The sequence below is a fragment of the Zwartia vadi genome (assembly GCF_030410375.1).
Classification (GTDB): Bacteria; Pseudomonadota; Gammaproteobacteria; order Burkholderiales; family Burkholderiaceae_B; genus Zwartia; species Zwartia vadi.
Genome location: NZ_JAUHHE010000007.1, coordinates 55,532 through 112,163 on the forward strand (window position 1 = coordinate 55,532; position 56,632 = coordinate 112,163).

Genomic DNA, 56,632 nt, shown 5'->3' on the forward strand with positions numbered 1-56,632 from the left:
CCTGTTTCTTCGCACCAGCCATACTCGCCGCTATCGATGCGGGCAATCGATTGCTGGACTTTTTTGAGTAGTTTGCGTTCACGATCGCGTGTGCGTAACTCAAGCGCGTGCTCTTCTTCGATTGTCGCGCGGTCCGCAGGGTCCGGCACAAATTGCGTTTCACGCAAATGCTCGGTCGTCGCGCCGGCATTGCTGAGAATCTCTTGTTCGAGTTGTCTGAGACGGTCGCGGAAAAAGCCGAGCTGACGCTCGTTCATGTATTCGGACTCGGGCATTTTCAACAACTCAGCCTCGGTGGGCAGGTTGTTCTCAGACAGATCGCCAGAATTGACGGGCTTTTTCTGTGCCGCTTTGGTGGCAACAGCTGGTGTTTTTGCCGGTGCGGGGGCTGCGTTTTTAACAGCCGCGACCTGTGTGGAGACGGGGGCTTTTGCTGCAGTCGCCTTGCTTGCTGCGGGTTTTGCTGCCTTGGTTACCATGAAAAACACTCCATTAATTTAGCTCGGCGCACGGGCGCAGAGGGACTACTTGGCTAGGCACTGCTCCAGACCTTTGGTAAAGATCTCTTGTGGCAGTTTGCGTCCGATGAAGACCATTTTTGTGGTCTTTTTTTCGTTAGCTAGCCAGGGCTTGCCAGGTTCGGCGCCCATCAACATGTGGACACCCTGAAAGAGCATCCGCTTGTTGATGCCTTTCATATAAAGAATACCCTTGTAACGCAGAAGATCGGGTCCGTAGACCTGAACCACGCCGCCGAGAAACTCCTCAAGACGCTCTGGATCAAAAGGTTTGTCGGACTTGAAAACAAATGCACCAATATTGTCATTGTGCGCAGGTTTGTGGGCATGACCATGGTTATGGTCTGGATTGGTGCACGTCGCGGGATCGTGATCGTGCGCATGATCGTGGCCATGTGCGTGATCATGTCCATGGTCATGCGCGTGATCGTGGTCGCAGTGGCCATGGTCATGGTCGCAATGACTGTGATCATGATCGTGCGCGGCATCGGGATGTTCGTCGGCCAGAAACTGTGGGTCGATATCCAGGATAGTGTTGAGATTAAAGCCGCTGATGTCGATGATCTTTTTCAGATCGGTGTCGCCGAAATTGACGGCCTCGATCGCTGCGCGTGGATTCATGTGCACGATACGGCGACGAAGCGCAGCGTACTCGGCATCCGTGACCAGATCTTTTTTCGAAATCAGGATGCGATCAGCAAAGCCAACTTGTTTTTGGGCTTCCTCTTGTTCGTCGAGAGTTTCCATGCCGTGTTTCGCGTCGACGATGGTGACGACTGCGTCGAGGCGGTAGTACTCGGCGATGTCATCATCCATGAAAAAAGTCTGGCAGACCGGACCGGGGTTGGCCATGCCGGTCGTCTCGATGATGACGCGCTCAAAATTCAGTTCGCCACTTTCGTGACGTTTGCGCAGATCAAGCAAGGTGCGCATCAAGTCGCCACGCACCGTGCAGCAGACGCAGCCGTTGGACAATTCGATGATTTCTTCATCCTGATCTTGAACGAGCAAGTCGTTATCGATGCTCTCGGGTCCGAATTCGTTTTCGATCACCGCGATACGCTTACCGTGATACTCCGTCAGGATGCGTTTCAAGAGCGTCGTTTTTCCTGCGCCGAGAAAGCCGGTGAGGATCGTGACGGGGACCATCTGGTCCAGACTGCGAGGGGAATTCATGATCAGTTTGACTTCAAAAACGGGTAAAAAAGCAGGGCCTTGGGGCGATGATCAGACCTGAGGCGAACGCCGGATTACATCACAGCCTAGGCCATCGGGCAAACACCTTCGACGCATTTTAGGCAATCAGGCTGACATGAAAATGTCATCACAGTGTGCTGACTTCTTCACATTCATTTAATGCCGTCTATATATGTGGGGGCGATCACCTGAGTTTCAAGCCCTAAGTGATAATTACTAGGTCCGGCAGATAAATCGTCAATTATACAATCATTTGTATAACCGCATGTTTTGATTAGCTTTTTCTGCCAGCGCGGGGGTGTGCCGAGTCATAGGCTTTGGCCAGATGCTGGAAATCGAGCTTGGTGTAGAGCTGAGTCGTGGAGATGTTGGCATGACCAAGCATTTCTTGAACCGCTCTGAGGTCTTGTGCGGATTGCAAGACATGGCTGGCAAAACTATGGCGCAGCACATGGGGGTGGACGTGCGTAGGCAAGCCGGCCAACTTGACGAGTCTGGTGAGCTGGCTCTGGACCACGCGTGGACTGATGCGTGCCCCGCGTACCCCGATAAAAAGAGCGGCGGCATCTGTTTCGCTGGCGTGGGGCTGGGCAAACTGCGGGCGAGCCTCGATCCAGCGAGCCAGACACTCCTGCGCCTGTTTGCCGATCGGAACACTGCGGCGTTTACCGCCTTTGCCCAACACATGGACCTCGCGCTCCTCGAGGTTGATCCAGCCCGAGGAGGTGTAGTCTTTACTTTGGGTGTAGTTGACATCCAGCCCGACGAGCTCACTTAGACGCAGGCCGCTCGAGTAAAACAATTCAAACATGGCCCGGTCGCGCAGCGAGGCAGGGTCGGTTTGCACAGTCAGTGCGGGGGCCTCGAGCAGTGCCTGGGTCTGGTCGACTGACAGGGCTTTGGGTAGTCCGCGGGAGGCCTTAGGGGCCCGTACATCGGCCGCCGGATTGGCCGCCATGCCGACCTGAGGTGCCCACCATTTATAAAAACCGCGCCAGGCGGCAAGCATCCGGGCCAAACTCCGCGCACTGTGGCCTTGGCCGTGCAGCCGGGCGAGAAAATGCCGGATATTGCCGTTGACGAGTTGATCGAGCGGTTTGCCGTCGGCCAGGGTCACCAGTTGTTGCAGGTCACGCCGATAGGCCGAGAGAGTATGGCCGGAGTAACGACGGTTGACTTCGAGGTGTTTGAGCCAGGTCGTGATGGGATCGGACATGGTCGGCGAAGGCATCTGGTGGGGACGATCAGGTTAGGACGATCAGTTGGGTACATTATGCCGCTGCGACTGGTTTGAGCCGCGAGAGCGCGGAGCTCGCCAGAATACTGACCGTTTGCAGAAACGCGACGCCCATTTCCGGCCCAAACCGCTCAGGATCGTCAGAGCCCAGCACCAGCAATCCAAAGGCAGGCTGCCCGACAGCAGGACGCAGCGGCAGAATGGCGAGTGAGGCGGGTTTGGCATGCAGCCAGCTCACGGGAGTGAGGGTCGTATCAGTGCCACAATAAGGATTAATAAGGTTATTGGCATAAGTATGTACTTCCTCACCAACGGGTGCGCCTACACCCTCGGCAGGTAGATCCAGGCCCCAGACGCGTAAAGCGACCTCTTGGAGATTGAATTGCTCGGCGAGTCCCAGCGCGACTTCTCCGGGCAGGCGCAGGGTGGATTGCTCGCCCAGCATGCGCACACACCAGCGATTGAGTTTGTCGGTTGTGATTTCGTTCAGTGCGGCATTGCGGACCAAGTCAGCCAGTCTGAACTCAAAGTCCCGCAGACGCTCGCGCAGGGTCATGATCTGACGCTCGCCCAGGGAAATCGTGCGCGCCTGATGCGGATGCGGAACCTCTAGGGTTGAAAACAACTCGGCGTACTGGACAAAAAACTCAGGGTGCTCCTGGAGGAACTTGGCAACAGTATGCGGATGCAGTGAATCGGTCATGGCTTGGTATGAAAGGAAGTGGGAATAGAGGCGACCAGTCGATCAATGTCGATCGAGCTGGAAAAGACCGTTGTGGCTGGACCGGTCATCCGCATTTGCTCACCCTGGGTGGCGATGGTGAGCCAGCCGCCGTGCGTACGGATCCGTACGGGAGAGTCCAGCAAGCCACGGCGGATTCCTGCCGCGACAGCCGCGCAGGCACCCGAGCCGCATGCCAGTGTCTCGCCCGCACCACGCTCGTAGACGCGCAGGTGGGCGGTGTGACGGTCGACGATTTGTAGAAAGCCTGCATTGACGCGGCGGGCAAAGCGCGGATGTGACTCGATCAAAGGACCGAGCAGGGAGACCGGTGCGGTGTCCACATTGTCAACGACTTGTACAGCATGGGGGTTGGAGATTGCGACGGCGGACAGCCAGACCGTGACCTCCCCCAGATCGGTATGTGTCTGCAAAGGCAGGGCGTAGAGGGTGTCTTGACCTTGCACGCGGGTCGTCAAACCACTGACATCGAACGGGAGGGCGTCAGGGTCAAAGCGGGTTTGACCCATATCCACGACCACTTCGCCGTTGGGCATGGCCTCAAGGGTGATCAAGCCAGTGGAGATTTCGGCACGCAAAGGGTTGCGCGAGGAGAGCTTTTGCTCGTGGACAAATTTCACGAAACAACGTGCGCCATTGCCACAGTGTTCGACCTCGCTGCCATCCGCGTTGAAAATCCGGTAGCGAAAATCTGCTTCGGGATGGGAGGGCGTATCCACCAGCAAAATCTGATCGCAGCCGATCCCGAACTGGCGATGCGCCAGGGCGCGTGCCCGCTCGGGGGTCATGTCAATGGGTTGGCGCACCCCATCCAGGACCACGAAGTCATTGCCGGCGCCATGCATTTTTGTGAAGTTCCAGATCATGTAGGGATTATCGCCCATTTGTTTGCCGTTTTGACTTAAACTATTGATTAAGTCGCTGAGTTAACCGACAACTTGCGGGGCGACGGTGTTAGACAAAAGCTGAAATGCTGAGTCGACATAAAAATAAATCCGCTAAAGCGTCGCGCCCAATCCAGCGTCTATCTAGGTGTCGGTCCGGGGTGCAACGCACCTCCTTAACCTCACCTCTGGCTTAGCCAGAAATAGGACGTGATCATGGTTTCAAAGTCTTCTGACTATCTCTTTACCTCTGAATCAGTTTCCGAAGGGCATCCAGACAAGGTCGCAGACCAAGTCTCCGATGCCGTGCTGGACGCAATTTTCGCGCAGGACCCCAATGCGCGCGTGGCGGCTGAGACACTTTGCAACACGGGCTTGGTTGTGTTGGCTGGTGAAATCACCACCACCGCCAATGTCGACTACATCCAGGTCGCACGCGACACGATCAAGCGCATCGGCTATGACAATACTGACTACGGTATCGACTACAAAGGCTGCGCAGTGTTGGTCGCCTACGATAAACAGTCACCTGATATCGCACAGGGCGTGGACCGCAGCTCGGAGGATTATCTCAATCAAGGCGCTGGCGACCAGGGCTTGATGTTTGGTTACGCATGTAACGAAACGCCTGATTTGATGCCTGCTCCAATCTGGTATGCGCACCGTCTGGTTCAGCGCCAAAGCGAGTTGCGCAAAGACGGCCGCCTGCCTTGGCTGCGTCCTGATGCGAAATCTCAGGTCACCTTCCGCTACGTGGATGGCAAGCCTGTCGAGGTCGACACGGTTGTGTTGTCGACACAGCACGCTCCAGAAATTTCACAGACTGCGATTCACGAGGCTGTGATTGAGGACATCATTCGTCCAAGTTTCCCCGCTGGTTTGTTGACTGCAAAAACCAAGTTCCTGATCAATCCGACCGGTCGTTTTGTGATTGGCGGACCCCAGGGCGATTGCGGTCTGACTGGTCGCAAAATCATTGTTGACACGTACGGTGGCGCATGCCGTCACGGTGGTGGCGCGTTCTCCGGCAAGGATCCTTCCAAGGTTGACCGTTCGGCCGCCTACGCCGCACGTTACGTCGCTAAAAATATCGTGGCTGCTGGGTTGGCCAGCAAGTGCGAAGTCCAGGTGAGCTATGCGATTGGCGTGGCTGAGCCGATCAACATCACCGTCAATACCGATGGTACGGGTGTGGTGCCTGACGAGCAATTGTCCAAACTTGTGCGTGAGCACTTTGACCTGCGTCCAAAAGGCATCGTCAACATGCTCAATCTGTTGCGTCCCATCTACAGCAAGACAGCTGCTTACGGTCACTTCGGCCGCAGCGAGCCCGAGTTCAGCTGGGAAGCCACGGACAAGGCTGCCGCACTGAAAAAGTCGGTTTAAGTTGACTGCCGATGCCTCAAACGGAGCAGACTCGCCATGCGTGGCGATTTGCTCCACCTTGTTTGATGATGTGTGCCGCGGCTGCGGCCGTACGGTCATGGAGGTCTCGAACTGGGTCTTCATGACCGAAGAGGAAAAGCAGGCTGTTTGGGTGCGCATCCGAGCGGAAGGCTACCCAAAAAAGCCTGGTGAAACTTAACCCTCTTTCTTTTCTGACAACGTGTCACCCGCCAGAGCTTCGGACAACTTGGCAATCGCGGTGTGATCCTGGCCGGGCCCGAGCATTTGTGCGCAAGAAGCCCACATTTCGCGGCACAACGACGAGAAAGGTGTCGGTGTGTTGGTGTCGCGACCGATGCCGAGCGCAATACTGAGGTCTTTAACCATCAGGTCCAGTCCAAAGCCGGCGTTGTACTTTCCTGACAAGACAAATTGCTTGAATTTCTTCTGGGTGGAGTTGTTCATCCCCGTTGAAGAGTTCAGCACATCCACCATTGCCGAGGGGTCCAGGCCAAAGCGCTTGCCGATGAGCAGTGCTTCGACGCCAATCAAGAAGCCGCCAGCCGAGACCAGGTTGTTCAGCGCCTTCATGGCATGGGCGGAACCCACATCACCGGTTGGCGTGATCGAGGTGCCCATGCAGGACAGCACGGGACGAACACGTTCAAGAATCTCGGTGCTGCCGCCAAACATGATGGCGAGTTCACCCGTCTTGGCGCGTGGAACGCCACCGGAGACCGGTGCGTCCACCAGATGACCTTTGGCCGCTTTGACTTGCTCGGCCAGCGTGCGTGTAATGGTTGGCACGCCTGATGTCATGTCGATGACGACTGAGCCAGGACGCAGGCCCGCCAGTAAACCGTCGGGACCGTTTAAGACGGCCTCGACGATGTTGCTGGTCGGCAGGATGGTGATGATGAACTCTGAAGCAGCGGCAAGTGCGCGGTTGGAGGCAGCCACCGTGCCGCCGATTTCTTTGGCGAAAGCTTGCGCGCGCTCTTTCGAGGCGTCGATGACCTGGAGTGGGTAGCCTGCTTTGTGCAGCAGAGCGGCCATCGGCCATCCCATGCTGCCCAAGCCCACAAAACCTATCGTGGGCAGCGCGCTCATTTCTTAGCTGCCTTTTTAGCAGCAGCCTTTTTGGCAGGTGCTTTGACTGCGAGGACTTCGACGTCACCGGACTTCGCTGCGGCGACTTTTTTGGCAGTGGCTTTCTTGGCCGCTACTTTTTTCTTGGCGGCTTTGGCTGCGGCTTTTGTGTAGGCGCCTTCTTCTTCGAGCACTTGGTTGGCGGCTTTAAAGGCGTCGAGTCCGGCAGGGATGCCGCAGTAGACCGTTGCGTGCAAGAGAACTTCTTTGATTTCTTCGACGGTCACGCCGTTGGCAAGCGCGCCTTTGACGTGCAATTTGATTTCAGCTGAGCGGTTCAGCGCGGTCAGCATGGCGAGGTTGAGCATGCTGCGCGTTTTGCGGCTCAGGCCGTCACGCGTCCAGGCATAGCCCCAGCACCACTCAGTTGTGATGTGCTGGAACGCCATGGTGAAGTCGTTGGCTTTCGCAATGGAGCCGTCAACGTAATCAGCGCCAAGTACGGCACGACGAACGGCCAGGCCGTCTTTGAACAATTGAGCGGTTTCGCTTTTAGCAGACATGTAAGGCTCCAAAATCAGTATGATCAAAAAGAAGTAAAACGTAAAACTATGTAACTATTGTTTCGAGAGATCTTGATTGTCTGCGCTTGCCTTTACCTGTGTCAAGCAAGATTCATTGAGAATGCTGATTAAGGATGAACAATGAGCCTGCCCAATTATGAAATCTACGCGTTGCGTTATGCGACGATTCAGCAACGCATGCGTCGTGAAAACTTTATCGTTCAGGATCCGCATGACGAGCCGATGCCGATGGATTATTTTGTTTGGCTCATTCGCGATGGTGCGCGCAGCATTTTGGTCGACACGGGTTTCGATGCGCGACAGGCCCGGGAAAGGGGGCGCACGCTTTTACGATGTCCGATTGGCGCGCTGTCTTTGCTGGGACTTGCGCCAGAGGACATCAAGGATGTCGTGCTAACCCATTTGCATTATGACCATGCCGGCAATATCGACTTGCTCCCGAATGCTCGTTTTCACATTCAGGAAGACGAAATGGACTATGCCTGTGGCAAGCACATGTGCCATGGCTTGTTTCGTCACGCCTACGATGTCGAAAACGTGGTGAGTCTTGTGCGCCGCCTGTATGCAGAGCGTGTGCAATTTCATCAGGGTCGGGTAGAGTTGGCGCCGGGCGTGGAGCTCATCAAGATCGGCGGCCACACCAAGGGTCTTCAGTCTTTGCGTGTGCATACGGCGCGCGGCTGGGTCGTGCTGGCCTCTGATGCCAGCCATTTTTATGAAAACATGGAACGACCCTCGCCGTTTCCGATCGTGTTTCATGTCGGCGATATGGTGCAAGGGTATGCGACCTTGCGCGCGGCGGCTGCATCGCCCGCGCACATCATTCCCGGCCATGATCCGCTGGTTCGCGCCCGCTATCCGTTTCATGGCGATCCTGCAGATGACATCGTGGCCTTGCATCTTGCACCTCTTGCGTCCACGGCTCCCGCTCCAAAAGCTTAAGCTTTTCAGGGTTGTCGGGTAAACCCTGTCGATTTGGTCAAAAAAAGGCTACAATAGATGTGCTTTTGAGGAGCGTTGCGACGGGTCACTCCCGCCAGGCTCAAAAGCTTCCACGTTACCGTTGGCATATCGCCAACCTTAACGGCGCTCACCCAATCCTGCCCGGCAGCGATTGCGGTGGTGCTCAATACACAGCCGTTCAATTGTTGCTCCGCGGGCTTACCGGAGCCTACCTACATGAACGCTGTCAAAGAAAAATTTACCGATTACGTTGTTGCTGATATTACCTTGGCCGACTTTGGTCGCCGTGAAATCGCCATTGCAGAAACAGAAATGCCTGGTCTGATGGCCACGCGCGAAGAGTTTGCGAAAACCAAGCCCTTGAAGGGTGCCCGGATCACGGGTAGCTTGCACATGACCATTCAAACGGCCGTGTTGATTGAAACCTTGCAGGCACTTGGCGCAGAAGTGCGTTGGGCCTCTTGCAATATTTTCTCGACACAGGACCACGCTGCTGCCGCGATCGCTGCGATGGGCACGCCTGTCTTCGCTAAAAAAGGCGAGACACTGGTCGAGTACTGGGAATACACCCACAAGATTTTCGAATGGCCCGGCGAAAAGCAAGCCAACATGATTTTGGATGATGGCGGCGATGCAACGCTGTTGTTGCACCTCGGTACAAAAGCTGAAACCGACCTGTCGGTCTTGAACAGCCCCAGTTCCGAAGAAGAAGTCGTGTTGTTTGCCGCAATCAAGGCACAGCTCAAGAAAGATCCCAAGTGGTATTCCACACGTCTGGCCCAGATCAAGGGCGTGACAGAGGAAACCACTACGGGCGTACTGCGTCTGTATCAAATGTCTAAAAAAGGCGAACTGGCCTTTGCAGCCATCAACGTGAACGATTCAGTGACCAAGTCGAAGTTTGACAACTTGTATGGTTGCCGTGAATCACTCGTTGACGCAATCAAGCGTGCAACCGACGTCATGATCGCAGGCAAAATCGCAGTGGTCGCGGGCTACGGCGATGTGGGCAAGGGCTCGGCTCAGGCGTTGGCCGCTCTGCGTGCGCAAGTCTGGGTAACCGAGATCGATCCAATCTGCGCGTTGCAGGCCGCCATGGAAGGTTTCAAAGTCGTCACGATGGAAGAAGCCGCTGACAAGGCTGACATTTTTGTCACCGCCACGGGCAACTACAACGTCATCACGCGCGCGCACATGGATCGCATGAAGGATCAGGCCATTGTTTGTAACATCGGTCACTTCGATAACGAAATCGACGTTGTCGGTCTGGAAGACCTCAAGTGGGAAGAAATCAAGCCCCAGGTCGATCACGTGATTTTCCCTGACGGCAAGCGCATCATCTTGTTGGCCAAGGGCCGTCTCGTCAACCTCGGTTGCGGTACGGGTCACCCCTCGTTTGTGATGTCTTCTTCGTTCACGAACCAGACGATCGCGCAGATCGAGTTGTTCAGCCGCAATGATCAGTACAAGTCCGGTCAGGTCTATGTGCTGCCCAAGCATCTGGATGAAAAAGTCGCACGTCTGCACCTCAAGAAGATTGGTGCGAACTTGACGACCTTGACTCCTCAGCAAGCGGCCTACATCAGCGTCAAGCAGGAAGGTCCTTTCAAGGGCGATGCATACCGTTATTAATAAACGGCTGTCGCAAGGCGCATCGATCGTTTGATGGATGCGTCGCGGCGCGGGCCGGTTGTTCCGGCTCGCGTCACAAAGAAGTGTTTAAAAGAAGTGTTTAAAAGAAGTGCTTAAAAGAAGTGCTCACCGGAGATTGTCATGACTTTATTGTTGGTCTGGATATTAAATGCGGTGACACTCTTGATTGTCGCCTACATCTTGCCTGGAATCGTGGTGTCCAGTTTCTGGTCCGCCATGCTTGCGGCAGTGGTGCTCGGTTTAATCAATATGCTGGTTAAGCCTCTCCTTATTTTGTTGACCTTGCCCATCACGATTGTGACGCTGGGTCTGTTTCTACTCGTGATCAATGCGCTGATGTTCTGGCTCGCCGGCTCGATCCTGAAAGGTTTTCAGGTCAATGGCTTTTGGTGGGCAGTGGGTGGCGCGCTGTTGTACAGCGTGATCTCCGGGTTTTTAACGAGTCTGATTAATCAATGACCTCAAGTGTGACGCCGGCGTTTAGCCTCGAGTTTTTTCCTCCCCGCGACGCCGCTGCGCAGCAGCGTTTGGTCGAGGGAGCCAAGCAGATGTTGGTGATCGCGCCGCATTACGTCAGTGTGACGTTTGGCGCGGGTGGTTCGACCCGTGACGGCACGCTCGATACCGTGCGCACCATGCGCGCGCTCGGTTGCGATGCCGCACCGCATTTGTCTTGCATTGGTTCCTCGCGCGACGACCTCAAAGCCTTGTTGCAACGCTATCGGGACGAAGGCGTGAAGCGTATCGTCGCGCTGCGTGGCGATATGCCCTCTGGCATGGGAGCGAATGCCGCGGGTGCCTTGCATCATGCGAGTGACCTGGTGGAATTTATCCGTCAGGAAACAGGCGACTGGTTTCATATCGAAGTCGCGGCCTACCCTGAAATGCATCCCCAGGCTTCCGGGCCTGACAAAGACTTGATGCATTTCGTGAATAAGGTGCGTGCGGGCGCTAACAGCGCGATCACACAGTATTTTTTCAACGCCGACGCCTACTTCGATTTTGTCGAACGTGCCCAGGCTAAGGGTGTCGATATCCCGATCGTGCCAGGCATTATGCCCATCACCAATTACTCTCAGCTGATGCGGTTTTCAGAAATGTGCGGTGCCGAGGTGCCGCGCTGGATCCGTTTGCGTCTGGCGGAAATGGGCGACGACAAGGACTCGATCCGTGCGTTTGGCGCCGAGGTTGTCACGCGTTTGTGTGAAACATTATTGGATAACGGCGTGCCGGGTTTGCATTTCTACACCCTGAACAATGCCGAGGCAACGCTGTCGATTTGGCGCGGGTTGTCTGGATCTGACGCAAAATAACCACTGCGCGTTCAGCAGGCACCGGCCTGTGTGGTGCTTAAACCGGTGGCGCCTAAACTGGTGGTGGTGCGGGCGTCCAGCCGCCAGGTGTCAGGATAGTATCGAGTGGATAATCGTGATCCTCTGGCTCATGTCCAGTGGCTTCGTCCAGGCGAGCCTGATCCCAGGCGATGCCGATCGTGAGAAAGGGTTGTCCTGTTTCATTGATTTGCGCCAGTGTTCGGTCGTAATAGCCACCGCCATATCCAATGCGTGCGCCCTGGGCTGTGAAACCGAGGGTGGGCACAAGCAGGATCGTTGGTTGAATCGCAATACTGCGCACAGGCTCGCGCACGCCAAAGGCGCCTTCTTTGAGAGGTGAGTCTGGCCGCCACGGATGAAACTCCAATGGGGCATGTTTCCGAACAACAATGGGTAACACCACAGTAGAACCTTGCTTGTGAAGTTGTGCGTACACCGGCCGCAAATCGGGTTCTCCTTCAAGCGGCCAAAACCCGGCAACTATTTCAGGTTCTGTGGGTCTATCCAAAGGGTTGGCAGCGGTTTGGGCTAAAGCACGGGCAGTTTGACGTGCGTCAAACCACTTTAAGAGTTCGCGGCAAAGGACATCGCTGCCTTGTTGGCGTTCGGCAACAGGAATGGCTTCTCGCAGGCTGCGAAGCCGCACACGGAGCTGGTCTGCGCTATTCTTTGACATATACCGTAGCAGTTACTCGCAAATTGTTGCGAATGTTGAATGGTTTGAAAGTCGTCTAGAGGCATTGTATGCACACACGCGCAAAGTATCAGAATATCCGGATTCAGGCTCGCGTCTGGGTGGGCGCATTCGTTTGCGGTGGCGCACTCACTGTGTCGCTGCCCGCCCTCGCGCAATCTGCCAACGCCTCGACCGAGCAATTTGTGTTGAGGGCGGATGGCACCATGAGCCCCATTGGTAGCTCGGGAGGTGGCACTGGAGGTGGCACTGCACAAACCAGTCCTCAATCTACCGCGAGTCTATCATCCGGAGCGAGTGCGGCATCGAGTGGCATGCAGGGCTCAGCGCCGAGCGCTACATCGAGCAATGCATCCAGTCGTGCGCAAAGTCCAGCGCCTAGTTCTGGGTCGACGGCCGGGTCGATTGCCGCGCCGGACACCACGGCTGCGGCGCGCGCGGTGGCTGCGGCCCGTCAGGCGGTGAACAGCAAACAGTTTGGTCAGCTCGCGAGCTTTGTACCGCAGGCTCAGGGTGATGTGCTCGCGGCCTATCCCGAGTACTGGTATCTGCGCACGCAATTGGGTTTGTACCGGACCCCGAATGTCGCGCAAAGTCTCGAAAAATTCTTGGAAAAAAATAAGGGTTCCTATCTCGCGGATCGTCTGCGCGGGGAGTGGATACTGACAGCGGCACGAAGCGGCGATTTTGTCACGGTGCGTGCCTTGGAGCCGGTGCTCAATCCCACGAACCAAGTGATGTGCGCGCAGCTTGAAGCCAAGCACATGGGTGGTCAGCGCGCCACGGCGGCTGAGGCCATGAAGGTTTTTGTCCCGTTTGGCGCGTGTTGGAAACTATTCGATCAGCTGGTTGCCGATCGCGTGTTGACCAATGCGGAGCTCATACCTTATCTGCATGAAGCGATTGAAAATAATAAATTGCCGGATGCGAGACGTTTTGCCGCCTATGTTTTTGATACGAAAGAGTTGGCCGCTTACGATGCGATGATCAAGGCACCGGCCGCTTGGCTGGGGACGCAAACAGCGTTGGGCTCGGTCGAGCGCAACGAAATCATCGCGATGGGTTTGGCACGTCTGGCGCGAACGGATTTGGCCGCGGCTGACGCGTTGATGAAAAAGCAGTGGAAAAATTTATTACCCAAGAAGAATATTCAATGGGTATATGGTCAGATGGCGCTGGTGGCGAGCATGAATCTCGATCCGCGCGCGTACGCGTGGTACCGGGAATCTGGTTCAGTACGCTTGTCAGACAATAATGAAGCCTGGCGCGTACGGATGGCGTTGCGGCAACCGAAGATCGACTGGAAGTGGGTGCTGCAAAGCATCGACACGATGCGCGAGCCTCAGCGCAGTGATCCAACTTGGGTCTACTGGAAAGGGCGCGGTCTGGCGGCAACAGGTAAAAAAGCCGACGCAGAAAAAGCCTATGCATCGATCGCTTCAGATTACAGTTTTTATGGTCAGCTGGCTGCCGAAGAGCTTGGTCGCACGATCACCGCTCCCAAGCGCCCCAGTCCCGTGACGGAACAGGAGCTCGCTCAGGCGCGTGCGAATCCCGGCCTGCAAAGAGCGGTGACATTGTTCAAGAGAGGTTGGCGACCCGAGGCGGTACCTGAGTGGAACTTCGCTATACGCGGGATGAACGATCGCCAACTGCTGGCGGCCGCGGAGCTTGCGCGCCGCGAGAGTATCTATGATCGTGTGGTGGTCACCTCGGGTCGCACCAAAAACGAAGTTGATTTCACGCAGAGATTTGTCGCGCCATTCGAAGGACGTGTCAGTGCTCAGGCCCGCGAAGTCAATGTCGAGCCGGCATGGGTCTATGGTTTGATCCGACAGGAATCGCTCTTTATCATGGATGCGCGCTCCCACGTTGGCGCATCGGGTTTGATGCAATTGATGCCTGCCACGGCGAAGTGGATGGCTAAAAAAATCGGCCTGAATGATTTCACGCCATCCAGCGTCAACGATTTTGATACCAATACCAAGCTGGGTACGAGCTATCTCAGTATGGTCCAGTCCGATTTGGGTGGTTCACAAGTGCTCGCCAGTGCCGGCTACAACGCGGGCCCCGGCCGGCCAATGCTCTGGCGCTCAAAGCTGGATGCGCCAGTGGAAGGCGCGATTTTCGCGGAGACGATTCCCTTTAATGAGACGCGCGATTATGTGAAAAAGGTGATGTCGAATGCGACCTACTATGCGGCCGTCTTTACCGGTAATCCTCAGTCGCTGAAGCAGCGTTTGGGACAGATTGAGCCACGACCCTATGGTCGTTCGCCGTTGCCGTGACGCAGGTGATCGATCCTGCGTTGAGCGGTTTGCTGGTCTACATCGTGGGTGGAGCTGTGCGAGACGCCTTGCTGGGACGTCCGGCCGGGGATCGGGATTGGGTTGTTGTCGGCTCGACACCTGAGGATATGGTTGCGCGCGGGTTTATTCCCGTCGGAGGGGATTTCCCGGTTTTTTTACATCCTCAAACCAAAGAGGAATATGCGCTGGCACGCACTGAAAGAAAGTCGGGGCGTGGTTATAAAGGCTTTACGTTTTATACCGGCGCTGATGTCACGCTAGAAGAGGATTTAAAGCGTCGAGATCTGACGATTAACGCGATGGCGCAGTCAATGACTGGCGAATTGGTTGATCCGCTCAATGGCATATCGGATTTGCAGGCCCGTTTGTTCCGTCATGTGGGTCCCGCTTTCGAAGAAGATCCCGTCAGGATTTTGCGGTTGGCGCGTTTTGCTGCCCGCTTCACGGATTTTTCTGTGGCCCCTGAAACTTTGGCGCTTTGCCGACAGATGGTGGCGAGTGGCGAGGTGGATGCGCTGGTGCCTGAGCGGGTCTGGCAGGAGTTATCGCGCGGCCTGATGAGTGCACAGCCCTCTCGCATGCTGGCGGTACTGGTTGATACCGGCGCAAGTGCGCGCATCATGCCGGAGTGGCAGTACAGTGTCCGCGTGGCGCAATTGTTGGATGATGCCGTACAAGCCAAGGAGCATTTTCCCTTAAGTGCGCGTTATGCCCTTTTATGCCTGGAAACCGAGCGGCGCGCTGAGCTGGCCAAGCGTTTACGCGTACCGACCGATTGCGTTGATATGGCGCGTTTATTACCCATGGTATTGGCAGGAGCTTGTGTCACGGGTTTGACGCCGGGTCCTCAGTCGGCCGGGCATTCTGGGGGTGCAGTCTCTTTGGCCGAGCATGTGATGCGTTTATTCGAGTGTTGCGATGCCATCAGAAAGCCAGAACGCTTTGGCTGGCTGCTTGAATCGGCCAGGCTTGTGCAGCAGGATATTGACCCGCTGTGGTGGCGCGCGAGGCTTGATATCGTGTTAGCTGTGGATGCGGGCGCTGCGGCCCGCACTGCATCAGAGCCAGCTCAGATCAAGCAAGCTGTGCGTGCGGCGCGTTTAGCGGCGTTGAACCAACTGTCCTGAACGATCGCTTTGGATAAAACCGCAAAGGGGCGACTCAACGCCTCGGCCGAGTGCGATCACTTTGAACAACTCGCCCATCTCCGCCTCTGAAATCAGTTTTTGTACGGCGGCGTAGGTCTGCGCGCGGGCTTTTGGATCCGGATTGTCGAGTTGTTGCTGTGCGTAGGCCTCAAGGAGTTGAGGCAAGCCTGCGTTTAAAAGAAAGCGTGCTTGAGAGGTGTAGCCAAGCAGTGTCAAGCCGCTCTCTTGTGCGGCCTCTGCGATCGCGGTGAAATCAACGTGCGCAGTAATGTCCTGCAGACCAGGCGCTAAAAAAACATCATCATGGGTGCGATGCTGGATATGACACATCAGTGTGCCGCGTTGTCGTTGAGGGTGATAGTACTCATGACGCGGAAAACCGTAGTCAATCAATAAAGCGGCACCGCGTGTCAACCAGCGGCCGAGGTCGCGAATCCAAGCTTCGGCCTGACGGTTGAGCTCAGAGGTGTAGCCGGGCAATGCGGGCATGCGTGTCTGAACAAGTCCGGCAAGCTGTGGTGAGGCAGGCTTGTCTGCAAAAGCAAATCCAGCATCAGTACCCGCTTCAACGGTGGACACCACACCGCGCTCCAGAACCTCGCCCTGCTCAGACCAGACAAATAAATCGACGGGCATGGCATCGAGCAGCTCGTTGCCAATTACACAGCCGGCAAAGCTTTCAGGAAGCGTCTCAAGCCAGGTGACGCGATCTCCCCAGCTTGCCAAGCGTTCCTGTTGACGTTGCCTGAGGTCTGCGGAAACCTCGAGGATGTTGTAGTGCACCTGCAGGCCTTCAGCATGTAAGGCTGTCAGCAAGTCGTGCGCAAGTGCGCCACTGCCCGCGCCGAACTCCAGCACTTCCAGGGTCTGTGTCTGGCGCAACACCTCACTGACTTGTTTGGCAAGCGTGTAACCGAAGAGTGGGGTGAGCTGGGGTGCAGTCACGAAATCTCCACTCAACGCGGTGGCACTTGGACTCGTTGTCTCTGCAAGCTTGGTGTTGCCCGCAGCGTAATAACCGAGTCCGGGCGCATACAGCACATGATGCATCCACGCGCTGAAGGGCAGCCAGCCGCCTGCTTGCTGGATCTGTTGATGCAAAAAAGCGCTGACGCGCTGACTATGTGTCAGTGCTTCAGCGCTTACCGGGATAGAGGTCTCGGTGGGCACTACGCGTCTCGACTATGACGGAGGAGGCTACCGTTTAACGGCGACCACCGTCAAAGTTGAAGCCGCGACGCGCGCCTGCTGCGGCGCGTGGAGCGCCTGGGCGGGCGGCAGCGCCGGCACGTGCAGGACCGTCACCACGTGGGGCGAAAGTCTTGCCGCCGGGGGCAGCTGAACGCGGTGCGAAATCGCGACCGGGGCGCGCAGCAGGCTTGCCTGCGTAGGCTGGACGGTCCGACGGGGCACGATCGCCGCGGTGCTCGAAAGGACGACCTTCGCCGCGTGTGCTGGCAAAAGGATTGTCGCTGCGAGCGCCCTGGGGACGGTCACCGCGTGGTGCGTAACCGGGCTTGTCGCCGCGAGGTGCAAAGCTGCGTTCGCGGTCACCGAAAGGCTTGTCACCGCGTGGCGCGTATGCTGGCTTGTCGCCACGTGGAGCAAACGTTCTGTCGGCGCGTGGTGCAAAGGATTTTTCGCCACGGTCTGCATAGGGTCTGTCACCGCGAGGTGCGTCGCCGCGTGGTGCGAACGTACGCGACTCGCTGCGTCCGGCTGAGTACCTGTCGTTGCTGCTACCGAAACGGTCGCCGCTGCGGTCGTTACTCCAGCGGTTGGGCTTTTTACCGCCCGCGCCGCGGGACGCGCCTTCTGGGCGTGAACTTGGAGTGCGCTGTGGCTCGAGCCCGGCGATCACGCCAGGAGGAATGGTGTTACCGATGAAGTGTTCGATGCGGCGGACTTTATGACGCTCGCTGTGGACAGCCAGAGTAAAGGCTGCGCCATCGCGACCTGCACGACCGGTGCGGCCAATGCGGTGCACGTAGTCCTCTGGCTGCATGGGCAAGTCGTAGTTGATCGCATGGCTGATGGCCTGGACGTCAATGCCGCGCGCGGCAACGTCTGTGGCGACCAGCACGCGGACACGACCGTCCTGAACTTCGGACAAAGTGCGTGAACGCTGGCGCTGGTTCATGTCGCCATGCAGGGCCATTGCTGAAAAACCGCTGTCTGTGAGGTGTTCGGCCAGATCGTCCGCACCGCGTTTTGTCGCGGTAAAGATAATCGCCTGGTCCATTGAGACATCGCGCAACAGATGGTCGAGCAGGCGCAGCTTGTGGCCGGCGTCATCTGCGTACAGGAGTGTTTGTGTAATGTTGGCGTGACGATCTGACTGTGAGGTCATTTCGATACGCTGTGGATCGCGCATCATGCGTGCGGCGAGCTTGGCGACCGTGCCGTCCAGCGTAGCCGAGAACAAGAGTGTCTGGCGTGACTCGGGGCAGCGGTCAACGATTGTGTTGATGTCATCGATAAAGCCCATGTCAAGCATGCGATCGGCTTCGTCGAGTACCAGGGTGTGTACGGTCGACAAGTCCACGCGGCGTGCTTGCAGATGGTCGAGCAGGCGACCCGGTGTGGCAACCAGCACGTCGACGCGACGTGACAAGGCCTTGAGCTGGGCGCCGTAAGGCATGCCGCCCACGACGGTGGCGACACGTAGGTCATCCAGGTTGCTGCCGTACATTTCTGTGGCTTCGCTGACCTGCATGGCGAGTTCGCGTGTGGGTGTCAGAACCAAAACCTGCACGCCGCGGCCTTTGTTGGCGGGCTTGTGCGCGATTTTGTTGAGTGCGGGGAGCATGAAGGCCGCGGTTTTACCGCTGCCTGTCTGTGCGGACACCATCAAGTCGGCACCGGCCAAGGCTGCGGGAATGGCAGACATCTGGACGGGTGTCGGCGTGGTGAAGCCGGTACGTTCAATGGAAGATAGCAAAGCGGGGACGAGCCCCAACGAATCGAAGGACATGACTTTCCTTTTGGCCAGATAGTGGCCATGTGACGCAGCCCGGAGAATTGGTAGACCGGCGGGAGTCGGTTGAATCGAGCATCGTGCCGACCGAATCAACCGAACGTCTGGGCTATAGATCCATCTATCTGGATCACACTAGCTGCCCACGAAAGGAAAGGAGGTCAGGAATCGATGATGTGAAGCCGAAAGCTAGGTTGTTTGCCTGTTTTCGGACTTATGCACTTATGTGACTAAAACACTTGTGTGACTGATGCACTTTTATGCAAGGCACTTTTTGCGCAGAACCGAGATACTAACCTATTTTTTGATTCGGGTAAACCCTTTACGTAAAAAATTATGCTTTCCAGTCAATGATTTGGATATTTTGCTTTGCCAGCCAGTCATTGGCCAGACGGAAATGGTCGCACCCGACAAAGGGGGCGGGCGGTCTGCGGGCAGACAGCGGCGAGGGGTGATTGGCCATCAAAATCAGGTGATTGCTAGTGTCGGTGATCAGTGACTGCTTGGCTTGCGCATGCGCGCCCCACAGCATGAATACTTTGGGCGAGGGATCGTGTGCCACGCAGGCGATGAGGGCATCGGTCACGGTTTCCCAACCTGCACGTGCATGCGAAGCGGGTTGTCCATCCTCGACCGTCAGGCAAGTGTTGAGCAACAGTACGCCCTGAGTCGCCCAGCGTGACAAGTCATTTTTAAGAAGATTGGATTCTAAAACGAGTGTGCCATGATCAGTTGGAAACTCACGCTCGATTTCCTGCAAAATATTTCGCAGGCTGGGAGGACGTTTAAAGCCGTCCGGAACAGAAAACGCCAGCCCTTGTGCCTGCCCGGGACCGTGATAAGGATCTTGACCGAGAATCACCACTTTCACGGCATGGGGCTCGAGCGATTCCAGCGCCCGGAAAGGTCGAGCGGGATAGATGGTCGCACCCTGCGCGAGCCGGCTCTCAAGCATGGCCGATAGGCGCTCGAGCGCTGAGCGCACGGGCATTGCCTCGACACATTCCCGCCATGCAGGAGGCACCCGCGCGAGCTGTGCCTGTAGAGAGGCTTCCGTGAGTTGGTTGCCTTTCAACGCACCACTCAGGCAAAGAGTCGGGCGAGCTCGGCACCGGGGTTCGGTGCACGCATGAACGCTTCGCCCACCAGGAAGGCGTTGACATCATTGTCGCGCATGAGTTTGACATCGGCAGGGGTCAAAATGCCGCTTTCCGTGATGACAAGCTTGCCTATCGGAATCCGCTGCAGCAAGTCGAGAGTATTTTGGAGCGAGGTTTCAAACGTTCGCAAATTGCGGTTATTGATGCCAAGCAGAGAGGTATTCATCTCAAGCGCAATCTCAAGCTCAGCCGCATCATGGACCTCGACCAAGACGTCCATACCGAGCTCAAACGCACACTCTTCAAACTCTGCGAGTTGGGTCGGATTGAGAGCCGACACAATCAGCAGGATGCAGTCCGCACCCATGGCGCGCGCCGCGATGATCTGATAGGGGTCAACGATGAAGTCTTTACGCAGGACAGGGAGTTTGCATGCTTCGCGAGCCTGACGCAGATAGTCGTCATCGCCTAGAAAAAACTGTTTGTCAGTCAGGACGGACAGGCAGGCTGCGCCATGCTCCGCATACGACTCGGCGATTTCGGCGGGAAGAAAAATTTCACGCAGCACGCCTTTTGAAGGCGAGGCTTTTTTGATCTCCGCGATCACGCCGGGCAAACCGGCTGCGACCTTGGCTTCAAGGGCTTTGCCAAAGCCACGGACATCTTTGCGCGCTTTGGCTTCTTTGAGAAGCTCGGCTTCGCTGCGCGCCTGGCGCTCGCTAGCAACTTCCTGGACTTTGACAGCGAGAATTTTATTCAGAATGTCGCTCATGCTGCATATTTCCGTGTGTGTGCACAAAAGGTTTCGAGTTTGTCGCGCGCGGCGCCACTCGCAATGGCTTCAAAGGCCATCTTAATCCCATCCTTGATCGTTGCCGCATGATTGCCGACATAAATCGCCAGGCCTGCGTTGTAGGCCACGATGTCGCGCGCGGTACCAGGCGTGTTGTTCAAGGCTTCAAGCACATAATCGCGGGACTCTTCCTTGCTGGCGACTTTGATGCTACGGTTTGAAGCCATGGTCAGTCCGAAGTCCTCGGGGTGGATTTCGTATTCGTGGATCACGCCGTCTTTGAGTTCACCAACGAGCGTGCCAGAGCCTAATGAGGCCTCGTCCATGCCGTCCTTGCCATGCACGATCATGACGTGTCGCGAACCGAGTAATTGCAGCACGCGGACTTGTATGCCCACAAGATCAGAGTGAAAAACGCCCATCAGTTGATTGGCCGCGCCTGCGGGATTGGTCAGCGGGCCGAGGATATTGAAAATTGTGCGTACGCCAAGCTCTTTGCGCACCGGCGCGATATTTTTCATGGCGCCGTGATGTGCCGGAGCAAACATGAAGCCGATGCCGGTTTCCGCGATGCAGGCCGAGACTTGTTCCGGGGTCAGGGATAAATTGGCCCCGAGCGCTTCGAGGACATCCGCGCTGCCGGACGATGAGGAGGCGCTGCGTCCGCCATGTTTGGCAATCGGCACACCGGCAGCGGCCGCCACAAACATCGCTGTGGTGGAGATATTGAACGTGTTGCTGCCATCACCGCCCGTGCCACACATATCGACCATGTCTTGCGGATTGGCGACATGAACGGGGGTGGCGAATTCGCGCATCACTTGCGCGGCGGCAGTGATTTCGCCGACGGTTTCTTTTTTGACACGCAAGCCCATCAGCAAGGCGGCTGCGATAGTGGGCGACATGTCACCACGCATCAGCATGCGCATCAGGTGGAGCATTTCGTCATGGAAGATTTCGCGATGTTCGATGCAGCGGTGCAGTGCTTCGCTAGGAGTAATCATGTGAGGCCGTCCTATTTGGTCGAGGCGAGCGTGGCGTCAGACAGCTCGAGAAAATTACGCAGCAGCGCGTGACCGTGTTCGCTCAAAATGGATTCAGGGTGAAACTGTACGCCATAGATGGGGAGTGTTTTGTGACGAACCCCCATGATTTCGCCATCGGCTGTTTGAGCGGTGATGGCCAGGCATTCGGGAAGCGTGGCGCGCTCAATCGCGAGAGAGTGATAGCGGATGACTGTGAAGGGCGAAGGCAGTCCCTTGAACACGTCAGAGCCCGTATGGGTAATTTCTGACGTTTTGCCGTGCATGATTTGTTGCGCGCGAACGATACGGCCGCCAAAGGCCGCGCCGATGGCCTGGTGTCCCAGACACACGCCCAAAATAGGGACTTTGCCTGCGTAGCGTTTGATCACATCAATCGACACGCCTGCCTCGGCGGGCGAGCAAGGGCCGGGTGAGATGCAGATGTGGTCGGGTTGGAGCGTATCGATTTGCTCGAGTGAAATCTGGTCGTTGCGGTAGACGCGCACGTCTTCGCCAAGCTCGCCAAAATATTGGACCAGGTTGTACGTGAACGAGTCGTAGTTATCTATCATCAGCAGCATGTTTATCAGTCCTGTGTAGGCGTCTGTATGGGTGTGTTAGAACGGATCATCCAGACCGTTTTGCACTTGTTCGGCGGCACGCAACACCGCGCGTGCTTTGGCTTCGGTTTCGAGCCATTCCAATTCGGGATCTGAGTCTGCAACGATGCCGGCGGCGGCTTGTACATACAGCATGCCATCCTTGATGATGCCAGTGCGAATGGCGATCGCAACATCCATTTCACCGCCATAGCTTAAATAGCCGGCGGCACCGCCGTATATCCCACGTCGAACGGGTTCAAGCTCGTCGATCATTTCCATGGCGCGCACTTTCGGGGCACCGGTGAGCGTGCCAGCTGGAAACGAGGCGCGCAGCACATCCATGTTGCTCATGCCCGCCTCCAGTGTGCCGGTCACGTTTGAAACCAGATGCATGACATGCGAGTAGCGTTCGATCACCATGGTGTCGGTGACTTTGACTGAACCGATTTTGGCGACGCGTCCGACATCATTGCGTGCCAAGTCGATCAGCATGACGTGCTCGGCCCGCTCCTTGGGGTCGGCGAGCAGTTCTTCAGCGAGTGCGGCGTCTTCTTCGGGCGTTGCGCCACGCTTGCGTGTGCCGGCGAGTGGTCGAATCGTGATTTCCGTCTCAGCCATTGTGCCCGCGGGGGCGTTCTCGGGAAGTGGCAACGCCTCCTGGCGCACCAGAATTTCTGGCGAAGCACCAACGACTTGGAAGTCACCAAAATTCCAGAAGTACATATACGGTGATGGATTGAGTGAGCGTAGCGCGCGATAGAGTGAAAGTGGCGAGTCGCTAAACGGCTTGGTGATCACTTGCCCGACTTGAACTTGCATCAGGTCGCCGGCGGCGATGTATTCCTTGGCGCGACGAACAGCTGCCAGATAGTCCGCCTTGGCAAAGCTTCGCTCTTCTTTGGTGACGACGCTCGAGTGACTGTAGGGGATCTCAACGGGCTTGCGCAGTTTGATCCGTAGTTCTTTGAGACGTTGTTGCGCGCGGTTGAAGGCTTCTGGCTCGGCGGGATCTGCGTACACCATCAAATAAATGCGACCGGCCAGATTGTCGACGATCACAAGCTCGTCGGTTTGCAACAGCAGAATATCCGGAGGGCCTTCGCCCATACCGGCGGGATAGGGCTTGCGCGCGGGTCCGAGCTTGGGCTCGATATTGCGCACGGTGTCATAACCGAAGTAACCCGCTAGACCGCCTGCAAAACGCGGCATTCCGGGGCGCAAGGCGACTTTGAAGCGGCTTTGATACTCGGAGATGAAGCTTAACGGGTCGCCATCATGTGTTTCGATGATTTTGTCATCGCGCAACAAGACTGTGTGGGTGCCGCGCGCTTGAATGACATTGCGCGCGGGCAGGCCGATAAAGGAATAGCGACCAAAGCGCTCGCCGCCCACGACGGACTCGAGCAGGCAGGAGTTTTTGCCGCCGTATGGTCCGCTGTGGGCAAGTTTTAAATAAATGCCCAAAGGGGTGTCCAGATCGGCGTAGGTTTCGGCGATCAGGGGAATACGGTTGTAGCCTTGTGCCGCAAGGGCTTTGAATTCGATTTCAGTCATCTGTTCGGGCGGTTCTCGCAGTTTGCAGACCGGGTTTAGCAAAAAAAAAGCCCGGCCATGGTTGGTCGGGCTTGGTTGTTTCGTTGGCTTTGAGGTTACAGCCTCGCGGCCGGAGTCAGACGAACCGTCACCCGGAACACAAACGCCACCAGCGCCACGAGGCGCGGGGGATGGCTGGAATGTGAGCGGGTGTATTCATCAGTCAATCAGAAATTTTTAAATTCAACGTGCGGCGACCCAAAGGGCTGCTGCATCAATGGAGTCTACTATAGCATCGACATCCAGAGTCTGCACGCTTTGGCCTTCGTTGTAGCCGTAGGGAACGGCAAGGACCGAGCAACCTGCCGCACGGGCCGATAGGGCGTCATTGATCGAGTCCCCGACTGCGCAGGTGCGGGCGGGCTGGCTTCCAAGTAGCGAGCAGGCATGCAGCATCGGGGCAGGGTGGGGCTTGCGCTCGGGGAGGGTATCACCACACACAACGCCTTGCATAAAGCGCAATAGGCCCGTGCGCTCGAGCAGCGGCATGGTGAATTCAGTGTTTTTATTGGTCACAACCGCCATTTTCAGCCCCATGCTCTGGATGCGTTCGAGGCCGGGAATCACACCGTCGAAAATGATGGCGTTATCGCCGTTGATCTTGTGGTATTCGGCGTAGTAGATGTCGCGGCCGCGCACAAACAGCTCTTCTGAGGCTGGCTGGCCGCCCTGGGCCTTCGCCAGGATGCGACGCATGAGGTTATCTGAGCCTTTGCCGATATAGGTCGAAATCTCTGCCTGCGGCATGGTCGGGAAGTCAAGTTCGGTCAGCATCGCGTTGACGGCGATCGCTAGGTCGGGAATGGTGTCCATGAGCGTACCGTCGAGATCCAGCAAAACGGCATCGTAGGATTTGGAAGAAGGCATGTTGATCTTTACTACCTTGGTTGTTGATCGGCGAGGGCGATTTGTTTGCGCATTTCCCGGATAACGTGGGCGTAGTCCGGCTGGCCAAAAATGGCCGATCCTGCGACAAAGGTATCCGCACCTGCCGCCCGGATGGCGCCAATATTATCCGCTTTGACACCGCCATCCACCTCGAGGGCAATGGGTTGGCCACCGGCGCGCAGATGCGCGTCGATCAGGGCGCGCGCCTGGCGCAGCTTGGAGAGTGTGCCTGGAATGAAGCTTTGACCACCAAAACCGGGGTTGACCGACATGAGCAGAATAATGTCGACCTTGTGCATCACGTGGGTCAGCCAGTCCAGCGGTGTGGCAGGGTTGAAAACCAGACCGGCCTGGCAGCCATGGTCGCGGATCAGCGAGAGGCTGCGATCGACGTGACGGGAGGCTTCAGGGTGAAACGTGATGACGTTGGCACCGGCCTTGGCAAACATCGGGATGAGGCTGTCGACGGGCTCGACCATCAGATGGACATCGATCGGCACCTGGACGTGGGGGCGAATAGCCTCACAAACCATCGGGCCAATCGTCAGATTGGGAACGTAATGGTTGTCCATGACGTCAAAATGAATCCAATCCGCTCCTGCCGCCACAACATTTCTAACTTCTTCACCCAGTCGGGCGAAGTCCGCAGATAAAATACTGGGAGCAAGGCGGGCGTTCGGTAAAGTGTGAGTTTCTGGCATGATTTGCGAGCACCGATTCTGGGTAACCTTCATTATTACAGTTTTCTTTGGATGTGCTTGTGAAACCTTTTGAGCTCTCAGTGGTGGTCGAGCCGCATTTTGTGCCGGAACAGTCCGACCCGGGTAAACAGCAGTTTGTTTTTGCCTACAAAGTGCGCATCACCAATATCGGTGAACGTCCCGCACAGGTCATCAGTCGTCACTGGATCATCACGGATGGCGAGCGCGGCGAGCATGAGGTGCGCGGCCTCGGTGTGGTGGGACAGCAGCCCTTGCTCGGGCCGGGTGAGACGTTCGAGTACACAAGCGGCTGTCCGCTCAAGACGCCGGTCGGCACGATGCGCGGCAGTTACCATTGCGTCGGTGAAAACGGGGTGCCATTTGAAGTGGAAATTCCGGAGTTCGTCTTGGCGATGCCCCGGACCCTACACTGATTCACCCAATTGAGATAAAACGATGCAAAAAAGTGTATTTCGCCTTGCTTTAGCCACGATCGTGGTGCTGATCGCAGGCTGTTCGACCGTGTCGACTCCACCCGAGTCGACAGCCCCCGGTGTTGCAGCGCCTGATGCGCCTTTCACCGTACCCGCCATCGGTGCGTTGCCCGACAGTGCGCCGCGCAATCTGCAAGGAAAATTCGTCGCGGCGACCTGGTCCGATTTGCCGGGCTGGAACAACGATGATTTGCGTAATGTCTGGACAACGTTTGTTCGTAACTGCCGGGGTCTGATGCGTCCGACCTCGACCAATCTGGCCGGTCCCACCCGTGCGACACCCAAGGCGTGGCAGCCTGTGTGTGCCGCCGCGCTCGATCCCAAGCGCGCGCCGGCCGCCAACGATCCGCAGGCTGTGCGTCGTTTCATTCAGACCTGGTTGTCACCTTGGCGACTCCAGGCGCCCGATGGCAAACCGGCCACCAATATTGTGACCGGCTATTACGAACCCTTGGTCAAGGGGTCGCGCACCAAGGGTGGCGCGAATCAGTGGCCGCTTTATACCGTGCCAGCGGATTTGCTGACGATCGATCTGGGACGCTTGTATCCCGAGTTGGCGGGTAAGCGTGTACGAGGCAAGCTCGAAGGCAAGCGGGTGGTGCCATACGATAGCCGCGCCGCGATCGAGTCCTCCGGCCGTCGTCCGCCTGCGATCGTTTACGTGGATGATCCTGTTGATAATTTCTTTCTTCAGGTGCAGGGCTCGGGCCGTGTCCAGTTGCCTGATGGTAAAACTATCCGTGTAGCGTATGCCGATCACAACGGCCACCCCTATGTGTCCATTGGAAAGTGGTTGGCGGATAAAGGCGAAATCCCGCTCGCGCAAACGTCCATGCAAAATATCCGAGCCTGGGCCAAACGCAATCCCAACCGTGTCCAGGAAATGCTCAATGCCAATCCTGCGCTGGTGTTTTTCCAGGAAGAGCCCGTGACGGATCCAGAGATCGGTCCCAAGGGTGCTTATGGTATTCCTTTGATGGCGCAGCGCTCGATCGCGATCGACACCAATTTTGTGCCGCTTGGCACCCCTGTCTTTCTGGCAACGACTATGCCGTCGTCTAAAGATCCCCTCAATCGACTCGTATTTGCACAGGACACGGGCACCGCCATTCGTGGCCCCGCGCGTGCGGATTTTTATTGGGGATTCGGGGAGGCGGCAGGTAATATGGCCGGTCGTATGAAGCAGCAGGGCCAGATGTGGGTGTTGTGGCCTAAACAAGCTGGCCAGCCCTCGGCGCGCTAAACGCGTCACATGACTCACCAAGATGAACACGCGTCCATGAGCACACCAATTGTTGTCTGCGGCACGGGTATTGTCGGTCTGGCGACCGCCTTGGCTTTTGCTCGTCGCGCGGAGCGGGTGACTTTGCTCGGTCCGAAGCGCAGTTTCGCGCCTGCGCTTGCTGAGGTGTTTCATGCGCGGGTCTATGCAATTTCACCCTCCAGTCAACGTTTTCTCGCGATGCTGGGCGTTTGGGACTTGCTGGACGCTAGGCGTGTGACGGCTGTCGAAGCCATGGAAATCCATGGTGATGCGGATGGTTTGTTGAATTTAAATGCCTGGCAGACTGCTCAAACAGAGCTTGCCTGGATTGTCGAGTCGCTTGAGCTCGAGCGCGTGCTGACGCAGGCGGTACAAATGTTCGGGATCCCTTGGGTGCCTGAAAAATTTGCCTCCTACACCCCTGGATGCATCACGACAGAGTCGGGGACTTCGCTCCATGCAGAATTGTTTGTCGCAGCCGATGGCGCGCAGTCTGCGCTGCGTGCAGCTGCGGGTGTCCCTGTGACGGTCCGTCCCTATGGTGCGACGGGTCTGGTTGCGCATTTCAATACGCAGCTTCCTCATCAGGGGACGGCGTTGCAGTGGTTTACGCCGGAGGGTGTCTTGGCGTTATTGCCAATGCCAACAACTTCAGAGGGGCCGCAGGTCTCGATGGTGTGGTCAGCAAAGGAAACGCTGGCCAACGAAATACTGGCGATGCCGGCTCAGGATCAGGCTCAATACTTGAGCACGAGGCTCAACGAAATGACGGCCTCCCGGTTGGGTACGTTAAAGATGCGAAGCGCGTTACATGGTTTTCCACTGAGTTTGAATGAGTCGCCGCTGGTGTCTGAGGGCTTGGTGTTGGTGGGTGATGCTGCGCATCGTCTGCATCCGCTGGCTGGTCAGGGATTGAATCTCGGTTTGGGGGATGTCGAGGCGCTCGTTGATTCCATCGCCAGTCGCGAAAAGTTTCGAAGCCCAGGTGATCCCATGTTACTCAGGCGTTATCGCCGCGCGCGTGCGGAGCCTGTGTTGGCCATGCGGCTTGTGACGGATGGGTTGTTTAGATTGTTTGATGCGCAGCAAGCGCCCGTGGCGTGGTTGCGTAATGTCGGGATGAATGTGGTTGAAAAACTCCCGTTTATCAAGCGCCAGTTAATTGAAGGTGCCTCTCGTTAGGAGTTGTGATGTTTCAACGTGTGTGTGTAGGTTTGTCTATTTGGTGTGCGGCGATGTTGAGTGCGCCAGTCTTTGCGCAAGGACAGGGGACACCAACCGCTGGTGCGAAAGCTGCATCGGCGACCACGGATGCCAAGTCGCAGGCAGTACAAAAGTTGTTCTCGCAACGCTTTGATAATCCGGCGATCACGGCGGTGCGCCCGACGCCCTATGGCTTGTACGAGGTGCAGCTGGGCCCCGATCTGGTGTACACCGATGAAAACGTCACCTTCGTATTTGATGGCACGTTGATCGATGCTAAAACACGTCAAGACTTTACGCGCGAGCGCTTGGATGCGATTTCGCGTGTGCCGTTCGATGAGCTGCCGCTGGAGCTGGCCATGAAACAGGTCAAGGGCGATGGTTCACGCAAGCTGGCCATTTTCGAAGATCCCAATTGTGGCTATTGCAAGATATTGCGCAAAGCACTGGGCGATATCGACAACCTGACGGTTTACACCTTTCCTTATCCTATCCTCTCTCCCGATTCGACTCAAAAGGTGCGTAACACCTGGTGCGCGAAGGATCGTGCCGCGACTTGGGATGCCTGGATGCTCAAGGGTGTCGTGCCACCCAAAGCTGATTGTGATGTGCCGATTGACCAAATGCTTGCCCTGGGTAAAAAGCTGATGGTACGCGGGACGCCCGCTTTGTTTTTTGCCGATGGCAGCCGTGTGGGTGGCGCGATTCCCAAAGACGAACTTGAAAAGCGTTTGAAGTAATTAATACCATTTAATTTAAATAAGCAATTAAAGTAAAAAATCAAAAGGAGATTTTCATGCGTATTGCCGTTCTCGATGATTATTTAAAAGTGGCGAAGGGTATGGCCAATTGGGATTCACTTAAGGCCGAGATCACTTTTTTCAATGAATTTATCCAGCCCGACAAGCTGGCCGCAACCCTTGCGCCTTTTGATGTCGTGGTCGCCATGCGTGAACGTTCGGCATTCCCCGCGTCTGTCATCGAAGCTATGCCCAATCTCAAGCTCCTGGTGACAACGGGTTTACGTAACAACTCGATTGATCTCGACGCCTGTCGCAAACGCGGTGTGGTTGTGTCGGGCTCGCCTGGCGATCCAGTGAGTACCGGCGCAACGGCTGAACTCTCCTGGGCATTGTTGTTGGCGTTATTTAAAAAGATCCCCCAAGAAGACGCGAACATGAGAAAAGGCCTTTGGCAGACTTCAATGCCACCTACGATCAGGGGCAAGCGACTTGGGTTGTTGGGTGTCGGCAATCTTGGCAAGCAAGTCGCGCGCGTGGGTACCGCTTTTGGTATGGATGTCGTGGCCTGGAGTCCGAATCTGACTGCTGAACGCGCCGAGGAGGCGGGCGTCAAACTCGTCAGTAAAGAGGAGTTGTTCAAGACTTCCGATGCGATCAGCATTCACATTGTCCTGAGCGATCGTACGCGTGGCATTGTCGATGCGGCATGCATTCAGTCGATGAAGCCCACCGCCTATCTGGTCAACACATCGCGTGCGGGTCTTGTTGATTTGGATGCGCTTAAAAAAGCGCTTGAGCAAGGCAAGATTGGCGGTGCGGGATTGGACGTGTATGAGTCCGAGCCAGTGTTGGCCAATGACCCCTGGCGTCAAGTGCCGCGCACGGTCTTGACACCCCATCTTGGTTACGCAACGCCTGAAAACTTTGGCGTGTTCTACAAAAATGTCGTGGCCAACATTGAAGCGTTTGCCGCAGGCACACCGACAAGAGTACTGACCTGATGCAGCCCGTATTGCCGGTCCATATTGTTGCGCGCATTCTGCTGGTTTTATTACTGGCAGCGGGCGTTTATTTTTTCAGTGGCTTTGTGGTGCCGGTGCTGGCAGCCCTCATTGTGGGGTTTGCCAGTTGGCCAATTTATTCTCGATGGGTCAGTGTCTGTGGAGGTCGCACTACGCTGGCCGCGAGCGGTGCGCTGATTTTTATCACGCTGGTATTGATTATTCCGCTGTCCGCCGCACTCTACTACGCCTTCACCGAAGTGAGCCATTTGCTCGCCTGGTTGATTCATGCCAACAAAGAAGGTGTCAGTGCCCCCGCTTGGATTACTGCGCTGCCTCTGGTGGGCGAACGACTGGGCGGCTACTGGGACGAATATCTCGGACAACCCCATGCCATGGGCAGCATGATCGAAATGGTTAGCGGGCAGCACATTGGCAATATTTATCGCCTGATTTTGTCGACCACAGGCGATGTGTTTCACATTTTGTTGACGTTGCTATTCATGCTGATCACCTTGCTGTTTGTCTACAAAGACGGGCACCGCATGGTGGCGCAGTTGGATGTGCTCGGTGAGCGCATATTGCCGCTGCGGTGGCACCGTCTGTCGCGTGTGATTCCCGCCACAACCAGCGCCACGGTCACGGGCATGGGTTTGATTGCAATCGGCGAGGGTGTAGTCCTTGGCGTCGCGTATTGGGTTGCGGGTGTGCCTTCGCCCGTATTGCTTGGGGTCATCACGGCTGTCATGGCGATGATTCCGGGTGGCGCCCCGCTTTCCTTTACGCTTGTCTCGCTCTACCTGGTTGGTTCTGGCGAGCCTTTGACGGGCGCTGCGTTGTTCGCCTGGGGATCGATTGAATTATTTATCGTGGACAAGACCCTAAGGCCTCGACTGGTTGGCGGACCTGTCAAACTTCCCTTTTTACCGACTTTTTTCGGATTGGTCGGGGGCGTGACGACGATGGGTTTTGTCGGTCTTTTTATCGGACCCGTGCTGATGGCACTGATCGTCGCCCTGTGGCGGGAGTGGGTGCTTGAAGTACAGACAAGTGCCGAACAACCGCCTAGCTGACAGCCTTGTTTGTCGACAACAGGTCGGTGCCCTCGAACATGGCGATCAAGTCACTCAAAGATTTAGCCTGCATCTTGCCGAGCACGCGCGCGCGGTGAAGTTTGATGGTGGCGGCTGCAGAGCCGCTGCTTTCGGCGATTTCCTTGTTGGAGCGGCCTGAAATGATATCGCGGCAGACTTCTTTTTCGCGAGGCGTCAACAGCGCGTAGCGTTGCTGGATATTCAAGGAGCGCAGCAGCAAGGCGTGCTGCTCGGCGTCTTTGGCCAGTCCGCTATTGACTGCGCGCAGCAGAGATTCCATCGAAAATGGTTTGAGCAGAAAATCTGCCGCACCCTGTTTCATCGCCCGGACGATTTGGGCTGGCAGGCTTTCACCGCTGATAAAAATGATGGGCGTACGCCATTTGTTAGCCAGCAACTCGGCCTGGACTTCGACGCCAGATTTTCCGGGCATACGCATGTCGAGCAGGACAACCGCCGGGGAGACCGGCATAGCGCTTCTGAGAAAATCATCCGGAGCCTCGTAGACGCTGACTGAATATCCCAGGCGTTCAAGTGTGCCTGTCAGGGCACGTCGGATGGACGCGTCATCATCAATTAAGTAGATGTGACCTAAGCTTGCCTGATCGCTGGAAGTATCCACGCTGCACCGAATAATTATTGTGATGACTCTAAGGGGAACGTGAGGCGATTATTTTTGAATGATTCGCCGACGAATCCGTTTGCTTACATATTGCTGCTGAACATTACAAAACTTTTCAAGTCGTGCATATACGCTAATCGGAGTAAGCAATATCTTTTTGCTCAAAAAGTAAGTCTTAGGATGTCGTGTGAGGTATTCCGTACGACATCTTTTAAAGAGTCTGGACCATTGAGCGTCCAGCGTTTACGCCAAAGCGGGCGAGTGTCATCACCTCCGAGTCAGGGTCTCGGATATTTTTGACCGCGCGCAGCGTGGTGGTGAGTGTGTGTTGCGTAACATCCACAACGCCATAGCCCCGATACTGGGCATTGGCAAAAATAAAATAAGGGCTGTTAGTCAGGATTTTTGCCACTTCGGCTTCTGTGGCGCGGTTGCGTGAGCTGATGCTGGTGCCACAAAACTCTACTGCGACAGCCGGGCTCTCGTGCCGAGCATAGTCAGACAAGATATGTCCCACCCAGTTTTGATGGACATCCCCGCCCAAAACAACCGGGTTTTTCAAACGGGTGACGCGGATGGAGTCAATGAGTCGCTGTCGGGCAGCTGGATAACCATCCCAGCCGTCATTCCAGATATTGGGCATTGAGCTTCCCATGCTGCGCGGCCCAATCAGGCTTTGCTGACCGATGAGGTTCCACTGGGTTTCGCTACGTTCGAATTGGCGCTTGAGCCATCCCTCTTGTTGTTCACCCAACAGCGTCCGGTATTCCTGGCCGATTAGTTCGCAACGCTCGGGGTTGATACGTCCACCGCCGGGACGATCGCCGGGAGTGCATGCTTGCCTGTGGCGGTACTGACGGTTGTCCAGGTTGTAAAGGGTCGCGAGTTGACCAAACTTGACGCTACCAAAGACCTGCACCTGATCGCTCTCTCGCTTCAGCAGTCGGGCGAAATCGGCATAGCGGACAGGCATATTTTCATAAAAAGCCTGATAGGCGGATCTCCTGCGTGCAGCGAAGTCAGGAATCGGTGCGCCTGAGAATCCGGCGTGCAATTCCGCGTAGTCGTTCTGGACCTCGTGGTCATCCCAGGTCACAATCCAGGGGCATGCGGCATGCATGGCTTGTAGATGGGGGTCGGATTTATGCAGCGCATAGCGTGCGCGGTAATCATCCAGAGTGAGGACCCAGCCGCCGGTGGTCTGTCTGACGTCGCGCGACGCGGACGCGGGATACTCGTAAATGTAGTCACCCAGAAACATCACGACATCGAGATTTTGTTCTCTCATGTCCCGATAAGCAGAGTAGAAGCCATCTCCCCAACGCTGGCAAGAAGCATAGGCTACGCGCAGGCGCGAAGCGGCTTGTCCGGGGGCAGGAAAGGTGCGTGTCTGTCCGACAGGACTCGTGGCATCGCCCGCGATGAAACGATAAAAGTATGAACGGGCGGGTAACAGTCCGGTGACCTCGGCGTGCAGGGAATGACCGAGTGCGGGTAAGGCTGTCAGTTCACCTTGCTGAACGATTTGCGTGAATCGCGCGTCATGCGCAAGCTGCCAAGTGACAGGCACCTGTGCATGTGTTCTGCCAGTTTGAGCCAGCGCTTCGGGCCCAAGCCGCGTCCACAACACCATTGAGTTGCTGGTGGGCGAGCCGCTCGCTACACCCAGACTAAAGGGATCGCTCGACCAGTTGAAGCGACCCCAGCCAGTTTTGGGCAGGCCGATTAAGGCCGCCGAAGCGACGGTGATGCCGAGTAGTTGGCGACGTCGCATGTGTGAGAGGGCGTTAGTGATCCGAGCGCAGGAGTTTTTCGGTATAGGCGATTGCGAGCGCCGACAAGACAAACGCGAGATGGATGATTGTCTGCCACATCATCGTTGAATCTTCCATGCTTGGGGCATTGATGAAAGTCTTCAACAAATGAATCGATGAGATGCCGATGATGGCTGTCGCAAGCTTGACCTTCAGTACACCCGCGTTGACATGGGATAGCCATTCGGGTTGATCCGGATGATCTTTGAGGTCGAGCCTGGAGACAAAGGTTTCCCAGCCGCCCACAATCACCATGACTAACAGGTTGGAAATCATGACCACATCGATCAGGCCCAGCACGATGAGCATGAGTTCGGTCTCAGTCACCGTTTTTTCAACGGCCATCATGCCGATGAGATGAATCAACTCTTTCCAGAACTGCCAGACATAGATGCCTTGCGCAACAATCAGACCGAGATAGAGGGGGGCTTGGAGCCAGCGGCTCATGAAAATCCAGCGTGGCAGGGTACGCATTGTGCTTGATTTCGAGGTCATTTTTTTATTGGGTGAACGGAGGATGAACGGCGTGAATTAAAGCACATTTATGTGACGAAGTAGACTGATTTGCAGTGTCAAACTCAGGTTGGAAATGTCCCTGGAAGCAGGATACTTTTATCAACAGTTTCGATGTCGGTTCGTCCACAAAAGGCCATCGTCAAGTCGAGCTCTTTATGGATCATTTCCAGCACTTTTGTGACGCCGGGGCCGCCCATCGCGCCCAGGCCATATAAGAAGGCACGGCCGATGTAGCAACCTTGCGCACCCAGTGCGCGAGCTTTCAGGACATCCTGACCGCTGCGAATCCCTCCATCCATGTGCACCTCGATTTGTTTGCCGACCGCATCGACAATCGCGGGCAAACATTGAATGCTGGACTCGGCGCCATCCAGCTGACGACCACCATGATTACTGACGATGAGCGCATCGGCTCCGCTGTTCAGTGCCAGACGCGCGTCCTCGGGATCCTGGATGCCTTTCAGGATGAGTTTGCCGCCCCAGAGTTTTTTGATCCACTCGACATCGTTCCAGTTCAGCGCGGGATCGAACTGAGAAGCGGTCCACTCGCTGAGTTTGCTCATGTCGGATACGCCTTTGACGTGACCAACAATATTGCCAAACTGGCGCCGCGGCGTGCCGAGCATGCCCAGCGCCCAGCGGGGCTTGGTGGCAATGTCGATCATGTTGGCAAGCGTCATTTTGGGTGGGGCGCTCAGACCGTTTTTCAAGTCTTTGTGACGCTGACCCAGAATCTGCAGATCAAGAGTGAGCACGAGTGCCGAGCAGTTGGCACGCTTGGCACGTTCGATCAGGCGCTCGATAAAGTCGCGATCTTTCATGACGTACAGTTGAAACCAGAACGGGTGGTGATTGGTGCCTTCGGCGACATCTTCGATCGAGCAGATGCTCATGGTCGACAGTGTGAACGGAACACCGAAATTTTTGGCGGCCCGTGCTGCCAAGATCTCGCCGTCAGCGTGCTGCATGCCAGTCAAGCCGGTTGGCGCGATCGCGACCGGCATGGCAACTTTTTGCCCGATCATGTGCGTGACCGTCGAGCGATTCTCCATATTGACTAGAATGCGCTGGCGCAATTTGATTTTTTGAAAATCGCTTTCGTTGGCACGATATGTGCTCTCAGTCCATGAGCCCGAGTCGGCGTAGTCGTAAAACATGCGCGGAACGCGTTTTTTAGCGAGAATGCGGAGGTCTTCAACGTTTGTAATCACAGCCATGGTGCATGGTCTCCGGGCATGAGTGCATGAATGAAACAAAATGGTGCATGGGCAGGCAGCGTGCGCAGTGGTAAGTTTAACGGGCGCAGGTTGATTGTGTCGCGAATTTTTAGGAGTGTTTGATGGAAATGAAAAAAACGGTTGTTTTAGGCCTCTTGAGTGCTCTGAGTGTCAAGGCCTTTGCGCACCCTGGACATGGCGATAGTTTGCTGGAAGAGGTGTTTCATACCCTCACGGCTGCCGATCATTTGCCGCTCATCATTGCGGCAGGCATGGTTATTGTGACCGGGTTGCTGGTCTGGCGCAGCCGGCGTTAAGGGCTGGGACTTACAGCCGTCGCTTGAGCCAATTTGGCCAGGAAGCCTGGTTGATGATGAGCACGCCGAGCATGGTGATCACGATTCCCATCAGAACCGTGGGCGTCAGGGGCTCGTCAAACAGCGCCCAGGCCATGACTGCTGTGGTTGGCGGGACGAGATACATCATGCTGCTGACTTTCGTGGCGTCACCGCGTCGCAGCAAAATAAACCAGAGGCTCATGGCGCCGATCGATATCGCGAAAATACCCCAAAGCATGGCGCCGATCATGGGGCCAGTCCACTGAATTTCGCGTGTTTCAAAAAGAAACATCATGATGACGCATAGCAAGGTACTGATAGAGAACTGAATGATGGAACCGGTACGCAAGTCAAAAGAGGGACAAAAGCGTTTCTGGTAAAGCGTACCTGAGGTGATGGCAAACATCCCTCCAAAGGCGAGCAGGATGCTGGTCAGGGAAAGGCCTTCGAGACGGATGTTGGTAAACAACACCAAGGCCACGCCAGTCAGTCCCAGAATGAGGCCGATCCATTGGCGAGGCGTGACCCGCTCGGAAACAAAGGACGCCAACAGGCCAGTCAGAATGGGCTGCAAGCCGATGATCAAGGCTGCCAGTCCGGCAGGCATGCCGAGTTTGACGGCCGCCCAGACGCCACCAAGGTAGCCGAATTGAAACAAGGCACCGGCAATGGCGATGTGCCAAACCTGACGACCACGCGGCCAGGGAGCTTTAAGCCAAAGCACGATCGGGATCATGCAGAGCACGACGGCGCCAAAGCGAATCGCTAAAAAGGTCATCGGCTCGGAATAGGGCATGCCGTAGCGGGCGATGATAAAGCCGGTGCTCCAGATCAGGATGAAAACCGGGGTAAACCAAAAGGTGCTTGTCATGACCGACAGTGTACGTCCAGATGCAGGGCCTCTGCATCGGTTTGAGTCATGTTACGCTGCATATTACTTCTGATCGTACTGTATGAATAACACTCCGGCCCCCGCAGAACTGATTGATTCGCGTTACGCATTTTGGCGTCTGGTCATCGCATTGCTTGCCATGCTGATGGGTAGCAGTTGCATGTTTGTGGTTGCGGTCGTCCTACCCGAAGTCCAGTCGGAGTTTGGCGTTTCCCGTTCCGATGCTTCTTTGCCTTACACCTTGATGATGATCGGTTTTGGTGTGGGTGGCGTCTACATGGGGAAAATCGCGGATCGTTTCGGGGTCACGGTTTCTTTGTTGATCGGCTCCGCGGGGATTTTGATTGGTTTCATCTGGGCAGGCCTGAGCACGAGCATCATGGGTTTTGCCATGGCGCATGGCTTGTTCCTTGGTTTGCTGGGGACTTCGTCAACCTTTGCACCCTTGGTGGCGGATACTTCCTTGTGGTGGAATAAACGTCGCGGCATAGCGGTGGCGGTGTGTGCCAGTGGCAACTATCTTGCCGGCGCGGTGTGGCCTTATCTGGCCCAATGGGGCGTGACAACAATCGGGTGGCGCGAGACCTACCTCTGGATGGGGGGTGTGTGCGGTATCAGTATGGGGCTGCTGGCCCTGTTTTTGAGACGACGTCCCCCGCTGAATGTTGTCGCAAGCAGCACGAGTCCAACGGTTTTTTCTTCCTCCCGACCTTTCGGGCTGAGTGTGGGGCAGGCTCAGACGCTCCTGATTGTCGCTGGCCTGGCTTGCTGTGTCGCCATGTCGATGCCGCAGGTCCATATCGTGGCCTATTGCGTCGATCTCGGCTATGGCGCTGCGCGTGGCGCGGAAATGCTGTCGCTTATGCTAGCGTGCGGTGTGATCAGTCGTTTGATTTCAGGCGCGATTTGCGACCGGATTGGCGGCATCAGAACACTCTTGCTTGGTTCCTCGCTGCAGGGCATTGCCTTGTTGATGTTCCTGCCTTTCGATGGGCTGGTCTCCTTGTATTTGATCGCGGCAACCTTTGGTTTGTTTCAAGGGGGGATCGTGCCTTCTTATGCGATCATTATTCGCGAGCATTTTCCCGCCGCGGAAACAGGCCGTCGGGTGGGCGCCGTCATCATGGCGACTATGCTTGGCATGGCCTTGGGTGGCTGGATGTCAGGAAAAATATTCGACGTGACGGGTTCTTACAAGGTTGCCATGATCAACGGCTTGATCTGGAACGGACTCAACCTCACGATCGCCTGCTGGTTGTTCTGGCGGCTCAAGCGCCAGAGCGTGAGCTTGTCAAGTAAAGCGTTTGGCTAAAACTTGCTGATAGCGTTGTTCGAGCTCGTCGGGTGTGGCCACACTCACACCGAGATCGCGCGCCAAGCCGTCCTCCACGCCATAAACCCAACCATGGATCGTGAGGGGTTGGCCACGATGCCAGGCATCCTGCACACTAGTTGTTTGACAAACATTGACGACCTGTTCGATCACGTTCAGTTCGCATAAACGGTTCAGTTTTTCGCTGCGGTTGGTCAGTTTGCCAAGATAAGTGCCGTGCTTGTCATGTACATCTTTCACATGACGAATCCAGTTGTCAGCCAAGCCGATGCGCACATTTTCCATCGCGGCGCGCACGCCACCACAACCGTAATGTCCCACGACGATGATGTGTTTCACCTTGAGCTGGTCGATGGCGAATTGGATCACCGATAAGGCGTTGAGGTCGGTGTGCACGACAACGTTCGCGATATTTCTGTGTACAAACACTTCGCCAGGCGCCAGGCCGGTGATTTGATTGGCGGGCACTCGCGAATCTGAACAACCGATCCAGAGGTATTCTGGTGATTGCTGGTTGGCCAGACGATTGAAAAAGTCGGGATCTGCTTTGATCACAGAGTCGACCCACTCCCTGTTTTTATCGAACAAGTGAGTGAGTGCATGGGGGTTGTTTGCTTTCGGAGCGTAGGAGCTGGTCATGGACAAGTGTCTTTAAATTTCCAAATGATGTCAGGGCTGCGTGGCGCCCGCTTGCTTGAGCAGTGTCTCCACCATTGAAAAGGAGTTGTCATCACGCAGATTGACACGCACGATTTTGACGCCCGCATCACCCATGACACCTAAGGGCGAGTCGAATTGAAGATAGGCGTAACCTTTGACGCGAACATCTCGTCCATCTGGAGTGATAGAAAACCTGATGTTGTCCGTCATACTTCGGCCAAAGTCATCGTTCATCAGATCCGTGAGCAATTTTTCTCGATCCTCGCTAATGGGATGGCGGATGCATATAACTTCGGTATGGTCAGGCTGAATGCGTAAGCGATTTTGAGAACAGGCACCCATGAGGTTGTTTTTAACCTGAACAGGAGAGGCGTTTTTAAAGGTGACCTCGGCAGCGCGCTCAGGCACGGCATTGGCTTGCTTTTTCTGTTCTTTCTCTTTGTCGGGAGTACCGCAGCCAATGAGTAGCGCAAGGAGGGTTACACCGAGAACGGAAGGAAAAAGGCTTCGCATAAAGAGTTCCATTGACTAAAGAGTTTGTCCACCGTCAACGACGATGGTTTGACCTGTGACCCAAGAGCCGAGATCGCTCACCAGGAAGGCGACGACTTGTCCGATTTCTTCGGGTTTGCCATAGCGGCCGAAAGGGATTTTTGCCAGTGTCGCTTCGTAAAGCTTTGGGTTGTCGCGTTTCACTTTATCCCAATTTCCTCCTTCGAAAAACACGGAGCCCGGAGCGATGCAGTTTACGCGTATGTTTTTCTTGGCGTAGGAGAGTGCCTGGGTCTGTGTGTATTCCATCATGGCGGCTTTGATTGCGCCGTAGGGCACTGAGCGAACCGTGGCTTTGAGACCTGATATCGAAGAGATGTGAATGATGTTTCCGCCCTTTTTTTCAAGAAAGGGCATTGCCGCGGCGCTGGCGCGTACAGCTGCCATCAGGTCGATTTGCACACTTGCCGCCCAGTCTTCCTCGTTATCCAGGCGTCCGAAGGCTGAGGCATTGTTGACCAGGATATCGATACCACCGAGTTCTGCCGCAGAGTGATCGACCCATGTTTTGATTGCGTGGGCATCACCTAGATCGCAGGCCGTGGACAAGACCCGGCCGCCATATTGAGCAAGCGTTTTTTGGGCTTCGTCCAGAGAGCTTTGCGTGCGGGCGCAGATCGATACATCAGCTCCCGCTTGCGCGAAACACTTTGCGATCCCAAGGCCAATGCCTCGACTGCCTCCGGCGACGAGTGCGCGCTTGCCTGTCAAATTTATCTGCATCATGTTGTCCTCTCTTTTGGCGAGTATTTAGCTTCGGAAAATAAAGTAGACCGCTCCGAGCAGGCACAGTCCTGCCCAGAGGTAATCTGTCTTGAAGGGCTCGCCCATATAAAAAATCGCAAAGGGGATAAACACGCCAAGTGTGATCACCTCTTGGACAATCTTGAGCTGGCCAAGTGAAAAATATTGAAAGCCAATGCGGTTACCCGGTACTTGCAACATGTACTCAAAAAATGCGATGCCCCAGCTGATGATGGCGGCGATCCACCAAGGTTTTTCGGAGAGATTTTTGAGGTGTGCGTACCAGGCGAAAGTCATGAATACGTTCGAGAGGATCAGCAGGCCGATAAAGCTGCCGGGTCCAGCGAGTGTGGAGAGGCTTGGCATGGTTGGCTAAATACGCTTGAGCGGAAGGGGTGGTCTCGCTTTCATGAGCAAGTGTATAGCAGAACCGAAAAAACAAATGGCTCCCGAAGGAGCCAAGTGTCAGTCAGAGCGTTGTGCAGCAGTGCTCAAGCAACAGCAAATTACGAGTTAGTGCGCTTGCGCGGCGGCTTTTGCTTTTTTAGCTTTCATGTTGCCGACCAACAAAACGCCAATCACGGCGATGACGATCACACCCCAATACAGAATGGTTGATGTGCTGTTGCCCGCCTTGAACACGTCGCCGAGCAGCTGCTCGTTGACAATCATCTTGCCCGCAGTGAACGCGAGAACGGCTGCACCCAAGTTGATGACGATCGGGAAGCGCTCAACGATTTTGAGGACGACCGTGCTGCCGAGCACCACGATCGGGATACTGATCAACAAACCGATGACGACCAAGTCGAACGAACCTTGTGCAGCGCCAGCCACGCCAAGCACGTTATCGATACCCATCAGCGCATCGGCGATGATGATGGTTTTCATCGCGCCCCAGAAACCATTGACCTGAAGGTCGTCATGGCCACCTTCATCGCCAGTGTCGGCGAGTAATTTGTAGGCGATCCAAACCAGACCGAGACCGCCAATCAGCATGAGTCCGGGTATTTTGAGCAGCCAAACCACGACGAGTGTCATGGCTGAACGTACGGCGATTGCACCGACCGTACCCCAGATAATGGCTTTTCTTTGGAGCTGCGGCGGGAGTTTACGGGCAGCGAGTGCGATCACGATGGCGTTGTCGCCGGCGAGAACTAAGTCGATGATAATGATGGCCAAAAGAGCGGACCACCAGGGAGCGGAGAAAAGTTCCATAATTTTAGAAGCCTTTGGTGTGATAACGGAGCGACGGTCTTGCTCAGCGATTCAGTGAATGAATCTCTGCCCGACAAACCGGAAGCCGGGCATATGCTTAAGCTTCGTGTATGACGACTTGTCGAAGGTCTACGGAAACAGGGCGGTGATTTTCCTGTTTGGGTCGACCAGAGCTACTCCCCATCGAGCGCACAATGTACCAAAGTTTGTACGCCCGTGGGCTTGCGCGGGCACTGAGTGTTGCGTTCTAAGGGCTTTCCCTAGTCTGAGGGCGCATGCCTTATGTCTTTTTAACTTAGTTTTTCGGCCACATACGTTGAAACACGCCGTCTTTTTTGATGACTAAGTGATGGAGTGCCGCCGCAATATGTCCCAGTGCAAGAATGGCCAGCACCATGGCGAGATTGCCGTGAATCTCGAAAATTTGCTTGGCGAGGGCTTGATCCTTGGGGATGCCAGGCATCGCGGGAAGGTGATAGCCACCGATCGTGATGAGCGCAGGGAAGGCAGTCACGCCCGCCCAGCCTAGAAGCGGAACAATGAGCAACAACAAGTAGAGCGCGCCATGGCCTGCAGCCGCGAGTTTGATGACGGTGGGAGAAACGCTGGCAGGGTAGGATGGCTTGGTCGAACGTATTTTGACAATGATCCTGAGCGCGGTCAGCCACAAGACGATGAATCCGATGAGCTTGTGCCAGCCATAGAGGGTGTTGGTGAGGGCGTCCCATAAGTTGGCTGCCGCGCGTTCGGTCATCCAGACCCCAAGTGCGATCAGCGCAACAATGAGAATGGCGGTTAGCCAGTGCAACGCACGTGCGGTCATCGAGTAGGTTTGTGGCATGGAGATCTCCGAAGTGAAAGAGGGCGCGAGGCATTTCGGGAAATTATCTAAATTATGCACCGCTTGTCTATAATCCGAGCGATTAATTTCCCCCAAGACCGCGTGCCTCATAGGGACTATGGATATGTTGCTCTGGCTTGTTATCGGTTATCTCGCCATTTCTGTTGCCATTGGTCTGTATGGCGCCTCGAAAGTGCATAACGCACGGGACTATGTGACTGCGGGTAGGAACTTGCCCATGGCAGTGGTGCTTGCCATGGTGTTTGCGACCTGGTTTGGTGCGGAAACGGTTTTAGGTATTTCGGCGACGTTTCTCAAAGAGGGCTTTAGAGGCTTGATTTCAGATCCGCTTGGCGCCTCGCTCTGTCTAGTGTTGTTCGGTTTGATTTTTGCGCGTCCGCTTTACCGCATGAATCTGCTGACTTTGGGTGATTACTTTCGTATTCGCTACAACAGGCAAACTGAATTGCTTTTGTCGATCTGCATTGTGGTTTCCTATCTGGGTTGGGTGTCTGCTCAAATCACTGCGTTGGGTTTGGTATTCAACGTGCTCTCGCTCGACGTGATATCGGTCACGCAGGGGATGTTGATCGGGGCCGGTGTGGTGGTGCTCTATACAATCTTCGGCGGGCTGTGGTCGGTGGCATTGACAACATTCGTGCAGATGATTGTCATCATTGTTGGCCTGCTGCTTGTGACAAATTTCGCGACCGATCAGGCAGGCGGACTTTCAAGCGTACTGGCCAAAGCCTCTGCCGAAGGCAAGTTTAATTTCCTGCCCACATTCGAAATCTGGGACATGCTCGGCTGGATGGCCGCGCTGGTGACGATGGGCTTGGGCTCGATTCCTCAACAAGATGTGTTTCAACGCGTGAACTCCGCGCGCAACGAGACGATTGCGGTTTGGGCGACGACCTTAGGTGGCGTGTCCTATTTCTTTTTTGCCGCCGTGCCTTTGTTGCTTGCCTATACAGCCAATATCATCGATCCGCAGATGGTTGCCAAATTCATCCATACAGATTCGCAGATGATTTTGCCGACATTGATCATGGATCACATGCCGTTTTACATGCAAGTGATTTTCTTTGGCGCCTTGATTTCAGTCATCATGAGCACCGCATCGGGAACGCTGCTTGCTCCCTCGATTACTTTTACTGAAAAATTCTCAAGGGCTTCGCGCCACATATGACCGATCGTCAATTGTTGTGGTCCACGCGAATCACTGTGTTGGTGTTTAGTGCGATGGTGACGTTCTACGCGATTGCAACGGATGCGACGATTCACACGATGGTTGAAAACGCTTATCGCATCACGCTCGCGGGCGCCTTTGTGCCATTGGCAGCGGGATTGTTTTGGAAGCGTGCAAGCAACCTCGGTGCGGCGTTTGCTATTTTGTTTGGCTTGTCGACCTGGATCATTTTAGAGATCACGGGTGTGGACGAACCTGTTCCCCCGCAGCTCTATGGATTGTTGGCAAGCTTGTTCGGAATGATTTTGGGGTCAATCATTACACCCAACAAGAAACCCTTACATAGTCACTAAAAAGACTTGTAAAAAACACAATTGTGCATGAGTCGTTACAATGAGGTCCGAAAGACACCACGTGGGAGTCATCCATGCGGACACATATTGCGCGATTGTTGCGCGCCATCAATCACTACTGGCTTCAATTTAAACAACGCTTACCACTCGATCGACTAACAGGCACATCACCCCAAGCCGATCATGCTGTCCTGACAACAACAGCAGTGGATGCCCTGGCCTCGGTCATCATTCCTGCACTAAACGAAGAAAAAGCGATCGCTTCCGTGATCGAATACGCCCTGAACGATCCCGCGACGGGCGAAGTGATTGTCGTGGACGATAGTTCAATCGATGCGACGGCAGAGATCGCACGCGCGGCGGGTGCGGTCGTCTTGACGAGCTCGATGCTCGGCAAAGGCGTGTCGATGCGAGACGGCGTGGAGGCGGCCCGCCACGAGTTTGTCGTTTTTCTAGATGGGGATCTGTCTGGACTTCAAGCCAACATCATTTCCGATATGGTCCAGCCTTTACGCAACAATCAGGCCGACTTTGTCAAAGCAAAGTTTGGACGTGGTGGAGGACGCGTGACAGAGCTCACCGCCAAGCCGATGCTTAAAGTTTTTTTCCCCGAGCTTGCGCATTTTTCGCAACCCTTGGGCGGGATCATTTCAGGCAGGGTGAGTTTGTTAAAAAACCTGTCGTTTGAGGCAGGCTATGGCGTGGACATCGGTTTGTTGATTGGCGCCTTCCGTAAAGGCGCAAGATTGGCGGAGGTTGATATTGGTTCACTCGAGCATGAAAGCCAACCGTTGACGGATCTGACCTCCATGGCGTTCGAGGTCTCGCGTGTCATTCATCAGTATTCGCGCGAAGCTGGTCGATTGCATGTCGAACAAATCAATGAGATGTATGAGGTTCAGCGACAAGCAGTTGCCACCTTCGAGTATGTTCTGACCCGACAAAAGGGACGTACTAAATTACTGTTGCTCGACATGGACGAAATCATCACCGAGGAACGCTATATCGATGCCTTGGCAGCGGCGACTGGCACGCAAGAGGCACTCGCCAAGCTTTTGCAAGAATCTAACTTGACGGATCTGGAGCGTTGCGAGCAGGTCACGGCACTTTTTAAATTTGTTCATCGTAGTCAGTTCGAAAAAGTCGCAATGGAACTCACACTCAAACCGGGTGTGATTGAATATGTGAACCAGATGCGCCGCGAGCAGTTTATGGTGGGCGTGATTTCCAATTATTATTTCGCTGGTGCTGAAATCATTAGAAAGAGAATATTTGCTGATTTCGCGCTCGCACATGTCTTGCAATTTCAAAACGATATTTGTACCGGTAAGCTTCAGATCAATGAGGTCTTTCGCAATATCCGTGATCGTTCTGATGAATCGGTGTGTAAGTCCTGGGTTGTCGATCACTTCAGGGCTAAATCCAACGCACCGGTATTCGAGGAAATTAGCGTGGCGGTTGTTTAAACCACATACGGGGCGTTGTTGTAGCCAGAATAACGCCACCGTATAGCGTCATCGCGAGAGCGGAGGCTGCAAAAAACCAGATGAGCGAAGAGGTGAAGTGTAAAACCGCCCAACCGCCTAGTACCGCAATCATCAGGCGAAGCACCCCGCTCGCAAGCGGCCAGAATAGTTTTCTCGCGCCTTGTGCCGCGAAATAAAGCGTAAAGCCCAGACCGAAAAAACCAAAGAAGGGACCGACCACCCTGAGGTATGCCACACCTGCTTCAATCATGTCCGGATCATCGCCAAACAGCCGCATCCAGCTATGAGGCCAGATCGCCGCGGCCAGTCCGATGATTTCGGCAACCACAAACGCCATCGCGCCGCCCGTTAGGGCGATTTTCATTGCGCGCTTGCGCTGGTTGGCACCGAGGTTGGAGGCCACCATGGCGACCAGGGGGGCGCCAATGCCGAATGCAACAGGAAAAATAAAATATTCGAGTCGAGCAGCCGTGCCGTAGCCGGCAAGAGCAGCTGTTCCAAGATACGCGCCAACTAGTGCTGTGGTGGAGGCGATCAGGCCGTTTGTGAGCAATGGATTGAGTGTTGCGAGACCACCCACAGCAAGAATGTTGCGGATGGGCGTCCAGTCGAGCTTGCCAAGTTGCAGGCGTGCGAGATTTCTGCCCGAGACAACATACCAAAATAAAATCGCCGTGCCGCTCGCGTAGTAGATGACGAGCGCCCAGCCTGCACCTGCGATGCCAAGGGCAGGGAAGGGCCCCCAGCCAAAAATCAGAAGTGGAGAAAGCGGGATCAACAAGACTGCACCGCCAGAGATGACAAGACCCGGAGTGAACATGTTCCCCGAACCACGAATCACACTCGCGAGTGCGTTCATGATCCACATGAGGATTAAGCCGGGAAAGGCGATTTGTGCATAGGCGAGGGCTGCGGTGAGGGACGCGTCTCTCGCACCCATCAGCTCGAAAAGTGGCGTGCTGAACAGCATTAATATGACGCAGCATATGATGCCCAGGGCGGTATTGAGCACGACGGCATGCAACACCAGACTGTTCGCCTGTGCATAGTGTCCGGCTCCAAGCGCGCGCGCAACGGCGGAGGAAATGCCTCCGCCCATCGCGCCTTGAGACATGCTTTGCATCAGCATCAGGATAGGGAGCACCAAGGCCGCGCCCGCCAAAGCGTCAATGCCGAGTTTGGAGAGAAACCATGCCTCGATAAAGCCAGTGCTCGATTGTGCGATCATCATCAAAAGATTGGGCCAGGCCAGACCCAGGAGCGTTAAAAAGATGGGGCCTTTGAGCATGGCCTCCAGCCTGACGTTTGCCGGCTTGGGCGTAGTGTCGCTTTTGATGTTCATGCCAGATGATATCTAAAAACTTCCAAAGAGCGTAGCGAGCGTTAAAACCACACCCAAGGTGAAAAGCGGGAAAACAAGCGTCACCATGGCGACATGGGAGTAGGCTTGACGATGCGTGAGCTGACAAATACCTAATAAAGTGATGACAGCGCCGTTATGCGGCAGAGTATCCATGCAGCCTGAGGCCATCACAGCGATACGGTGCAAAAGCTCCGGGCTGATGCCTAGCGCAACGGCACGGGCAAGATAGTCTGCGCCGAGTGTTTGAAGGGCAATCGATAGGCCGCCCGAAGCCGAGCCGGTAATGCCCGCCAGCACGTTCACCGCAACGGCTTCGCTCACAAGAGGATTGCCCGGTGCGATGCTGAGTACAAACTCGCGAATGATAAAAAAACCGCTCAAGCCCGCGATAACGGAGCCGTAACCTACCTCCGAGGCAGTGTTGAGGATGGGTAGCATTGAGCCCTTTGCGCCTTCGTTGAGCGCTTCATTCGCCTCATCGAACGCACGTGTGCGCAGGACTTGCACGGCATAGAGGTAAAGCACGCCAATGCTTAACGCGCTTATGATGGCCCACAGGCCTGTCACAGAGGATAAAGTGCTGAGCCCGTAACCGGCATTATTGAGAAACTCAGGTTTCCAGTGCGGGAACCACCATTTTGCCATCAGGAGATTGGTGCCTGCCATCAGCATGATGGGGAACAGCGCGACACCGAACGGAATGGCGGCTGCCTGTGGGGTCATTGCGGTGGTTGACGAGTCGGGCGGGGGGGAGCTAAGTTGGCTCAGGTTGTTTTGTCTGGTGAGCCACCAGATGCCAAGCGAGGCCATCAAGAGACTGCCTACGAGTCCAAGGCCGGGAGCCGCAAAGCTATCCGTACCAAAAAACGGACTCGGGATTGAATTTTGAACAGAAGGCGTACCGGGCAAGGCCGTCATGGTGAAGGTGAACGCACCGAGCGCGATGGCGCCCGGCAGCAAATTATTTGAAATGTTGGCGCGCGCGAAGAGTGACTGCCCAATTGGAAACATCATGAACGCGACAACAAATAAAGAAACACCGCCGTAGGTCAGCAGTGCGCAGGCCAGTACGACTGCCAGTATGGCTTGGCGGGTGCCGAGTTTTTCAGTAATGGCATTGGCCAGCGCAAGTGCGTAGCCTGTGGACTCCATGAGACGACCAAAGACCGAGCCAAGCAGAAAGAGAGGAAAGTACTGAATCAGATAGCCACCCATTGCTTTCATGAAGACCTGTGTGTAGACGGGCAGCAGGTTTTGAAAGTCTCCGTTGAGCAGCACTGCGAGCAAAGCCATCGCAGGGGCGAGAATGAGGACGCTCATCCCGCGATAAGCTAAAAACATCAGCAGACCGAGGGAAAGAAGAATAGAGAGAAGTTCCATAGTGACCCTTTACATAGACATTTTCAGCCTAGCATGAGTCTGTTTAGTGATGGACACATGATGTGAAAAAGATGTAACAAAAAATAAGGTGATCAACCGATCGATTGATCACCTTTTATCCATCTTCCGGTAAGAAGAATCGGCTTTCACCCGCGCAGAGCCCCTGGGGACTGGATGCCTGTTGAGGGTAGTCAACAGTTGCGTATGAACAACCTGTAGAGGTATTACAACTTGTTTTTTACTATCTGCATAATATTGATTTAATCTATATCTATCTTTAAAACAGATGTTAGATAAAAAGGAAGCCGTCCATGGAACTCAGGCAGTTACGTTATTTCGTGGCGATTGTCGAGCATGGCAGCTTCTCTCGCGCCGCCAGCAAAGTGCACATTGCTCAATCGGCACTGAGTCATCAGATCGCACAGCTCGAGAACGAGCTAGGTGCCACGTTGTTTTTGCGCGCCCGGCGCGGGGTCACGCTGACAGAGGCCGGCGCGATTTTTCACGTCCATGCATTATCCATTTTGCGCCAAGTGGCAGACGCCCAGGCGAGCGTGTCGAGCTTGCTCAAGTCGCCATCGGGTCGAGTAATCTTTGGTTTACCGCACAGCGTTTCACACGCTTTGGCGTTGCCCCTGATCGAGGCGGTTCGTCAGGCCCTTCCGCAGGTCATTTTGGAACTGACCGAGGAGCTCACTGGCAACCTTGCGCAACAGTTGCAAGCCGGCTCTTTACATTTGTCCATATTGTTCGATGACGGGCAGTTGGGTGATTTTCTGTCCGAGTCTCTGGTAGCGGAGCGTATGTCTTTGATCCATCAGCCGCTTCGTGCGTCGGCACCCAAGAGACACTCGGTGAGTTTTCGAGAGGCGCTCAGTCGGCCGTTGATCTTGCCCGCCCAGCCCCACGGCGTGCGTCCGATCATCGAAGATGCGGCGCGCAAAGCAGGACTGCCTGCGCCCAATGTGACCGCGGATATCAGCTCAATTAGTATTTTGCGCAATTCTTTATTAGCCGGGATGGGACAAACTATTTTGCCCGTGATGCCACTAAAGGCTGAAATCGAAAGTGGCTTGTTGAGCAGTTTGCCGATTCGTGCGCCGGCGATCACGCGAACGGTCGCGTTGTGTCGTGCGCGTCACATCCCGCTCTCGACCGCCGCGCAGGCCGTCAGTGTCGTTGCCCGGCGGGTGATGCGTGAGTTGTGTGAGAAAAAAATATGGGTCGATGCAAATTTCATCGCAGCGGTAGAATGACTTAAAAAGCAGTCATGTACCTCAACACCACCCGTCTGGTTTCGGCAAAGCCAAAATGAGTATCGAGGTTGGTTCCGTATTGAAGCGTGAAGCGTCCTTTGCTCGTGGTCGCGACTGCGCTCAGGAGATAGCGGTGGTTTTGTAGGGCATTATTATTCGCTATCCCGTTGATCGTGGTCTCCGCGCCCCATGTGTAAAGGTAGGTTGCCGCGATGGCATAAGTCTTGTTCAGGTGGTAGATTGGTCCGATCTGTGCGGTGTAAAGCGGTTTCTGTGTGAGTTGCGCATTGTTTCGACCGACTTGGTTGTTCGGACCAAACCACATGGCATCAAAGCCGATTATGCCGTCGAGGTTTTTAGTCAGCCCTGTTTGATAGGCGAGCTGAATGTCGCCCCAGACACGATTGCCACCCATGTTAAATAGTTGCTGGTTGGAGTAACTGCCAGTCGGTAGAGTCAGATAGCCTGCAACACCAAAGTAAGTGCGCGTCTGTCTGTCTGCTTTTAGCCATAGCGCGGTTGCGAGAGTGACATCACCGACTCCGCTATCATTTGGATGATTCGAGGCCGCACCGCCAGGGTTCAACGTACCAACGGGAAGCTGGACAAAGGACAAACCTGTGTAGCCAGCAATTGTGTAGGAACGCCCAAGCCTGAGCTGGATTTGATTGCTGGTGAGTGTAGGTGTGTCGTTTGCTTTCTTACCGTTCGAATAGTTGCCTTTCAGTTCGGAGTTGATAAACGACACCGAAAAGAAGTTTAAATCCGGAGGTGGCGCCACCGCATCAAAGGGGTTCAGATCGATGGCGTGACTTTGAAAGGTCGCGAGCAGCATTGTTGTCAAAGCAATTTTGCTAGCCGATCGGTATGTTCCCATCTGGATGATTAGTAGTATTGGTATTAGGTTGTTTGTAACAGATAGTACCAGCGAGGTACTATAAAAATATTTAGGTGTAGTCGATTTGGCAATCTGAGAGTAGCTGTTACTCAACAGAATCTCAAGCCTCATGCCATTAGCCTAAGCATAACGGAGTGCTCGGAAATGGATGTTTCGGTATTTACCACGACTCAATTTGTGATTGAGGTTGTTGGCATTGTGGCATTCGCGCTTTCTGGCGTGATCGAGGCTGCCAGAAGGCGCCTAGACGTGGTGGGGGTGTGCGCAGTGGCCATCCTGGCATCCTTTGGTGGCGGGACATTACGCGATGTTTTGCTGGATCGACGCCCTTTTTTCTGGGTCGAAAATCATTCTTTGCTTTGGCTCGTGGTCCTGCTGGCGAGCGCGGCAATTATTTTTATGCGCGGCAAGCATTTTGAGCCTACCGAACGCGCGATGCAGTGGCCGGACGCGCTGGGTATGGGGCTTTTTTGTGCAGGTGGCACGCAAATCGCACTGAACATGGACATGCCGGCCCTGGTGGCCGTGATGATGGGCATGATTACCGCGGTATTTGGCGGGGTGTTGAGAGATGTCGTGTGCAACGAAATCCCGCGCGTGTTTAACGACCACCGGCCGTATGCTTTATGTGCATTTGCCGGTGGTTGGGTGCTTGTTTTAGCGCACGATCTCTCACTGCCGCAGTGGACAGGCTTGTTTTTGGGCGCCGCAACAGCATCGCTGCTGCGTGTGCTCGCCATGGTGTTTGACTGGAAACTCCCCTCGTGGAGGACTTAGTCCGCCTTCAGGTTTGCCTTTTTAATCACACCACCCCATTTGACAACTTCTGAGTCGACAAAGGCGCTCCAATCTTTCGCACCACGGGGGTCGGGAATTGCACCACGCGCGATGATTTTTTGTTGAAACTCGGGGTCATTCAGGAGCTTTTGCACATCCGCACTGATTTTGGCAACAACGGCTGGTGGTGTGCCGGCCGGAACCACTAAGCCCCCCCAGCCGCTTCCTTCAAAGCCAGGCAGTCCGGCTTCGGCGACAGTTGGCACATCAGGCAGCTGAGGGACGCGTTGGGCGCTTGTCATGGCAAGTGCTTTAATTTTTCCAGCCTTAACGTGTGGCAGCGCGGACGCCAGGCTATCGACTAGCAATGGAATCTGTCCACCCAACAAATCTGTCATTGCGGGACCGCTTCCTTTGTAATTCACGCCGGTCATTTCGACGTTGGCGCTGGATTTGAACAGTTCGCCGGTCAAATGCTGAGAGGTGCCCGTACCAGCGTAACCAATGTTCATTTTATTTGGATCTTTTTTTGCTGCCGCAATGAGATCGGTCACATTGTTGTAAGGGAATGATGGATGCGCCACGATCATAAGTGGGACGATGAATACACCATTCACCATTTCGAAGTCTTTCGGACCGTAAGGGAGCTTGGAGTAAAGGCTTGGATTCACGCCTAGTGTGCCGCTTGTTCCAAAGGTAATGGTGTAGCCGTCAGCGGGAGCTTTCTTGCCATCGAGCATGCCCACAATCGTGTTGCCGCGATTGTCCACGATGACGGGTTGTCCCCATTCTTTAGTCAAACCGTCAGCCAGCAAGCGACCAACGATATCAGTTGCCTGACCCGGCGGAAAAGGGACGATCAATTTGACGGGCTTGTTTGGATAGCTGTCCTGCGCAACGCTGTGCAGACTGGTCACGCTTGCTGTGACAGCAATGATCGTAGAAAGTATATTTTTGATCAGCATGTTTGCTCGCTTTTTAAGTGTCAGGAATTAGAATTTAGTAGTTAGTAGCGCTTGAACTGCCGGATTGTTGAGTTTAGGACGATCAACCAAAGCATAATAGCTTTCATAGACATCCTCAACGCGCCCGAGATGAATAACTTGAAACTGGGTCGTAATATCTGCGGGATCGAAGCAGGGCGCTGGAAAAAAACCCTCACCATGCATGCCGAAGGTTTTCATCAGCGCGCCATCATCAAACTCACCGACCACGTTGATCTGAATGCGGTGCTGAGACAGCCAGTCGTCTACTTGAGCCCGCAGAATACTGCCGTGAGTGGGTAACAACATCGGTTTGCCGTGTAAGCATTCAGGAAAAGACCCGGTCAGTTGTGAAACGAGTGTCTCACTGCCAAAAATAGAGACAGGACTTTTGCCCAGTAGGTGAGAGCGAATTTGCTGGGGGCCTCCTTGCGCATAGGGTCGATCAGACAGCACAAGGTCCAGGCGATGCAACATCAGTGAGGGGAGGAGTTCTTCAAAGCGCCCTTCGATGCATTCGATTTTGACCTGAAGTCCACCATGCAGTAGTGGCGCTAACAGGCGATAGGATGCTGTTTTGGGCAGGACGTCTGACACGCCAATCGTGAGTCGAAGCGTGCGCTCCAGCGACTCATCGGAGAGGTTGGTGAGCATTTGTTCACCCAGGCGAAAAATTTCATCGGCATAGCGTCGCGCGACGCGTCCCGCCTCCGTGAGGACCAGTCTGCGGCCCTCAAGTTGGAATAGCGTTCTGCCCAGATCGCTTTCAAGTTTCGATATTTGTCCGCTGACGGTTTGAACGCTAACGCCTAGTTTTTCTGCGGCACTTGCGAGGTTTCCCTCGGTAGCGACGGCCCAGAAATACCGCAGATGATGATAATTAAGCATAATTTAGTTCGAATAAATCTTATCAACTTTCAGTTTATATCCTATTTAAATAAGCGGCAATCGCCATTAGTCTCTCGCCTGTGCTCGATATGAAAGATGACGCAGTGTTTGCGTCTCGACAAAGGGTAACGGAGAGATTAGATGGAAACGATTGGTAGTTGGTGGATGTGGGCAGGCTTCGCAATATTTGTGGTCGTGGCCTGCGCGGTGGACCTGTTGGTCCTTCAGAAAAAAGGGGACGACAAAGTATCCATTGGCCAGGCCTTGCGCTGGTCGGCGCTTTGGGTCGTCTTGGCGCTGATTTTCAATGCCTTGCTCTGGTGGTACATCGACGGGCAGTCAGGTCGGGAACTCGCAAATCAGAAAGCCTCTGAATTTTTGACCGGTTATTTGATTGAGAAATCTTTGGCGGTCGATAATATTTTCGTTTTCCTGATGTTGTTCACGTTTTTCGCTGTACCGCCTCATTTGCAAAAGCGGGTACTGATTTTGGGTGTGATCGGCGCAATCGTGTTGCGAGCGGTCATGATTTTGATTGGCGCCTGGCTGATCAAAGAGTTTCACTGGATTTTGTATGTCTTCGGCATCTTCCTGCTGGTCACGGGAGTCAAGATGATTGTCTTCGCAGAAGCAGAAGCCGATCTTGAAAAGAATCCCATCCTTAAATGGATGCGTGGGCACATGAATATTTTGCCCAACTTTGAAGGCGAACAGTTCTGGGTCTACAAGAATGGCGTGCGGTTTTTTACACCGCTCTTTGTCGTGGTCATCATGATCGGTATTACCGACGTCATATTTGCTGTCGATAGTATTCCCGCTATTTTTGCGATCACAGAGGATCCGTTCATTGTCATGACATCGAATATCTTCGCGATCTTGGGATTACGGGCGATGTATTTCCTGCTTGCGGATCTTAAAGATCGGTTCCACTTGCTATCGTACGGACTCGGTTTCATTCTGGTTTTTGTCGGCACCAAGATGTTGATTGTGGATTGGTACAAGATTCCAGTATCGATCTCTCTGATGGTGGTGGGTGCCATCTTGCTAATGTCGATCATCGCAAGCTTGTTGATCCCGAACAAGTCAGCCACGCAAACCAAGTAAAACTGTCAGCAGGTTGCGCAGCAGATGAGGCATGGGCTTTTAACCGCCATGCCTCATTTCATTTCCCCGGGGAGTTCAATCAGAAAGTGAGTGCCACCAGTTGGTACGTCCTGATAAGTGATCGAGCCTCCGTTTCTGGAGACGATTTGTTTACACAGCCACAAACCCAAACCCATACCGTTGCGCTTGTTGCTCGCCGTCAGTTCAAAGATTTGCGCTTGTCTCTCCTTGGGAATGCCAGGCCCGTTATCGGAAATCGCCAAGTTCACCTTTCCTGATTGCATACTTGTTTGAATAGATATTTCTTTTTTTTCTCGCTCAACACTTGATAGCGCCTGAATAGCATTGTTGAGAATGTTTAAAATGACCTGCTGAATTTCTGGCGCGTTGACGCGTGCGACAGTTTGTGAGGCAAGATTTAATTTGACACTGATGTTTCGTCTTGAGAGTTCGGGGGTCGTGATCTGTAGGACCGATTGAACGATATCGCCAAGATCGATTGCATCAGTGTTCGGATTTTCTTCGTTAAAGATTGAACGTAATGACTGGATGATGCTGCCTGCGCGCAAGTTATCTTTGACAATTCTTTCGGCGAGATCTTTGAGGACAGCTTGATCGACTCTGCCGTTGGCAAGCTGGAGCTTCATAAACTCACTGTTGATTTGAACCGCACCTAAAGGTTGATTCAGTTCGTGGGCAATTGACGCTGAGAGCGCTCCCGTGGCGGCGGTTTTGTTTGCCCAGACTAGTCTGTCGATCAGTAGTTTTTCTTTTTCATTTTCCGTGATTTTAAGTAAGAAGATCGGGAAAATCATGTATCGGAAGATCGCAAGCAAAAACATTGCGATGAAGATAATCGTATTGATCACATTGGTGTCAAAAGCGACCGTGGCGATGTCCAACAGAACGAGTACGATCCGCGCTATCCAGAGGACGGTTGTCGCAAAAAAAAGAATCCCGTAGACCTTGATTAGATCGATATTCTTCTTCTTATATACCTGCAGGGATAGAAAACCGCTTTGAGCTGTGAGGTAAGCAACCGCCAGGCAGACAAAAATTGTTTGATAGCCGGGCGTCGACAGTATGCCTATACCGTACAGTGCCACGGCATAGAGACCAAAGGCGCTTAGGTTGTTCAGCAAAGACGGCCTAAGCGTGGGCTCTTTACCCAGCAGATTGATGAGCGAATAATTAAAGTAGCGATAGGCCAGAAAGGCGAGTGCGTTCGCGCCAACGTAGGAGATCAGTATCGGGATTTCATTTCTAAAAACGGTCACAAAGGAGGCGAAACCAAGCAGGAAGGCGCCAACGGCACAGTTTTCGATTGTTTTATTTTCCTGTTTGGAAAAGTAGAACAACAGCGTGACGGAGTAAGCGATCGAGAGTATTCCGTAGAATATGAATATCGCCGCGATGAGACTGAATGTCATATCTTAGGGGGGGTTAATAAATCCTGAGTGTGCAGTTTACAGCGTTGACCATGAATCCGTACCGAGTTTTAGTGTTTAATCGCGCAGTGATCTTTACGCTCAATACAGGTAGCCCTGATGCAAAATGACCCGGATGATTTTCAGATCGACATCTCTGAAGGGGTCGTTTTGATCAAAAATCAAAATACAACGATCGGATATACCCGCTTCAACGAGATGGGAGAGGTGGAATACATCTACGTCAATCCTCTTTACCGTCGCAAGGGGTTTGGTCGTCTGCTGATCAACGAAATCAAGAAGCTTAAAGGCCCGATCGAACGGGTACACAAGCCAATATCGCCCTTGGGCGCCCGGTTTTTTAAAGGGATCGGCCTCGAGGAGGCGTTGGATTCAAAAAAAGACGGGTAGATTAATAATTTCCCGCCGATCTACGCAAAGTGCATATAATCCCGTCAATCATGCCAACTTTTGTGTATAGGTGACATATGGCAATCGCGACACAGGCACTACTTCGGGACGCAATGCGTCGTTTAAATATGACTCGCGATGCATTTGCCGAGCGGATCGGTTGCAGGCGTCGCACACTCGACAGCTGGTTGCTGCCAGATGAGTCGAGTGAATACCGGGCGATGCCTGAGGTGGCGCGTCGGTATGTCACTGAAATTCTCGCTAATCTGCCTGATAGTCCGCAAAGTGCAGATGCCGGGTCAGGCTTGTCCGCCAATCATTTGCTGTCGGTTGATCAGTTGTCGCGAGAATCGGTTGAGGAGCTCTTCTGGCTGGCGGATGTGATGCAGCCGATAGCCCGTCGTCAAAAGGTCACCCGTGTGCTTGAAGGGGCTGTGCTGGCCAACCTGTTTTTCGAGGCCAGTACCCGCACGCGCATCAGTTTTGGAGCGGCTTTCTGTCGCCTGGGAGGTTCTGTCTGCGACACGACGGGCTTCACGTTTTCATCGATGGCGAAAGGCGAATCGATTTACGACACCAGTCGCGTGGTGAGCGGCTATGTCGACGCAATGGTGATCCGTCATCCGGAAAAAGGTGCGGTTGCCGAGTTCGCGCGTGCGACAAATATTCCGGTCGTCAACGGCGGCGATGGCCCGGGCGAGCATCCCAGCCAGGCGTTGCTCGATCTCTATACTATTCAGCGCGAGTTCTCCCGGCTTGGCAAGCTGATTGATGGTGCGCATATCGCCATGGTTGGCGATTTGAAATATGGTCGTACGGTGCACTCTCTGATCAAGCTGCTTTCGCTTTATCGTGGCTTGACCTTTACCTTGATCGCGCCTCAGTCGCTGGAGATGCCTGCTGAAATTGTGGATGTGGTCAGTCGTCATGGGCACCAGATCAAATTCAGCGACTCTCCCGCAAATGGTTTAGCCGAGGCAGATATTTTGTACGCAACGCGTATTCAAAAAGAGCGCTTCGGTGAAGAGGCGATTGACGGCTATGGCGCAGAGTTTGAAATCAACCAGAAGCTTGTGAATCAAGCTTGCAAGAAAGACGTTGTCATCATGCATCCCCTGCCTCGCGATGGTCGTCCAGGCTCTTATGATTTAAGCGT

At 54.7% G+C, this 56,632-nt stretch carries 55 protein-coding genes, 2 pseudogenes and 1 riboswitch (2 of these 58 cut by a window edge); of the genes and pseudogenes, 23 read left to right on the forward strand and 34 right to left on the reverse strand.

The features are described 5' to 3' along the window. From dksA to dapF, 5 genes are all read right to left on the reverse strand, one after another. Nucleotides 1-317 carry the 5' portion of an RNA polymerase-binding protein DksA gene (dksA, locus tag QWY27_RS07655; protein WP_290196550.1) on the reverse strand. The gene continues 103 nt to the left of window position 1, outside the view, so the window shows 317 of its 420 coding nt (coding positions 1-317); it begins with the start codon at nt 315-317; its stop codon lies off the left edge, out of view. 207 nt (nt 318-524) lie between these two features. Next, a complete protein-coding gene (locus tag QWY27_RS07660) occupies nt 525-1,694 on the reverse strand; it encodes a CobW family GTP-binding protein (protein WP_290196348.1) in 1,170 nt (389 codons plus the stop codon). 295 nt (nt 1,695-1,989) lie between these two features. Beyond that, complete coding sequence (gene xerC, locus QWY27_RS07665) at nt 1,990-2,931, reverse strand: tyrosine recombinase XerC (protein WP_290196350.1); 942 nt, start codon at nt 2,929-2,931, stop codon at nt 1,990-1,992. A 55-nt stretch (nt 2,932-2,986) separates the two neighbouring features. Next, nucleotides 2,987-3,655: a DUF484 family protein gene (locus QWY27_RS07670; RefSeq protein ID WP_290196352.1), complete on the reverse strand. Its 669-nt coding sequence runs from the start codon at nt 3,653-3,655 to the stop codon at nt 2,987-2,989. Continuing rightward, the gene (dapF, locus tag QWY27_RS07675; RefSeq protein WP_290196354.1) at nt 3,652-4,578 is read right to left on the reverse strand and encodes a diaminopimelate epimerase; all 927 of its coding nucleotides are present in this window, start codon (nt 4,576-4,578) and stop codon (nt 3,652-3,654) included. The genes QWY27_RS07670 and dapF overlap by 4 nt, the downstream gene beginning before the upstream one ends. A gap of 216 nt (nt 4,579-4,794) precedes the next feature. Here dapF and metK point away from each other — a divergent pair, with 216 nt between their 5' ends. Both metK and QWY27_RS07685 read left to right on the forward strand, forming a co-directional pair. Continuing rightward, on the forward strand, nt 4,795-5,964 hold the full coding sequence (gene metK, locus QWY27_RS07680; protein ID WP_290196356.1) for a methionine adenosyltransferase: 1,170 nt from the start codon (nt 4,795-4,797) through the stop codon (nt 5,962-5,964). Between the two features lies 1 nt (nt 5,965). After that, nucleotides 5,966-6,163 carry a DUF1289 domain-containing protein gene (locus QWY27_RS07685; protein WP_290196357.1) on the forward strand — a complete coding sequence of 66 codons (198 nt, stop codon included), beginning with the start codon at nt 5,966-5,968 and terminating at the stop codon, nt 6,161-6,163. On the opposite strand, the gene QWY27_RS07690 is transcribed toward QWY27_RS07685, so the two are convergent. Further along, nucleotides 6,160-7,074 (reverse strand): NAD(P)-dependent oxidoreductase, encoded by a 915-nt coding sequence (locus tag QWY27_RS07690; RefSeq protein ID WP_290196360.1) that lies wholly within the window; start codon nt 7,072-7,074, stop codon nt 6,160-6,162. The two genes, QWY27_RS07685 and QWY27_RS07690, sit on opposite strands and share 4 nt — an antisense overlap. A gap of 137 nt (nt 7,075-7,211) precedes the next feature. Continuing rightward, nucleotides 7,212-7,616: pseudogene (locus QWY27_RS07695) on the reverse strand (carboxymuconolactone decarboxylase family protein); the annotation flags it as partial. A gap of 141 nt (nt 7,617-7,757) precedes the next feature. Here QWY27_RS07695 and QWY27_RS07700 point away from each other — a divergent pair. The 4 genes from QWY27_RS07700 (at nt 7,758) to metF (ending at nt 11,566) form a co-directional block, all read left to right on the forward strand. Continuing rightward, on the forward strand, nt 7,758-8,579 hold the full coding sequence (locus QWY27_RS07700) for an N-acyl homoserine lactonase family protein (protein WP_290196362.1): 822 nt from the start codon (nt 7,758-7,760) through the stop codon (nt 8,577-8,579). Between the two features lie 61 nt (nt 8,580-8,640). Further along, nucleotides 8,641-8,736, forward strand: a riboswitch (S-adenosyl-L-homocysteine riboswitch). 80 nt (nt 8,737-8,816) lie between these two features. Next, nucleotides 8,817-10,232 carry an adenosylhomocysteinase gene (gene ahcY, locus QWY27_RS07705; RefSeq protein ID WP_290196364.1) on the forward strand — a complete coding sequence of 472 codons (1,416 nt, stop codon included), beginning with the start codon at nt 8,817-8,819 and terminating at the stop codon, nt 10,230-10,232. A gap of 141 nt (nt 10,233-10,373) precedes the next feature. Beyond that, the gene (locus QWY27_RS07710) at nt 10,374-10,712 is read left to right on the forward strand and encodes a phage holin family protein (protein ID WP_290196366.1); all 339 of its coding nucleotides are present in this window, start codon (nt 10,374-10,376) and stop codon (nt 10,710-10,712) included. Then, nucleotides 10,709-11,566: a methylenetetrahydrofolate reductase [NAD(P)H] gene (gene metF, locus QWY27_RS07715; protein WP_290196368.1), complete on the forward strand. Its 858-nt coding sequence runs from the start codon at nt 10,709-10,711 to the stop codon at nt 11,564-11,566. The genes QWY27_RS07710 and metF overlap by 4 nt, the downstream gene beginning before the upstream one ends. A 52-nt stretch (nt 11,567-11,618) precedes the next feature. Here metF and QWY27_RS07720 read toward each other — a convergent pair whose 3' ends face one another. Beyond that, complete coding sequence (locus QWY27_RS07720; RefSeq protein ID WP_290196370.1) at nt 11,619-12,263, reverse strand: 5-formyltetrahydrofolate cyclo-ligase; 645 nt, start codon at nt 12,261-12,263, stop codon at nt 11,619-11,621. Between the two features lie 332 nt (nt 12,264-12,595). Here QWY27_RS07720 and QWY27_RS07725 point away from each other — a divergent pair, with 332 nt between their 5' ends. After that, entirely contained in the window at nt 12,596-14,569 is a 1,974-nt protein-coding gene (locus QWY27_RS07725; protein WP_435433463.1) for a lytic transglycosylase domain-containing protein, read from the forward strand. Continuing rightward, complete coding sequence (locus QWY27_RS07730) at nt 14,566-15,717, forward strand: tRNA nucleotidyltransferase/poly(A) polymerase-related protein (protein ID WP_290196374.1); 1,152 nt, start codon at nt 14,566-14,568, stop codon at nt 15,715-15,717. The genes QWY27_RS07725 and QWY27_RS07730 overlap by 4 nt, the downstream gene beginning before the upstream one ends. Here QWY27_RS07730 and QWY27_RS07735 read toward each other — a convergent pair. From QWY27_RS07735 to rpe, 9 genes are all read right to left on the reverse strand, one after another. Beyond that, nucleotides 15,691-16,908 carry a class I SAM-dependent methyltransferase gene (locus QWY27_RS07735; protein WP_435433460.1) on the reverse strand — a complete coding sequence of 406 codons (1,218 nt, stop codon included), beginning with the start codon at nt 16,906-16,908 and terminating at the stop codon, nt 15,691-15,693. The two genes, QWY27_RS07730 and QWY27_RS07735, sit on opposite strands and share 27 nt — an antisense overlap. 34 nt (nt 16,909-16,942) lie before the next feature. After that, nucleotides 16,943-18,712, reverse strand: a complete 1,770-nt coding sequence (locus tag QWY27_RS07740) for a DEAD/DEAH box helicase (protein ID WP_290196376.1) — start codon at nt 18,710-18,712, stop codon at nt 16,943-16,945. A 337-nt stretch (nt 18,713-19,049) separates the two neighbouring features. Next, nucleotides 19,050-19,790, reverse strand: a complete 741-nt coding sequence (locus tag QWY27_RS07745) for a uracil-DNA glycosylase (RefSeq protein ID WP_290196378.1) — start codon at nt 19,788-19,790, stop codon at nt 19,050-19,052. Between the two features lie 8 nt (nt 19,791-19,798). Beyond that, nucleotides 19,799-20,587, reverse strand: coding sequence for an indole-3-glycerol phosphate synthase TrpC (trpC, locus tag QWY27_RS07750; protein WP_290196380.1), 789 nt, complete (start codon nt 20,585-20,587; stop codon nt 19,799-19,801). Continuing rightward, complete coding sequence (trpD, locus tag QWY27_RS07755) at nt 20,584-21,612, reverse strand: anthranilate phosphoribosyltransferase (RefSeq protein WP_290196382.1); 1,029 nt, start codon at nt 21,610-21,612, stop codon at nt 20,584-20,586. Before trpD ends, trpC begins: the two co-directional genes overlap by 4 nt. A gap of 11 nt (nt 21,613-21,623) precedes the next feature. Further along, nucleotides 21,624-22,214, reverse strand: coding sequence for an anthranilate synthase component II (locus QWY27_RS07760; RefSeq protein WP_290196384.1), 591 nt, complete (start codon nt 22,212-22,214; stop codon nt 21,624-21,626). 36 nt (nt 22,215-22,250) lie between these two features. Further along, nucleotides 22,251-23,789 (reverse strand): anthranilate synthase component I family protein, encoded by a 1,539-nt coding sequence (locus QWY27_RS07765; protein ID WP_290196386.1) that lies wholly within the window; start codon nt 23,787-23,789, stop codon nt 22,251-22,253. Nucleotides 23,790-24,011: 222 nt separating this feature from the next. Further along, nucleotides 24,012-24,695 carry a phosphoglycolate phosphatase gene (locus QWY27_RS07770; protein WP_290196388.1) on the reverse strand — a complete coding sequence of 228 codons (684 nt, stop codon included), beginning with the start codon at nt 24,693-24,695 and terminating at the stop codon, nt 24,012-24,014. Between the two features lie 11 nt (nt 24,696-24,706). Continuing rightward, nucleotides 24,707-25,417, reverse strand: coding sequence for a ribulose-phosphate 3-epimerase (gene rpe, locus QWY27_RS07775; protein WP_290196390.1), 711 nt, complete (start codon nt 25,415-25,417; stop codon nt 24,707-24,709). A 59-nt stretch (nt 25,418-25,476) separates the two neighbouring features. On the opposite strand from rpe, the gene apaG reads away from it, so the two are divergent. The 6 genes from apaG to QWY27_RS07805 are packed head-to-tail and all read left to right on the forward strand — an operon-like array spanning nt 25,477 to nt 31,195. Next, entirely contained in the window at nt 25,477-25,851 is a 375-nt protein-coding gene (apaG, locus tag QWY27_RS07780; protein WP_290196392.1) for a Co2+/Mg2+ efflux facilitator ApaG/CorD, read from the forward strand. A 22-nt stretch (nt 25,852-25,873) separates the two neighbouring features. After that, nucleotides 25,874-27,154, forward strand: a complete 1,281-nt coding sequence (gene mltA / locus QWY27_RS07785; RefSeq protein WP_290196394.1) for a murein transglycosylase A — start codon at nt 25,874-25,876, stop codon at nt 27,152-27,154. 36 nt (nt 27,155-27,190) lie between these two features. Further along, entirely contained in the window at nt 27,191-28,357 is a 1,167-nt protein-coding gene (locus QWY27_RS07790; RefSeq protein WP_290196397.1) for an FAD-dependent monooxygenase, read from the forward strand. 8 nt (nt 28,358-28,365) lie between these two features. Further along, nucleotides 28,366-29,118: a DsbC family protein gene (locus QWY27_RS07795; RefSeq protein WP_290196399.1), complete on the forward strand. Its 753-nt coding sequence runs from the start codon at nt 28,366-28,368 to the stop codon at nt 29,116-29,118. A 56-nt stretch (nt 29,119-29,174) separates the two neighbouring features. After that, entirely contained in the window at nt 29,175-30,122 is a 948-nt protein-coding gene (locus tag QWY27_RS07800; RefSeq protein WP_290196401.1) for a D-2-hydroxyacid dehydrogenase family protein, read from the forward strand. Beyond that, nucleotides 30,119-31,195, forward strand: a complete 1,077-nt coding sequence (locus tag QWY27_RS07805; protein WP_290196554.1) for an AI-2E family transporter — start codon at nt 30,119-30,121, stop codon at nt 31,193-31,195. The genes QWY27_RS07800 and QWY27_RS07805 overlap by 4 nt, the downstream gene beginning before the upstream one ends. On the opposite strand, the gene QWY27_RS07810 is transcribed toward QWY27_RS07805, so the two are convergent. The 4 genes from QWY27_RS07810 to QWY27_RS07825 all read right to left on the reverse strand — a co-directional run bounded on the left by QWY27_RS07810 (nt 31,188) and on the right by QWY27_RS07825 (nt 35,385). Further along, nucleotides 31,188-31,838 (reverse strand): response regulator transcription factor, encoded by a 651-nt coding sequence (locus QWY27_RS07810; protein WP_290196403.1) that lies wholly within the window; start codon nt 31,836-31,838, stop codon nt 31,188-31,190. The two genes, QWY27_RS07805 and QWY27_RS07810, sit on opposite strands and share 8 nt — an antisense overlap. A 211-nt stretch (nt 31,839-32,049) precedes the next feature. Continuing rightward, on the reverse strand, nt 32,050-33,612 hold the full coding sequence (locus QWY27_RS07815) for an alkaline phosphatase D family protein (RefSeq protein WP_290196405.1): 1,563 nt from the start codon (nt 33,610-33,612) through the stop codon (nt 32,050-32,052). 13 nt (nt 33,613-33,625) lie between these two features. Beyond that, nucleotides 33,626-34,126, reverse strand: a complete 501-nt coding sequence (locus tag QWY27_RS07820; protein WP_290196407.1) for a TIGR00645 family protein — start codon at nt 34,124-34,126, stop codon at nt 33,626-33,628. Nucleotides 34,127-34,230: 104 nt separating this feature from the next. Next, nucleotides 34,231-35,385 carry an alpha-hydroxy acid oxidase gene (locus QWY27_RS07825; protein WP_290196409.1) on the reverse strand — a complete coding sequence of 385 codons (1,155 nt, stop codon included), beginning with the start codon at nt 35,383-35,385 and terminating at the stop codon, nt 34,231-34,233. 122 nt (nt 35,386-35,507) lie between these two features. Here QWY27_RS07825 and QWY27_RS07830 point away from each other — a divergent pair, with 122 nt between their 5' ends. Further along, nucleotides 35,508-35,702, forward strand: a complete 195-nt coding sequence (locus tag QWY27_RS07830) for a HupE/UreJ family protein (RefSeq protein ID WP_290196411.1) — start codon at nt 35,508-35,510, stop codon at nt 35,700-35,702. Nucleotides 35,703-35,712: 10 nt separating this feature from the next. Here the strand turns inward: QWY27_RS07830 and QWY27_RS07835 are convergent, their stop codons facing one another. Beyond that, entirely contained in the window at nt 35,713-36,594 is an 882-nt protein-coding gene (locus tag QWY27_RS07835; RefSeq protein WP_290196413.1) for a DMT family transporter, read from the reverse strand. A gap of 82 nt (nt 36,595-36,676) precedes the next feature. On the opposite strand from QWY27_RS07835, the gene QWY27_RS07840 reads away from it, so the two are divergent. Next, complete coding sequence (locus QWY27_RS07840; protein ID WP_290196415.1) at nt 36,677-37,927, forward strand: MFS transporter; 1,251 nt, start codon at nt 36,677-36,679, stop codon at nt 37,925-37,927. Here QWY27_RS07840 and can read toward each other — a convergent pair. The 6 genes from can to QWY27_RS07870 form a co-directional block, all read right to left on the reverse strand. Further along, entirely contained in the window at nt 37,907-38,587 is a 681-nt protein-coding gene (can, locus tag QWY27_RS07845; protein WP_290196416.1) for a carbonate dehydratase, read from the reverse strand. The genes QWY27_RS07840 and can overlap by 21 nt on opposite strands. Before the next feature lie 30 nt (nt 38,588-38,617). Continuing rightward, nucleotides 38,618-39,121, reverse strand: a complete 504-nt coding sequence (locus QWY27_RS07850) for a hypothetical protein (protein WP_290196418.1) — start codon at nt 39,119-39,121, stop codon at nt 38,618-38,620. A 15-nt stretch (nt 39,122-39,136) separates the two neighbouring features. Next, nucleotides 39,137-39,886: an SDR family NAD(P)-dependent oxidoreductase gene (locus QWY27_RS07855; protein ID WP_290196419.1), complete on the reverse strand. Its 750-nt coding sequence runs from the start codon at nt 39,884-39,886 to the stop codon at nt 39,137-39,139. A 24-nt stretch (nt 39,887-39,910) separates the two neighbouring features. Further along, nucleotides 39,911-40,270 carry a DMT family protein gene (locus QWY27_RS07860; RefSeq protein WP_290196421.1) on the reverse strand — a complete coding sequence of 120 codons (360 nt, stop codon included), beginning with the start codon at nt 40,268-40,270 and terminating at the stop codon, nt 39,911-39,913. Nucleotides 40,271-40,417: 147 nt separating this feature from the next. Next, nucleotides 40,418-41,119 carry a TerC family protein gene (locus QWY27_RS07865; protein WP_290196422.1) on the reverse strand — a complete coding sequence of 234 codons (702 nt, stop codon included), beginning with the start codon at nt 41,117-41,119 and terminating at the stop codon, nt 40,418-40,420. Nucleotides 41,120-41,414: 295 nt separating this feature from the next. Next, entirely contained in the window at nt 41,415-41,960 is a 546-nt protein-coding gene (locus QWY27_RS07870) for a cytochrome b (RefSeq protein ID WP_290196424.1), read from the reverse strand. Nucleotides 41,961-42,084: 124 nt separating this feature from the next. On the opposite strand from QWY27_RS07870, the pseudogene QWY27_RS07875 reads away from it, so the two are divergent. Together QWY27_RS07875 and QWY27_RS07880 are read left to right on the forward strand one after the other, a co-directional pair. Next, a pseudogene (locus tag QWY27_RS07875) lies at nt 42,085-43,502 on the forward strand (high affinity choline transporter 1). Between the two features lie 74 nt (nt 43,503-43,576). After that, complete coding sequence (locus QWY27_RS07880) at nt 43,577-44,968, forward strand: glycosyltransferase (protein ID WP_290196426.1); 1,392 nt, start codon at nt 43,577-43,579, stop codon at nt 44,966-44,968. Here QWY27_RS07880 and QWY27_RS07885 read toward each other — a convergent pair. Then, nucleotides 44,949-46,331, reverse strand: coding sequence for an MATE family efflux transporter (locus QWY27_RS07885; protein ID WP_290196428.1), 1,383 nt, complete (start codon nt 46,329-46,331; stop codon nt 44,949-44,951). The genes QWY27_RS07880 and QWY27_RS07885 overlap by 20 nt on opposite strands. A gap of 12 nt (nt 46,332-46,343) precedes the next feature. Then, nucleotides 46,344-47,732 carry a GntP family permease gene (locus QWY27_RS07890; RefSeq protein ID WP_290196429.1) on the reverse strand — a complete coding sequence of 463 codons (1,389 nt, stop codon included), beginning with the start codon at nt 47,730-47,732 and terminating at the stop codon, nt 46,344-46,346. Nucleotides 47,733-48,043: 311 nt separating this feature from the next. Here QWY27_RS07890 and QWY27_RS07895 point away from each other — a divergent pair, with 311 nt between their 5' ends. Further along, entirely contained in the window at nt 48,044-48,988 is a 945-nt protein-coding gene (locus QWY27_RS07895; RefSeq protein ID WP_290196431.1) for a LysR substrate-binding domain-containing protein, read from the forward strand. 1 nt (nt 48,989) lies between these two features. Here the strand turns inward: QWY27_RS07895 and QWY27_RS07900 are convergent, their stop codons facing one another. Further along, nucleotides 48,990-49,823, reverse strand: coding sequence for a transporter (locus QWY27_RS07900; RefSeq protein ID WP_290196555.1), 834 nt, complete (start codon nt 49,821-49,823; stop codon nt 48,990-48,992). Between the two features lie 207 nt (nt 49,824-50,030). On the opposite strand from QWY27_RS07900, the gene QWY27_RS07905 reads away from it, so the two are divergent. Further along, nucleotides 50,031-50,663: a trimeric intracellular cation channel family protein gene (locus tag QWY27_RS07905; protein ID WP_290196433.1), complete on the forward strand. Its 633-nt coding sequence runs from the start codon at nt 50,031-50,033 to the stop codon at nt 50,661-50,663. On the opposite strand, the gene QWY27_RS07910 is transcribed toward QWY27_RS07905, so the two are convergent. After that, nucleotides 50,660-51,628, reverse strand: a complete 969-nt coding sequence (locus QWY27_RS07910) for a Bug family tripartite tricarboxylate transporter substrate binding protein (RefSeq protein ID WP_290196434.1) — start codon at nt 51,626-51,628, stop codon at nt 50,660-50,662. The genes QWY27_RS07905 and QWY27_RS07910 overlap by 4 nt on opposite strands. 27 nt (nt 51,629-51,655) lie before the next feature. After that, complete coding sequence (gene nhaR / locus QWY27_RS07915) at nt 51,656-52,534, reverse strand: transcriptional activator NhaR (protein ID WP_290196435.1); 879 nt, start codon at nt 52,532-52,534, stop codon at nt 51,656-51,658. 141 nt (nt 52,535-52,675) lie between these two features. On the opposite strand from nhaR, the gene QWY27_RS07920 reads away from it, so the two are divergent. Then, a complete protein-coding gene (locus QWY27_RS07920) occupies nt 52,676-53,638 on the forward strand; it encodes a TerC family protein (protein ID WP_290196437.1) in 963 nt (320 codons plus the stop codon). 53 nt (nt 53,639-53,691) lie between these two features. On the opposite strand, the gene QWY27_RS07925 is transcribed toward QWY27_RS07920, so the two are convergent. Beyond that, on the reverse strand, nt 53,692-55,068 hold the full coding sequence (locus QWY27_RS07925; RefSeq protein WP_290196439.1) for a sensor histidine kinase: 1,377 nt from the start codon (nt 55,066-55,068) through the stop codon (nt 53,692-53,694). A gap of 117 nt (nt 55,069-55,185) precedes the next feature. On the opposite strand from QWY27_RS07925, the gene QWY27_RS07930 reads away from it, so the two are divergent. Both QWY27_RS07930 and QWY27_RS07935 read left to right on the forward strand, forming a co-directional pair. After that, nucleotides 55,186-55,476, forward strand: coding sequence for a GNAT family N-acetyltransferase (locus QWY27_RS07930; RefSeq protein WP_290196441.1), 291 nt, complete (start codon nt 55,186-55,188; stop codon nt 55,474-55,476). Nucleotides 55,477-55,553: 77 nt separating this feature from the next. Further along, nucleotides 55,554-56,632 carry the 5' portion of an aspartate carbamoyltransferase gene (locus QWY27_RS07935; protein ID WP_290196443.1) on the forward strand. 184 nt of this gene lie beyond the right edge of the window, so the window shows 1,079 of its 1,263 coding nt (coding positions 1-1,079); its start codon is at nt 55,554-55,556; its stop codon lies off the right edge, out of view.

Excerpts from the sequence above, each read along its gene's own strand:
- rpe (WP_290196390.1), bottom strand. The coding sequence starts at position 25,417 with ATGCCAGAAACTCACACTTTACCGAACGCCCGCCTTGCTCCCAGTATT.
- QWY27_RS07660 (WP_290196348.1), bottom strand. The coding sequence starts at position 1,694 with ATGAATTCCCCTCGCAGTCTGGACCAGATGGTCCCCGTCACGATCCTC.
- QWY27_RS07670 (WP_290196352.1), bottom strand. The coding sequence starts at position 3,655 with ATGACCGATTCACTGCATCCGCATACTGTTGCCAAGTTCCTCCAGGAG.
- QWY27_RS07830 (WP_290196411.1), top strand. The coding sequence starts at position 35,508 with ATGGAAATGAAAAAAACGGTTGTTTTAGGCCTCTTGAGTGCTCTGAGT.
- ahcY (WP_290196364.1), top strand. The coding sequence starts at position 8,817 with ATGAACGCTGTCAAAGAAAAATTTACCGATTACGTTGTTGCTGATATT.
- QWY27_RS07910 (WP_290196434.1), bottom strand. The coding sequence starts at position 51,628 with ATGCTGATCAAAAATATACTTTCTACGATCATTGCTGTCACAGCAAGC.
- QWY27_RS07870 (WP_290196424.1), bottom strand. The coding sequence starts at position 41,960 with ATGCCACAAACCTACTCGATGACCGCACGTGCGTTGCACTGGCTAACC.
- QWY27_RS07820 (WP_290196407.1), bottom strand. The coding sequence starts at position 34,126 with ATGCGTACCCTGCCACGCTGGATTTTCATGAGCCGCTGGCTCCAAGCC.
- QWY27_RS07800 (WP_290196401.1), top strand. The coding sequence starts at position 29,175 with ATGCGTATTGCCGTTCTCGATGATTATTTAAAAGTGGCGAAGGGTATG.
- QWY27_RS07925 (WP_290196439.1), bottom strand. The coding sequence starts at position 55,068 with ATGACATTCAGTCTCATCGCGGCGATATTCATATTCTACGGAATACTC.
- QWY27_RS07905 (WP_290196433.1), top strand. The coding sequence starts at position 50,031 with ATGGATGTTTCGGTATTTACCACGACTCAATTTGTGATTGAGGTTGTT.
- QWY27_RS07825 (WP_290196409.1), bottom strand. The coding sequence starts at position 35,385 with ATGGCTGTGATTACAAACGTTGAAGACCTCCGCATTCTCGCTAAAAAA.
- QWY27_RS07795 (WP_290196399.1), top strand. The coding sequence starts at position 28,366 with ATGTTTCAACGTGTGTGTGTAGGTTTGTCTATTTGGTGTGCGGCGATG.
- QWY27_RS07840 (WP_290196415.1), top strand. The coding sequence starts at position 36,677 with ATGAATAACACTCCGGCCCCCGCAGAACTGATTGATTCGCGTTACGCA.
- QWY27_RS07880 (WP_290196426.1), top strand. The coding sequence starts at position 43,577 with ATGCGGACACATATTGCGCGATTGTTGCGCGCCATCAATCACTACTGG.
- QWY27_RS07790 (WP_290196397.1), top strand. The coding sequence starts at position 27,191 with ATGAGCACACCAATTGTTGTCTGCGGCACGGGTATTGTCGGTCTGGCG.
- QWY27_RS07920 (WP_290196437.1), top strand. The coding sequence starts at position 52,676 with ATGGAAACGATTGGTAGTTGGTGGATGTGGGCAGGCTTCGCAATATTT.
- QWY27_RS07850 (WP_290196418.1), bottom strand. The coding sequence starts at position 39,121 with ATGCGAAGCCTTTTTCCTTCCGTTCTCGGTGTAACCCTCCTTGCGCTA.
- QWY27_RS07725 (WP_435433463.1), top strand. The coding sequence starts at position 12,596 with ATGCAGGGCTCAGCGCCGAGCGCTACATCGAGCAATGCATCCAGTCGT.
- QWY27_RS07770 (WP_290196388.1), bottom strand. The coding sequence starts at position 24,695 with ATGCCTTCTTCCAAATCCTACGATGCCGTTTTGCTGGATCTCGACGGT.
- QWY27_RS07710 (WP_290196366.1), top strand. The coding sequence starts at position 10,374 with ATGACTTTATTGTTGGTCTGGATATTAAATGCGGTGACACTCTTGATT.
- QWY27_RS07720 (WP_290196370.1), bottom strand. The coding sequence starts at position 12,263 with ATGTCAAAGAATAGCGCAGACCAGCTCCGTGTGCGGCTTCGCAGCCTG.
- QWY27_RS07690 (WP_290196360.1), bottom strand. The coding sequence starts at position 7,074 with ATGAGCGCGCTGCCCACGATAGGTTTTGTGGGCTTGGGCAGCATGGGA.
- QWY27_RS07765 (WP_290196386.1), bottom strand. The coding sequence starts at position 23,789 with ATGACTGAAATCGAATTCAAAGCCCTTGCGGCACAAGGCTACAACCGT.
- QWY27_RS07860 (WP_290196421.1), bottom strand. The coding sequence starts at position 40,270 with ATGCCAAGCCTCTCCACACTCGCTGGACCCGGCAGCTTTATCGGCCTG.
- metF (WP_290196368.1), top strand. The coding sequence starts at position 10,709 with ATGACCTCAAGTGTGACGCCGGCGTTTAGCCTCGAGTTTTTTCCTCCC.
- QWY27_RS07855 (WP_290196419.1), bottom strand. The coding sequence starts at position 39,886 with ATGATGCAGATAAATTTGACAGGCAAGCGCGCACTCGTCGCCGGAGGC.
- QWY27_RS07865 (WP_290196422.1), bottom strand. The coding sequence starts at position 41,119 with ATGGAACTTTTCTCCGCTCCCTGGTGGTCCGCTCTTTTGGCCATCATT.
- can (WP_290196416.1), bottom strand. The coding sequence starts at position 38,587 with ATGACCAGCTCCTACGCTCCGAAAGCAAACAACCCCCATGCACTCACT.
- QWY27_RS07900 (WP_290196555.1), bottom strand. The coding sequence starts at position 49,823 with ATGCTGCTCGCGACCTTTCAAAGTCACGCCATCGATCTGAACCCCTTT.
- QWY27_RS07835 (WP_290196413.1), bottom strand. The coding sequence starts at position 36,594 with ATGACAAGCACCTTTTGGTTTACCCCGGTTTTCATCCTGATCTGGAGC.
- metK (WP_290196356.1), top strand. The coding sequence starts at position 4,795 with ATGGTTTCAAAGTCTTCTGACTATCTCTTTACCTCTGAATCAGTTTCC.
- trpC (WP_290196380.1), bottom strand. The coding sequence starts at position 20,587 with ATGAGCGACATTCTGAATAAAATTCTCGCTGTCAAAGTCCAGGAAGTT.
- QWY27_RS07760 (WP_290196384.1), bottom strand. The coding sequence starts at position 22,214 with ATGCTGCTGATGATAGATAACTACGACTCGTTCACGTACAACCTGGTC.
- xerC (WP_290196350.1), bottom strand. The coding sequence starts at position 2,931 with ATGTCCGATCCCATCACGACCTGGCTCAAACACCTCGAAGTCAACCGT.
- dapF (WP_290196354.1), bottom strand. The coding sequence starts at position 4,578 with ATGGGCGATAATCCCTACATGATCTGGAACTTCACAAAAATGCATGGC.
- QWY27_RS07700 (WP_290196362.1), top strand. The coding sequence starts at position 7,758 with ATGAGCCTGCCCAATTATGAAATCTACGCGTTGCGTTATGCGACGATT.
- nhaR (WP_290196435.1), bottom strand. The coding sequence starts at position 52,534 with ATGCTTAATTATCATCATCTGCGGTATTTCTGGGCCGTCGCTACCGAG.
- QWY27_RS07895 (WP_290196431.1), top strand. The coding sequence starts at position 48,044 with ATGGAACTCAGGCAGTTACGTTATTTCGTGGCGATTGTCGAGCATGGC.
- QWY27_RS07815 (WP_290196405.1), bottom strand. The coding sequence starts at position 33,612 with ATGCGACGTCGCCAACTACTCGGCATCACCGTCGCTTCGGCGGCCTTA.
- mltA (WP_290196394.1), top strand. The coding sequence starts at position 25,874 with ATGCAAAAAAGTGTATTTCGCCTTGCTTTAGCCACGATCGTGGTGCTG.
- QWY27_RS07885 (WP_290196428.1), bottom strand. The coding sequence starts at position 46,331 with ATGAACATCAAAAGCGACACTACGCCCAAGCCGGCAAACGTCAGGCTG.
- trpD (WP_290196382.1), bottom strand. The coding sequence starts at position 21,612 with ATGATTACTCCTAGCGAAGCACTGCACCGCTGCATCGAACATCGCGAA.
- QWY27_RS07890 (WP_290196429.1), bottom strand. The coding sequence starts at position 47,732 with ATGGAACTTCTCTCTATTCTTCTTTCCCTCGGTCTGCTGATGTTTTTA.
- QWY27_RS07740 (WP_290196376.1), bottom strand. The coding sequence starts at position 18,712 with ATGTCCTTCGATTCGTTGGGGCTCGTCCCCGCTTTGCTATCTTCCATT.
- QWY27_RS07930 (WP_290196441.1), top strand. The coding sequence starts at position 55,186 with ATGCAAAATGACCCGGATGATTTTCAGATCGACATCTCTGAAGGGGTC.